Raw genomic sequence first — 57,671 nt, 5'->3', positions numbered from 1 at the left:
GACCATAGTATTACGAGCATTGGGACCTTGATTGCTTTTTCAGGGAAGGTAAATTATCGTGGTAAAGAGTACTCTGAATCACAGATGAATCACTGTAAAGAGGATGCTTTAAAAGATCAGTTTAATACAGATGACTATCAGGTCTTAATTGTGGCCAATAAATACCAAACAGGGTTTGATCAACCCAAGTTGGTAGCCATGTATGTCGATAAGAAATTACGGAGTGTTGCGGCTGTTCAGACATTGTCTCGTCTGAATCGAATTTTCAGAGGTTACAACAAGAAGACCTTTATTCTTGATTTTAAAAATACTTATGAAGACATTCAATCTGCTTTTGCTCCCTATTATCGAACAACGATTCTATCAGAAACGATTTCACCTCGAGATGTTTTAGACTTAGATAAAAAATTGGACGAGTATGGCATTTTAGATACGGAGACTGTCCATGAGTTCAACCAATATCTGTATCAAGAGAAACGTTCTAGTCGGGATAAACAAAAAATGGTAGCTCTTCTTAACCAAGGTTATGAGAGAGTCAAACGCTACACTGATAAAGAACAGCTATCTATTCGTAAGGTGATTCGAGGTTTCTTACGGATGTACACCTTCCTGATTCAAGCTACAGCCTACCAAAACGAGGTCTTACACGAACGATATAATTATCTTCAACGCTTAGTGAAGATGATAGATGTTCGGATTGGTAGTGATGACTTTACAATCGCCGATAAGATAGTCGTTGATTATATGAAACATAAAAAGACAGGTTCATTTGTGGGAATTTCCGAATTGGATCAAAAGTATGAGGTGAACTTACCCAAACCAAGCTTAACATCAGTGACAGAAGACCAGGAAAAACGCTTGTCAGAAATTCTGGATGAAATAAATGAGCAGTTAGATTTGGATATTGAACCAGAAGTTGGAATAAGTGGTGCAGTCTCTATTCGTGAGTTACTAAAGAAAAATTCAAGACTCAAACAATCAGCACATGTTAACTCTCGAGAAGATTTTAAATTTGCTTTTGAAGAAGAAATTGATAATGCGTTAACAGAGGGTTATTCTCAAAGTCAAGATTTGTTTGGAGCCCTTCTCAACAATGAAGCCTTTAAAAAACGGATGGCTAATATCTTCATTGATGATATCTATAGACATTTGAAATCCGAATAGTACCCCCGCTAAAAATAGAAAATTCTAGTCCAAGTTCGGCGATTTGTGATATAATGTTAAAGATTGAAAATAATATGAACCAAACACAAGGAGAATCCTCATGGGACGTAAATGGGCCAATATTGTAGCCAAGAAAACTGCCAAAGATGGTGCCAACTCAAAAGTATATGCCAAATTTGGTGTAGAGATCTATGTAGCCGCTAAAAAGGGTGAACCAGATCCAGAATTGAATACTGCTTTGAAATTCGTTATCGACCGTGCTAAACAAGCGCAAGTGCCAAAACACGTGATTGATAAAGCGATCGATAAGGCAAAAGGAAACACGGACGAAACCTTTACAGAAGGACGTTACGAAGGGTTCGGACCAAATGGTTCTATGTTGATCGTTGATACCTTGACGTCAAACGTTAACCGTACAGCTGCCAATGTCCGTGCGGCTTTTGGTAAAAATGGTGGGAACATGGGAGCTTCTGGTTCTGTATCTTATCTCTTTGACAACAAGGGTGTCATCGTCTTTGCTGGTGACGATGCGGATGCTATCTTTGAGCTTTTGCTCGAGGCAGATGTGGATGTAGACGATGTCGAAGCAGAAGAAGGAACCATCACTGTTTACACAGCTCCAACTGACCTTCACAAGGCTATCGTTGCATTGCGTGAATCAGGTATCGAAGAATTCCAAGTGACTGAATTGGAGATGATTCCTCAGTCAGAAGTGGAATTGTCAGGGGAAGACTTGGAAACCTTTGAAAAACTCTACAGTGTTCTTGAAGACGACGAAGATGTTCAAAAGATCTACACCAACGTAGATGGATTCTAATAGAAATAGACCTTTGAAGATGATTTCTTCAAAGGTTTTTTTTCTTGTGCTTCGGCTTTTTAGGAAAGGTGGGAGAGGTCATGAAAACAATGATATAGTCCCTAGCTATAACTGAGAGAAAAAAATAGGAATTAGACGAATAGAGATCACAGTGATAGAATAGAACTATGCTAGAAAGGGGACGAGAAATGGTTTCATTTTCCTATGAACATCTAGTGCCCATTCGGCATTATGTGCATCAGCATCCAGAATTGTCTGGACAAGAATACCAAACCACAGCTTATCTCAAAGCCTATTTGGAAAAGCTTGGTGTACGCATTTTAAACAGTGGATTAAAAACAGGCTTGATTGCTGAAATTGGGCAGGGTAAACCTATCATTGCCCTTCGCGCAGATATTGATGCCCTTCCAATTCAGGAGAACACGGGTCTCGACTATCAAAGTCAAAACCCTGGTGTCATGCATGCCTGTGGTCATGACTTCCACCAGGTGAGCCTCTTAGGGGCTGCAGAAGTCCTAAAAGGTATGGAAGCGGACTTAAAGGGAACGATTCGATTCATCTTTCAGCCAGCTGAGGAGACTTCTGAGGGAGCATCTGCTGTATTAGCGACCGGACTCCTAGAAGATGTAGAGGCTATCCTTGGCTTTCACAATATGCCGTCTTTGCCTGCGGGTCAGTTGGCCTTGCGCCCAGGAGCTATGATGGCAGGGGTTGAAAAATTTAAGGTGACTGTCACTGGGGTGAGCAGTCATGCTGCCAGGCCGGATCTCGGTTTGGACACTGTTGTAGCAATCACTAGTATGGTCCAGCAGTTGCAGACCTTGGTCTCTCGCACGGTTTCGCCATTTGAGACAGCCGTTCTATCTGTGACCCATATCGAAGCTGGTTCAACCTGGAATGTTCTACCAAAGTCTGGTTATTTTGAAGGAACTATTCGAACCTTTAATCCAGATCTCCAGAAACGCCTAAAAGCGGATTTCATTCGCGTGATTGAGCAAATCTCCAATAGTACAGGAGTCATGGTCCAGTTTGAATGGGGCAAGACGCCCCCGGTCACCTATAATGATAAGGCCTTGGCTAAAAAAGTCTTTCGCTGGTCTAAGTCTTTTGCAGAAGTTGTAGAGGCTCAGCCATCGACAGCGGGTGAAGATTTCGCCTTTTATCAGGAGAAAATCCCAGGGGTTTTTGCTTTTATTGGATCGAATGGTGCACCGGATGCACCGGATCTCCACCATGATAGCATGGTCATAGATGATGCTGCTTTTGCAGTATCGGTTCCCTATTACGTAGAAAATGCCCTCGCTTTGCTGGAAAAATTTTCAACCAAATGAGACGTGATAGATAAAACCTATCACCTCTATAAAGAAAATATAATACCCAAGAGTTAGGAATTTTGATATGATGGAAAAAGCTGTTTTTTTACAGAGGAATAAACAATTTTAGTGAAAAGGAGAACAAATGAAATTGAATAAATTCATCAAATATGTTGGTTTGAGTCTTGTGGGCTTGGCGGCAGTTGGGACTTTGGTAGCCTGCTCATCAAAGTCATCAAGTCAATCAAGTGGAAAACGGACCATTGAAGTCGCTACGGTTGGAACAACCAAACCCTTCACTTATGATAAGGATGGGGAATTGACGGGTTATGAAATCGAAGTCATGCGTGAAATCTTCAAAGGATCAGATAAATATGAAGTCAACTTTAATAAGACGGAGTGGTCTTCAATCTTTGCAGGCTTAGACGGTGATCGTTACCAAATCGGTGTCAGCAACCTTAGCTACGATGAAAAACGTGCGGAAAAATACTTGTATCCAAATCCTTACGCAAAGAACCCAGTGGTCTTAGTGGTTAAAAAAGGATCAGGCATCAAGTCATTAGATGATATCGGTGGCAAGTCTACAGAGGTCATCCAAGGTACATCTACAGCGAAACAGTTGGAAGCCTACAATGAAGAGCACAAGGATAATCCAACAGAGCTCAAATATACAGAGGGTACCATCCAATCCATTCTGGCTAATTTGAGCGATGGCCGTTCAGATTATAAGATTTTTGAACGTTTGACAGTTGAGGCCATCATCAAGGACCAAGGCTTGGATAACTTGGAGGTCATCGAACTACCAAGCGATAAACAACCATACGTATACCCAATCCTTGCTAAAGGTGAGAAAGAATTGGAAACCTTCGTCAACAAACGGATCAAAGAATTGTACGAAGATGGGACACTGGAAAAATTGTCTAAGAAGTACTTCGGTGGAACTTTCCTTCCAGAAGCTTCTGATATTAAATAAGGTTATTTAAAAACATCATAAGGAGAAAAGAATATGAAATTAACAAAACTTTTTGGAGTAGCAGCTCTTGCTACCGTTGCAACATTTGCTTTAGCAGCATGTGGTTCTTCAAAATCATCTAAATCATCTGATAAAGATGGTGTGACAACTGTTAAAGTTGGGGTGATGAGCTTAAGCGATACAGAAGAAGCTCGTTGGAAAGAAGTGCAAAAGAACTTGGATGACGCAAAAGCAAACATCAAGTTGGAATTCACTGAGTTTACAGACTATTCTCAACCAAACCAAGCTGTTCGTGATGGCGATGTGGATATCAATGCTTTCCAACATTACAACTATCTTGAAAACTGGAACAAAGAAAACAACGCAGACCTAGTTTCTGTTGCAGATACTTACATTGCGCCAATCCGTCTTTACTCTGGTACAAAAGATGGGAAAAATAAATACACAGATGTGAAAGACATTCCTGAAAAAGGAACGATTGCAGTACCAAACGACCCAACAAACGAAAGCCGTGCCTTGTATGTATTGGAATCAGCTGGTTTGATCAAGTTGGATACAAAAGATGGGGAATTGGCTACCATCAGCAACATCAAAGACAATCCAAAGAACTTGACAATTTCTGAGTTGGACGCTTCTCAAACAGCTTCTTCACTTCCATCAGTTGATGCAGCAATCATCAATAACACTTTTGTTCGTGAAGCAGGTATTGATTACAAGAAAGCTCTCTTTGTAGAAAAAGCAAACAGCAATTCTAAACAATGGTATAACTTGATTGCAGCTAAGAAAGATTGGAAATCATCTGATAAAGCAAAAGCAATCGAAGCTATTATTAAAGCTTACCATACTGACAACGTGAAGAAAGTGATTGAAGAATCTTCAGACGGTATGGACCAACCAGTTTGGTAATCAAGAGGATGAATAGAGAGGTGGAGAAGATTTTCTCTACCTCTTATCGTGTATAGTAGGAGGAAATGATGTCGAATCCAAGAGAGACAGAACAAATACGCAAATTTGAAAACGATGAGGTCGCTCAGCATTATTTTGAAGTCCTAAGAACTCTCATCTCCAAGCGCTCCATCTTTGCCCAGCAGATTGGTCTAAAAGAAGTGGCAACCTACTTGGGAGAAATCTTCACAGCTGCAGGGGCTAAGGTAACTGTTGATGACAGTTATACAGCGCCATTTGTTATTGCTAAATTTGTTTCACCCAATCCGGATGCGAAGACCATCATTTTCTACAACCATTACGATACAGTTCCAGCAGATGGCGACCAGCCTTGGACAAGTGATCCCTTCACGCTTTCGGTCCATTATGGGACCATGTATGGTCGAGGGGTAGATGACGACAAGGGGCATATTACCGCACGCTTGACGGCTATTCGAAAATATATCCGTGAGAATGGTGACCTTCCGGTTAACATTACCTTTATCATCGAAGGAGCAGAAGAATCTGCCTCAACAGATCTGGACAAGTATCTAGCTAAGCACAAAAAACACTTGCGTGGGGCAGACCTCTTAGTCTGGGAACAAGGGACCCGTAACCAACAAGGGGAACTGGAAATCTCAGGTGGAAACAAGGGGATTGTTACCTTTGACATGGTGGTCAAAAGTGCAGATGTGGATATCCATTCCAGCTATGGTGGGGTGGTGGAGTCAGCATCCTGGTATCTGCTCAATGCTTTGTCCAGCCTTCGAGATAAAGACGGTCGCATCTTGGTGGATGGCCTCTATGATTTGATTGAGGAGCCTAACGAGCGGGAATTGGCCTTGATTGACCGTTATGCCAATAAGACAGCAAACGATGTGACTGAGATTTACAATCTCCAATTGCCTATCTTGAAAGAGGAACGCAGTGAGTTCTTGAAACGATTTTATTTTGAACCAGCCATGAACATTGAAGGCTTGGGGACAGGCTATCAGGGTCAAGGAGTCAAAACCATTCTACCTGCAGAAGCTCGAGCCAAGATGGAAGTTCGGTTGGTGCCTGGCTTGGAACCCAAACAAGTCTTAGAATTGATTCGTGCTCAGTTGGATAAAAATGGCTTTGAGAAGATTGATCTCGTCTATACACTAGGGGAAATGAGTTATCGGAGCGATATGAGTGCGCCTTCCATTCTCAATGTCATTGATCTGGCCAAACGCTTTTATCCAGAAGGGGTCTGTGTCCTTCCAACAACTGCAGGCACTGGTCCCATGCATACGGTCTTTGAGGCCTTGCAAGTTCCTATGGCTGCCTTTGGAATCGGAAATGCCAATAGTCGAGATCATGGTGGGGATGAGAATGTGAAAATTGCTGACTACTATACCCATATTGAATTAATTAAGGAGTTAATCACAAGTTATGAGTAAAGAAATTATCAAATTGGACCATATCGATGTTACCTTTCATCAGAAAAAACGGGAAATTGTAGCCGTGAAGGATGTGACCATTCATATCAATGAAGGGGATATTTACGGGATTGTTGGTTATTCTGGAGCAGGGAAATCAACTCTTGTACGGGTCATCAATCTCTTGCAAGTACCGTCAGCAGGTACTATCACTGTAGATGGCGATGTCATCTATCAAGACCAGGTGACGTTGAATGCTGCGGCTTTACGCCAAAAACGTCGGGACATTGGTATGATTTTCCAACATTTCAATCTAATGGCCCAAATGACCGCTGCTGAAAACGTGGCTTTTGCCCTCAAACATTCAGACTTATCTAAAGAGCAAAAGGCTGAAAAAGTAGCCAAGTTGTTGGAACTAGTTGGTCTGTCAGATCGGGCGGACAACTATCCTGCTCAATTGTCAGGTGGACAAAAACAACGGGTGGCGATTGCGCGTGCGCTCGCCAACGATCCAAAGATTTTGATTTCTGACGAATCAACATCCGCCCTAGATCCAAAAACGACCAAACAAATCCTTGCTCTTCTGCAAGAGCTGAATCAGAAGTTGGGCTTGACAGTGGTCTTGATTACCCATGAAATGCAGATCGTTAAAGACATTGCCAATCGAGTGGCTGTCATGCAAAATGGTGAATTGATTGAAGAAGGCTCTGTTTTAGACATCTTCTCTAATCCTAAGAACGAATTGACACAAGACTTCATCACAACTGCAACAGGAATCGAGGAAGCTATGGTGAAAATCAACCAGCAACAAATTGTTAAGCAATTGCCAGCGGATTCTGTTTTGGCCCATTTGAAATATTCTGGTTCGGTGACAGACACAGCGATTATCAACGATATTTATAAACAGTACCAAGTGTCTGCTAATATTCTACACGGAAACATTGAAATTTTGGATCATACCCCTGTTGGTGAGTTGGTTGTTATCCTTACTGGGGAAGCAGCGAATCTAACTGCAGCACAGCGGGATCTACAAGCAGCAGGTGTTTCTGTGCGTGTCTTAAAAGAAGGGAGTAATGCATGATTGACTTTATTCAAACCTATCTACCAAATGTTTACCGGATGGGCTGGAGTGGCCAAGCTGGATGGGGAACAGCGATTTATCTGACCCTTTACATGACCTTTATCTCTTTTGTGATTGGTGGTTTATTGGGACTCATTGCAGGATTATTATTAGTCTTGACAGCACCTGGTGGGATTATCGAGAATAAATTGGTTTTCCATATCTTGGATAAAATCACGTCCATCTTCCGTGCCATTCCTTTTATCATCTTGCTAGCCTTGATCAATCCCTTTACTCGTATGATTGTCGGAACTGGGATTGGTCCTACGGCGGCCTTAGTTCCCCTATCTTTAGCTGTCTTTCCTTTCTTTGCCCGCCAAGTTCAAGTCGTTTTATCTGAGCTTGACCGTGGTGTGATTGAAGCAGCTCAAGCTAGTGGGGCAACCTTTTGGGATATTGTTGGTGTCTACCTTCGTGAAGGACTTCCTGATTTGATTCGTGTCACAACCGTGACCCTCATTTCCTTGGTTGGTGAAACAGCCATGGCGGGTGCGATTGGAGCAGGTGGTCTCGGAAACGTGGCTATTTCATATGGTTACCAACGCTTTAATAATGACGTTACCTTGCTAGCAACCTTCTTGATTCTGCTGTTGATTTTCTTTATTCAATTTATTGGTGATTTCTTAACCAAAAAAATTAGTCACCGATGAGGACGGGTAAGGTAAATAAAAATGATACAGAAACATCAGTTTAAGCAGGTTGCAGCCTTTGCAGGCTTGTATTTTCTTGCCATTGGATTAGGCGTCCTACTGGGAAGTCTGGTTGACAATCGAGGAAACATGTTTTATGCTCCAGCCTTCTCCGCCCTAGTTGGTGGAGGGATCTATCGAGTCTATGTTGAAAAAATTCAACGAACAGGAGCCATTCTAGTAGTCGCTCTTGTGATTGGTTCTTTTTTCCTTTTCACCCGTCATGGAGCTGGAGCCTTTCTTCCTGCTGTTGTTGGAGGTCTTTTGGCCGAATTGGTCGCAGCCCGTGGACACTACCAGTCGAAGTTAGGCAATGCCTTGTCTTTCCTCCTCTTTTCCTTTACGACGACAGGGCCCATTCTGATGATGTGGATCCAACCGGCTAGTTACCGTGCTTCTTTACAAGCACGTGGGAAAACGATGGATTATATTGAACGTGTTATGGTACCGTCGAATATGGAGACAGTAAGCTGGTTTTTATTGACCCTTCTTCTTGGAGCTCTACTAGGTTATCTTCTTGGACAATTGGTCTATCAAAAGCTAGATAGAAAATAACATGATGGAGAAGAAATATGCACAATAATTTACTAGTCCTTCAGTCAGACTTTGGTCTGGTAGATGGGGCTGTCTCTGCTATGATCGGGGTTGCTTTAGAGGAATCACCAACCCTCAAGATACACCACTTGACCCATGACATTACCCCTTATAATATCTTTGAAGGAAGTTACCGCCTCTTTCAAACGGTGGATTACTGGCCAGAAGGAACAACCTTTGTCTCTGTCGTTGATCCAGGTGTCGGCTCTAAACGAAAGAGCGTTGTAGCCAAAACAGCGAAGAATCAATACATTGTCACTCCGGATAATGGAACCCTATCTTTCATCAAGAAACATGTAGGGATTGTTGCTATCCGTGAGATTTCAGAGGTCAAAAACCGTCGGGCCAATACAGAGTTTTCTTATACCTTCCACGGGCGTGATGTCTATGCCTATACAGGAGCTAAGTTGGCCAGTGGGCATATCAGCTTTGAGGAAGTGGGGCCAGAGCTCAGTGTTGAACATATTGTAGAAATTCCTGTGGTGGAGACTGTTATAGAGGACAATCTTGTCAAAGGAGCCGTTGACATCTTGGATGTGCGCTTTGGTTCTCTTTGGACCTCGATTACTCGGGAAGAGTTTAATCATTTGGAACCCGCATTTGGGGAACGCTTTGAAGTAACCATTTATAACAATGACATGCTGGTTTACCAAAACCAAGTGACCTATGGTAAGTCCTTCGCCGATGTGCGGATTGGACAGCCAATCCTTTATATCAATTCCCTCTACCGTGTTGGTCTTGCCATCAACCAGGGATCCTTTGCCAAGGCCTATAATGTAGGAGTTGGGGCTTCTTGGCATATTGAAATTAGAAAAATGGAAAATTAATAGGAGATAAAAAATGAAACAAAAACAAGCTTTTTCAATTAAGGATGTTGTAGCTATTGGGGTTGGAGCAGCCCTCTTTGTCGTGATTGCAATGATTCCAATTCCGGCACCTGCTCCAAATACAAATATTCAGTTGCAATACGCTCTTCAAGCCCTCTTTAGTGTGATTTTTGGTCCGATTGTTGGTTTCTTGATGGGCTTAATCGGTCATGCTATTAAAGATGCCATGACCTATGGCCTCTGGTGGACTTGGATTATTTCTAGTGGCTTGTTTGGTCTCTTTGTTGGTTTGTTCCGCAAACAAATCGGTAACCTCAAAGGAGAAGTGACCAAGAAAGAATTGATCGTCTTTAACGTTGTTCAAGTCATTGCCAACTTGCTTATTTGGGGATTGATTGCACCGATTGGAGATGTGATGATCTACAAAGAAAGTGCTAACAAGGTCTTCCTTCAGGGAGTTGTAGCAGGTTCTGTTAATGCTTTGACAGTTGCTATTGCAGGTTCTCTTCTCTTGATTGCCTATGCCCGTACCCAAACAAAAGATGGAAGTTTATCTAAAGATTAATAGAAAATAAGAAAAAAAGCCTGGGAATCCAGGCTTTTTTTGTGTATCGAAAATATTTTTTACAAAATGTAAGATATATATTGCAAAATAGAAAATATAGTGTATAATATAGCTATAAAAACAAGAAAGGAAAAGCATGTGGCGAAAAATCTCAAATTAAAAATGGCCCGGGTCGAGCATGATATGACCCAGGGGGATCTTGCAGATGCCATCGGAGTGACGCGCCAGACCATTGGCTTGATCGAGGCAGGGAAATACAATCCGACCCTCAGCCTCTGCCTGGCAATTTGTAAGGCCTTGGATAAGACACTGGATCAACTGTTCTGGGAGTAACAGTTTTTAACAATAGAAAGAGGAATCATATGAAACAAAAGAAAGAACCAATTGTAAAAGATGAACGGACCATGCTGATTGATGGAAAAATTGCAGGGGAACTTGTTCTTGGAATGACCTGCTTTATTGCAGTATCCGCCTTTGTGAAGGCTAGTATCCTGGACTTGGACCTACTAGCCTATATGCCAGAGCTCATTCTCTTGATTGCCATAGGAGCTTATGCCCTTGTCAGAAGGATTAGTTCTGGGATTGATGTTCGAGATATGTTAGACAAAGACAGCTGGTTCAGTCGCATTGGCTCAGGTATCTTATTTGCCCTATTCGTGATCGCAACGGATGTGATTGGAAAGCGGGAAACGATGAGCTTTATGCTTAGTCCTAAGTATCTGCTCAAAATCGTCCTTGCCATTTTAGTCTTTGCCCTTCTGACTTATTTGTTAGAAAAACCACTCGCCTTCATTAATCGGAAAAAACAGAAGAAGATCGAGGCAGAGTTAGAGGAGGAATAGATGAGATTACACTTAATGAACAAACAAATCATAGATGAACGAGAAGAAGGACTCGCCAATAAGGCTGGTGCTGAAACAGCTGGATTTCTGTTTCTTGCCTTAACCGTTTTTAGTGTGGGGTCTATATTTACTTCTCAGGTCGGTCTAAGTCCAATCATGGTAGTGAGCTTACTCATTGTCTCAGGAATTTATTATGCTGTTCGTTGTCAACGATTGGGCGTACGGTTTATCAGCTATAGCTACCTAAATCTAACAGGTGTTATAGTAGTGACCTGTATTCTTTCCTTATTCATCTGGACTCAGAATTATCAATTAAATCAAACCATCTATCAGTCTAATCCCTTCCATTCAAAATTCTTGCTAGTCCTTCCCATCACCTTTCTCCTGAATCTTCCGATTGTATGGGGGATGAATTTCCTTGTGATGCTCCTTGCAAAAGTAGAGAAGAAACGCTATGAAGACTATCTGGACCAGTTGGAGATGGAAGAGTAAGCGGAGAAACTCTAAGATCATTTATATTGTTAAAACTGGGATAAGCTAGATTCTTCTCTCTCATAGATTTTGAAATCTGTTTATTTGTAAAAAATGAGCTATAATATAAGAAATTGAATATAAGCAAAATGAGGTTGTGGATGAAAAATTTAGGCTTAGTTTTTAAAACAATGAGAAAATCAAGAAAGCTATCATTAGCTGAGGCTACAGGGGGACTTTTTTCAATTTCAATGCTATCTAGATTTGAGAATGGCCAAGCGGAGATGTCTGCCGAAAAATTGAGAGAATGCCTAGAAAATATCTATTTGCAAATGGGAGAATTTGAATTTATGGTTTCTGAATTTCAACCCTCTGAGATTGAAGAGCTGCATTGGAAGTTGACAAAATATCGTTCCCCCCTTCAAAAGCAAGCGCTAGAGGTGCTACTAGCCGAACAGAAACAGAAATTTTTAACTAGTTCAAAAAAACAGTTTTACAGATTAAATACAATATGGATTAAAGCTGTATTATCAGCATCAATTGAGGATTATGAAGTTCCAAAGGAAGATATTGATTTTTTAACAAATTACTTATTTTCTACTGAAATTTGGGCACGCTATGAATTACTTCTATTTTCAGAAACAGCTCATTTATTTGACAGTCAATTATACCTTTCCTATTGTCAAGAAATGCTAAAACGATCTTCGTTCTTTCGGCATAATAATCTAAATGACAATTTGATTCATACGATGTTAGTAAATGGACTTTTTCATGCAACTAAGGAACACAATTTTTTAGAAAGTACACTATTTGAACATTTACTTTCAGAACATTTTGCAGATACACGAGATGCATTTATGAGAATAATGGAGAAGATAGCTAGGGGGTATCATCAATTAGAAGAAGGTAATAGTAGAGGTAAACAAGAAATTGAACAAGGAATTTTAATATTTGAACAATTAGGATATCTTGAACAAGTTAATTATTTTAAAGAAGTTTTTAAAGACAAGTTATAAAATTGCTTATATTCAAAAAAGATGCGAAGGCATCTTTTTTTGATAGTCTAATAACAAAGGTATTAGAAAGGAGATCGCATATGACTGCATTTGTTGAAAAATTACGCAAATTGCCGATTCATTTATTTATCAATGCTTCATTTTACCTTTATTGTGAAAAAATTGACCTCGAGGACTTTTATCCCGTTTGGAGACGATATCTGGAGGTGGTAGAATGAATCTTGTGAAAGAAAATCGATTTATTAGATATTCTATGATCGCAAATTTTTTTAACCAATTCGGTTCCTCCTTATATAATATTGTTTTCATTATATATGTAGCAACGACATTTCATTCTAAGTTATACATTAGTGTTGCAAATATGATTATTATGGTGCCCATATGTTTTCAACTTTGGATTGCACAAAAAGCAGATGAGACAGAATTTAAATCCAAATGGATCATTCGTATCGGATGGATTCAAGGTTGTTTCTTCTTCGTAATAGCGTTTCTAACTGGAAAGGTATCACTTTTTGCTTTTTCGATGATTTGTTTTTTAAATATCATATCGGATTGTTTATCTTGTTATCAAAGTTGTCTCTATACTCCAATTTTTAGTCATCAAGTCCATGAAGAGCAATTGCTTGAGGCTTATTCCTTGAATAATATTATAGGTTATATTTGTGCAATTGGAGGACAAACTACTGGAGTTTGGATATTAAATGCGACGCATCAACAATTTAAAGTAATAGCCATGTTAAATGCGATCAGTTTTATCATATCCTCTCTTATTTTTTGGTCCATAAAAGATGACTTAAGACACGGACAAGCCTTGAAATCTTCCGAAACTACATTTCTTAACAAAATAAAAGCAACTTACCAATTGGCTATTCAAACATTTAATGAGAATGAAAAAGTATCTTTTAGATGGATGTTTGTTTGTATTGTTCTAATGAATGTATTGAGTACAGCAATATCTCCGATTTTATTGATTTACTATTTAGATCATTCACTTTTTAGGTTTTCCTATGGAGAGAGTATATTAGTATTACAGATCGTTGGACTAGTATTTGGAATTCTAGGAAATCTTCATCCAGAGGGATACTTTGCTCAAAAATCCTTAGTTTCAATCTTAAAAATGAGTACGGTAGTTCTTGTAGTTACAGGTTTAATTGGAATATTAAATTTACCGTCTATTTTTATTATTCTTTTAAGTGGAGGAGATGCCTTCTTAACAGGAAAATTTAATCCGAAATTAAGTGCATTTTGGGCAAAAAGTATTCCAGAATATCAATTAGCTCAGGTACGAACGCTTATTTCCACCGTAGTAATGGCTTCAATTCCTTTAGGTACAGTAATCTTTTCAGTGTTAGCATCCTATTCAGTAAAGCTGAGCTGGTTTGTATTTTTTGGAGTATCAATGGGAGTATTGATTTCAATTGTGGCATATAAAGGCAAAGAAGTTGATTAGTATTCGGTACTTAGCTTTTTTCGGTCAAATAAATTGCATTCGTTTTCTTGGGAGAGTATACTGGTATAGTTGAATGAAAAATTCTGATAATTTAATCTTAGAAAAGAGAATCTTATGGCAAAACCTATTCGTGTCTTACTTTACTATAAATATGTTCCCATCGAAAACGCAGAACAATTTGCGGCAGACCACTTGGCTTTCTGTAAGTCTATTGGCCTCAAAGGGCGTATTCTAGTCGCTGACGAAGGGATCAACGGAACTGTTTCTGGTGACTACGAAACGACGCAAAAGTACATGGACTACGTTCACAGCCTTCCAGGCATGGAAGACCTCTGGTTCAAGATGGATGAGGAAGAAGAGCAAGCTTTCAAGAAGATGTTTGTTCGCTACAAAAAGGAAATCGTTCACCTTGGGTTAGAGGATGAAAACTTCGATGAAGATATTAATCCACTTGAAACAACAGGTGCTTACTTGTCTCCAAAAGAGTTTAAAGAAGCTCTTTTAGACGAAGATACCGTTGTCCTTGATACTCGTAACGACTACGAGTACGACCTTGGACACTTCCGTGGGGCTATCCGTCCAGATATTCGCAACTTCCGCGAGTTGCCACAATGGGTTCGTGATAACAAAGAAAAATTCATGGACAAACGGGTTGTAGTATACTGTACGGGTGGTGTCCGCTGTGAGAAATTCTCAGGCTGGATGGTCCGTGAAGGCTACAAAGATGTCGGCCAATTGCACGGTGGTATCGCAACTTACGGAAAAGATCCAGAAGTTCAAGGAGAACTGTGGGATGGGAAGATGTATGTCTTTGACGAGCGCATTGCGGTTGATATCAACCATGTCGATCCAAGCGTTGTCGGAAAAGACTGGTTCGATGGTACACCTTGCGAACGCTATGTCAACTGTGGAAATCCCTTCTGTAACCGTCGTATCTTGACTTCAGAAGAGAACGAAGACAAGTACCTCCGTGGTTGCTCACACGAGTGCCGTGTTCACCCACGCAATCGTTATGTTGAAGAACACAAGATGTCACAAGCAGAAGTTAGCGAGCGTTTGGCAGTTATCGGTGAGACGCTTGATGGAGAACCTGCATAAGGTAAAAACAGCCCTTTGGCTGTTTTTTATATGGAAAATCATGAAAATTTGTGCTATAATTTGGTAAGCGATTACATAAAGGAGAAAACAAATGTCAGTTGTGTTTTCAATTCGAAATAAAAAGAGTATGTTTGGCTATCAAAAAGTGATGCCGGCTAAAGATGTATTAAATTTGGTGGAGGGAGTGCTTACCTACAGTTTTGAGGAAGCCATGCTTAGTCGCTCTCTCAAAGATTTTCCAGCTATGATGTGTATCCGCTATGGAAAGAGCTGTTTGCCAATCATCCTTCGCTATCTGGATCAAGAGCATGCTTATCAGTTCATCCTTGCAGATTTTGCAACCCTTGAAGATTGGCGACTCATCTTAGAATGGCTCAGTGCCCTAGCTCGCCAGTTGGGAAATGAGATTCACGATAATTTGGGGACCAGCTATGATGCAGATTCTATTTTCTCTTTTGACTATGAAACCTATTTGTTGAAGAATTTACAGAATTTAGAAAAAGATCCAGACCTTCATCAATACCAGCTTCAGGGCTTTGCTCATCCTGTTATCTTGGATCGTGAGCTCCTACGTCAAATCTTAGACTCTCCTCAACCTTTAGAGGAGTTCAGTCAAGTGGTTAAAAAGGTACAATACAGCTCTGCTTTCTTTAGTCAAGTCCGTTTCTACCGTCAGAACGAAACGGGAGGCATCATTGGCAGTTACAGTCTAACAGAAGATACGGATACGGTTTTGCCACGTGTGCCTTTTGTGCCTGCAGAGTTTGTAGAGAAGGTCAATATGGATGAAGTCATCGACTGGAAAGTGAACTTAGTGGAAATCACTGGGAATCCCGATATGCCAGAGAGTTATAAGCCGGTGGCAGCTGTGAATTTAGAAGCTCTACTGGATGCTTTGGACTCAAGTGAATTTGAATTATTGGATGCCAATCAAATTGAAATCAAAAAATTGTCCAAGGAACGCTTGTTGCAATTGGCCCAACTCGAATAAAAAAAGTTCTCAATTCTGAGAACTTTTTTTATTAGTTTGATTCGTGTGGCAAGATCAAGTTAAGGATGATTCCTGTCATAGCTGAGAGAGCTGTTCCTGCCAGGGTCACAGGACCGAGTTTCAGTGTTGCTCCACCAAGTCCAAGAACCAACATGGCACTTGCAATAATTAGGTTGCGCATCAAGCTGAAGTCAACGCGTTCTTTAATTAAGACTTTCAAACCGTTGCTTGCGATTACTCCGTAGAGAAGGATGGACATCCCACCAAGAACAGAGTTTGGAATGGTAGAGATGAGAGCAGTAAATTTACCAAAGAAGCTCAAAGAAATAGCGATCAAAGCAGCATTTCGGATAACGGAAACAGAAGCAATACGAGTCATCCCAATCACTCCTGTATTTTCTCCATAAGTGGTATTAGCTGGACCACCAAGAAAGGCCGATACAGAAGTTGCAATTCCGTCACCAAGAAGGGTACGGTGAAGTCCCGGTTGTTTCAAGAATTGACGGCCACAGATTTGGCTAAGTACTGTATGGTCACCGATATGTTCTGAAATCGTTACGATAGCGATTGGCAAGATGGCGATGGTTTCAGGACCAAAATACAAGTTGTATTGTTTGAAGGCACCACCTGTATTGAAAGGAAGATAGAAGCCAGGAATCTCAAACCAGTTAGCTTTGAGGACTGGTTTGAAGTCAACCAAGCCCAAGCAGACTGCGAAGACATAGCCACCGATAATGGCAAAGAGGAAAGGAATAATTTTGAAGAAACCTTTTCCTTTGGTGTTGATGAAGGCAGCAATCAGGAAGGTCACGACAGCGACAAGGGCGTTTTTCCAGTCTCCTCCTTCAACAAAACCAGCGTTCTTAACAGCTGATCCTGCAAGACCTAAACCAATAACGATGATCATAGGTCCAATAACAACGGCTGGAAGCAATTTGTCAATCCAGCGAGTGCCAGCAACTTTAACACCTGCTGCGACAAGCACGTAGATCAGACCAGTCAGGATAACCCCAGTTTGGGCCGCATCGACTTTTCCGCCCATTTCCTTCATCGCCAGAGCCATGGCTGTGATGAAGGCGAAGGAAGAGCCGAGGTAGACAGGGACTTTAAATCCGGTACAAGTCATATAGATCAGTGTCCCAACGCCTGATGCAAAGAGGGCAACAGATACGGGCATGCCTAGGATGAGTGGTACCAGGATGGTTGCCCCAAACATGGCAAAAACGTGTTGGAAACTTAATAAGATTCCTTTTAGGGGTGCCGGATTTTGATCGACATCCAGGAGCAAATCAACAGTTGATTCTTCTTTCATAATAACCTCACTTTTGGGCACCAAAAAAGAGCCCATGATTTTTTTGCATAGCAAGGGCCCTCAGATTGTTCATATTCTGTGTCTTTGTCACCTCACGGGATGACATTAAAAACCTTTGCTTCTAAGAAGTATAGCAGAAAAAATTCGTTTTGTAAACGAATTTTTCCCGAGCCTAGAAATGAGAGAGCGAGGGAGGGTTAGTAAGAGTGACATGATTGTATCAGGCAAGAGGTGGCTGATAGACGCAGTGGTTGAGTGGCCCATGCCACGCTCTAATTTCGCTTGGATGGACCTACTCAACTTTGCGGGGGAGGGACGACGAAAGCATTATTTTAATTGATTATTGCTTTCTGTCCCTCTCCCTTTCCCGAGCCTAGAAATGAGAGAGCGAGGTAGGAGTTAGTAGTTAGTAGTAGTGACCTATTTGCATCAGGGAAGAGGTCAACAATTGACGTAGTGATTGAGTGATCCCTCTTCATTTTCTTTTTGAAGAAAATTGTATTGTTTCCTACCACAAAAGGCGAACAAGTGGGGCTTCTTGCTCCTTTGTTAGAAGGAAAGAAGCCGGTTTTGTGGTATAATAGAGGACTAGAAGTAGAATAAATGAAAGAGGAGCAAGAGATGCTGTTAGAAGAATTTGATGCCAATCGACAGGCGATTATCAATCCACAAGACCTGCACGGTCCAATTGAGGGATTTCCTAAAGTAGCCATCTCTTGCTTTTCAAGAGTGACCTTTGCGCGCTTGCTTGAGAATTACAATCATGAGGTGATCACAAGAACCTCCATGGCTAACTTTGAAGTCATTGTCTATGGGATTAGGATTGGAGACCAACAGATTGCGGTCTTCAATGCGCCAGTTGGGGCTGCTTCCTGTGTGGGAATTATAGAGGATCTGATTCAATTTGGGATGGAAAAACTCGTTCTCTTTGGAACTTGTGGGGTTTTGGACCAAGATATTGAGGCGACCTCCATCATCATTCCGACAGCTGCCCTTCGAGACGAGGGGACTAGTTACCACTATCTTCCGGCTAGTGATGAAGTGGAAGTGAACAAGGGAGTCCTCCCTCTCTTCAAAACCTTTCTGGATCATCACAAGGTTTCCTATCAGTTAGGAAAAGTGTGGACGACAGATGCACCCTATCGGGAAACCATCGACAAGATGAAGCGTCGGAAGGCAGCAGGAGCCATTTGTGTCGATATGGAGTGTTCTGCAGTGGCGGCCTTAGCAACTTTTCGAGACTTTGCTCTCTGCCATTTCTTCTATGCGGCGGATCACCTCTCGGAAGAAAAATGGGATATCCGAACCTTATCTAGTCATGCGGACTTAGATAGTAAGGACCGAATCGCAGAATTGGCAATACAATTTGCGCTCTTATGGGAAAAGGCGAATTAAATGAAAGAAGCAATCATTGAATTGAAGGATTTTTCCTTCCAGTATAAGGCCCAGTCTGAGCCAACCTTAAAAGGGATAAACCTGACCATTTATGAGGGAGAAAAGGTCCTGATAGTGGGACCATCTGGCTCTGGCAAGTCAACGATAGGCCAGTGCTTAAATGGGATTATTCCCAATATCTATAAAGGAACTAGTAGTGGGCAATTCCTTATGCGGGGGAAAGAAGCCTTTGATCTCAGTATTTATGAGAAGTCTCACTTGGTCAGTACGGTCTTACAGGATACGGATGGTCAGTTTATCGGTCTTAGTGTTGCAGAGGACTTAGCTTTTGCTCTTGAAAACGATATGGTCGAGCTGGAAAGCATGAAATCTCGGGTTCATACCTGGGCGGAGCGCTTAGACTTGAGCAAACTCTTGGACCATCGGCCTCAAGATTTATCCGGTGGACAAAAACAGCGGGTCAGCTTGGCAGGCGTCCTGATCGACGAAAGTCCGATCCTGCTCTTTGATGAGCCACTGGCTAATTTAGATCCCAAGTCGGGTCAGGATATCATTGATCTGATCGATCAGATTCATGAAGAGCAGGGGACGACAACCATTATCATTGAGCACCGTTTGGAGGATGTGCTCTACCGTCCTATCGATCGGGTCATCTTGATTAATCAAGGGCAAGTCCTCTTTAATGGGCGACCAGATGAGTTGTTGAGAACCAGACTACTTGCTGAAAATGGGATTCGAGAACCCCTCTATTTAACAACCCTTCGCCAGTTAGGCCAGGATATCAGCAAGCTACCGAATTTGGACAACGTTGAAAAAATACCACTTGAAGATTTATCAGTGGAAATTCCAACTCCAAATTTTGAAAAAAGTGCAGAGGTTGAAGTAATTTTAGAGCTTGGTCATTTGAACTTTGCCTATCGAGAAGGCCAGCCTATTCTAAAAGATCTTTCCTTGACTATTCCAAAAGGCCAACGGTTGGCGATTGTCGGAAAAAATGGGGCTGGAAAATCTACCCTTGCTAAGGCGATTTGCGGCTTTATCCAGACGGAAGGAACTTATTTCTCAAAGGGTGAGGATATCAAGGGTGATAGTGTCAAGGAGCGGGCAGAGCGAGTAGGTTATGTCCTGCAAAATCCCAATCAGATGATTTCATCGACCATGGTTTTTGATGAGGTGGCCCTCGGTCTTCACTTGAGAAATGTCCCAGAGGACCAGATTGAAAGTCGTGTCCATCAAGCCTTGAAAACCTGTGGTCTCTATGAGTTTCGTAAGTGGCCGATTTCTGCCTTGTCTTATGGTCAGAAAAAGCGGGTAACCATTGCTTCGATTTTAGTACTGGGGCCTGAGGTTTTGGTTTTGGATGAGCCAACGGCTGGTCAGGATCAACGAAACTATACAGAAATTATGGATTTCCTTGATGAACTCCATCAAAAGGGACATACCATTATCATGATTACCCATGATATGCAACTGATGCTGGATTATTCCGATCGAGCGATCGTGGTGACGGATGGGCAAATTTTGGCAGATTTGACGCCGGCAGAGCTCTTGACCCAACCAGAAATTTTAAGACGGGCTAATTTGAAAGAAACGTCTATTTTCGCCTTGGCAAATCGACTTGGTGTCGATCCTCTTGCCTTGACCCAGTTTTATATGAATCAGAAGGGGGTAGGTCATGAATAATCGCTTAGTCGGCTACCATGCTGGAACCAGCTTTCTGCATCACCTCTCAGGTGCCAGCAAACTCCTATTTTTATTGTTGGTATCATTAGCTGCCATGTTGAGTTACGATACCCGCCTGTTATTGGTCATTGGTCTAGGTGCCCTCGCCTTATTTGCGACCTCAGGCATTCGTTTGAAAGACATCTCTTTTATTCTTAGTTTTGCCCTGGTCTTTGCTCTTCTCAATGTCTTGATGGTCTATCTTTTTGCCCCTCAATATGGGGTAGAAATCTATGGAGCAAAAACAGTTCTTCTAGATGGTTTAGGAGCATATAGCATCACAGCACAAGAGTTGTTTTATCTTTTCAACCTAGCTTTGAAGTATGTGTGTACCATTCCGCTGGCTCTTATTTTCCTAATGACCACCCATCCTAGTCAATTTGCTTCAAGTCTTAATCAGATTGGGGTGTCCTACAAGATTGCTTATTCAGTAAGCCTGACCCTGCGCTATATTCCAGATGTGCAGGAGGAATACCAGATTATCAAGCTCTCCCAAGAAGCAAGAGGATTGGAATTGTCCAAAAAGGCCAACTTTGTCCAGCGGGTGAAGGGAAATCTTCAGATGATTTCTCCCTTGATTTTTAGTTCTCTGGAGCGGATTGAAACGATTTCTACAGCCATGGAACTGCGTCGCTTTGGGAAAAATAAAAAACGGACCTGGTACACCTATCAGGAGATGACGACTCGTGATCGTCTGATTATCCTAGGGTCCGCTCTGATGGTAGTCTTGAGTTTGGTCTTGATTTGGGTGAACCAAGGTCGATTCTATAATCCTTGGAGGTAAGAAAATGGCAGAAACAATTTTAGTAACAGGAGCTTCAGCTGGCTTTGGTCAAGCTATTTGTCAACGCTTAGTTGCCGATGGTCATCGAGTGATTGGTGCGGCTAGACGCATTGAAAAATTACAGGCCCTTCACGAAGAGTTGGGAGAAGCCTTTTATCCTCTTCAAATGGATGTAACAGATCTCACTCAGGTGGATCAGGCACTTGCCAGTTTACCAAAAGCTTGGGAGCAGATTGATGTCTTGGTTAATAATGCTGGCTTGGCCCTAGGCCTCGCTCCAGCTCAGAAAGCAGAGATTGCAGATTGGTTGACCATGATCCAAACCAATATCATCGGTCTGACCTATTTGACCCGGCAAATCCTCCCCCAGATGGTGGAAAGAAATGATGGGTATGTCATCAATATGGGGTCGACTGCTGGGACGGTTCCCTACCCAGGGGCCAATGTTTATGGTGCTTCCAAGGCCTTCGTTAAACAGTTCTCTTTAAACCTACGTGCCGACCTGGCTGGAAAACAAATTCGGGTGACCAATATTGAACCAGGTCTCTGTGAAGGGACCGAGTTCTCATCGGTTCGCTTTAAAGGGGATGAAAAACGGGTAGAAGCTCTCTATCGAGACGCTCATGCTATTCAACCTGAAGATATAGCCAATACGGTGTCTTGGCTCATTCAACAACCCAAGCATGTCAATGTCAATCGGATTGAAATCATGCCAGTTTCCCAAACCTTTGGCCCTCAACCGGTCTATCGGGGTGACTAGTTTTACTAACCAGCTCTATCTAGTGCTGGTTATTTTTCCATGTTGAGGATAGAAAATAGGAGGAGAATATCCATGTCAAAAGCCTTAGTGATTGGATCCACTGTTTGTGATATTATGGTCTATCTGGATCGTCTACCAAGTCGGGAAGGGGACGCCCATATCCATGAGCAGACTTGGTCTCTTGGAGGGTGTGCCTTTAATGTCGTCTCTGTACTTCATGCTTTAGGTCAAAAGGTAGACTTCATCTCGCCAGTTGGGACGGGTGTCTACGGGAATTTTGTTAAGGCAGAACTAGAAAAGTTGGGCATCCAAACCCCTATTTTAGTAACAGGAGCGAATGGTTGTTGCTATTGTTTCATTGAGTCGGATGGAGAACGAACCTTTTTATCAGATCATGGAGTGGAATATGGTTTTCAGAAGGAATGGCTGCAGTCTCTGGAGCAGGAAAGCTATGATTCTATTTATCTCTGTGGCCTTGAAGTAGAAGAGCCGACCGGGATGGAACTCATTCAAGCTGTGTCAAAACTCGAAGGCCAAGTTATCTTTGCGCCAGGGCCTCGCGGTCTCTTGATTCCCAAGGACCGACTGGAAGCAATTTATGATCTCCAACCCATCCTCCACCTCAATGAGCTAGAAGCCAAGGCTTTTTCAGCATGTGAAGAGATTGCTGAAGCGGCTAAGACACTTTATCAGAGAACGGGGCAGTTAGTCGTTGTGACCTTGGGAGAGCAAGGAGCGATTGCTTACGATGGCAGCTGGTATGAGGCTGCCGGATTTCCGACAGAAGTTCTTGATACTGTAGGAGCAGGAGACAGTCATCTGGGAGCCTTTTTAGCAGCATCCTTGCAAGGGGTAGATGTAGAGGATGCCTTAATCTTTGCTAACCGTTTAGCAAGCAAGGTTGTGGCGACTAGGGGAGTTCATTTAGGGCGCCATCACTACCATGCCCTAGAGCAAGAGTTGAACCAATTGGTCCAGTCAAAAAGAAGAGAGTGGGACAGAAATCGGTAATTCGTTAGAATTCGATTTCGTCGTCCCACCTCCGCACAGTTGAGTAGGGCTGTAACAGCAGATGAAATCAGCGTAGTAGAGCCCACTCAACCACTGCGTCTTGCTCGACAATCCAAAGACAATTGAGAGGCTAGGACTTTTGTCCCAGCCTCTTCTTTTGAGTTGATTTTATAATGGCCGCTTATTGGGCATGCCAGCTTTTCTTGGATATTTATTAGGAGTTTCTTTTTTCTTCTCCACAACAGTGATGTAACGAGGATCTCCATTTGGCAATTCATACTGTAGATTGTTTTCGACCTTGCTAAAAAGGATGTTGAGGGCATTTTTTGCTTCTTCCAACTCTTCTGGAGCATTGCTAGCTTTAAGTGCGAGGAGTCGTCCTCCAACTTTCAGATAGGGAATGGTCAGTTCAGAAAGGACCTGCATGCGGGCAACCGCACGAGCGGTCACAAGGTCAAATTGAGCACGGAAGGCCTTGTCTTGTGCGAAATCCTCAGCCCGTCCATGATAGAAATGAACCCCGCTCAAGCCTAACTCTTCAGCCAGCAGGTGGAGAAAGTTAATCCGCTTATTGAGAGAATCAATGATGGTCACATCCAGTTCAGGGAAAAGAATCTTCATAGGAAGGCTGGGAAAGCCAGCACCAGCTCCGATATCCAAAAGACGGATAGGTTGATTTTCAATTAAGCCCTGCAAAATAGGCGCGATAGAATCATAAAAATGCTTGAGATAGACTTCGTCTTTATCGGTGATAGCGGTGAGATTAATTTTCTCATTCCATTCTACGAGGAGCTCGAAATAGCGTTCGTATTGTTCTTTTTGTCGATCAGTTAATGGGAAGCCGAGGTCGGCTAAATGGGCATAAAATTCTTCTGGTTTCATAAGATAATTTTACCACAAAATAAGGGAAATTTGATATACTGGTAGAAAGAAATGAAAGGAATTCAATAAAATGATTTGGATTATTCTTGGGATCTTAGTGGTCCTCGCATTTTTGGTCGTTGGAGTATACAACGGTTTAGTGAAAAGTCGGATGCAAACTCGTGAAGCTTGGAGTCAAATTGACGTGCAATTGAAACGTCGGAATGACTTGATTCCAAATTTGATCGAAACCGTTAAAGGGTATGCTAAGTACGAAGGAGATACACTAGCAAAAGTAACTCAACTTCGCCAACAAGTAGCGCAAGCATCTTCACCTGCAGAAGCAATGGCAGCCAGTGATGCTCTTTCACGTCAAGTGGCAGGTATCTTTGCGGTGGCTGAAAACTACCCAGACTTGAAAGCTAACACCAACTTCATGCAATTGCAAGAAGAATTGACTAACACAGAAAACAAAATTTCTTATGCTCGTCAATTGTACAACAGTGTCACAAGCAACTACAATGTCAAGTTGGAAACTTTCCCAACAAACGTGATTGCTGGAATGTTTGGCTTCAAACAAGCCGAATTCCTTCAAGTGCCTGAAGAAGAAAAAGCTGTACCAAAGGTGGATTTTAGCGGATTAGGAGACTAATATGCTGTTTGACCAAATTGCAAGCAATAAAAGGAGAACCTGGATTCTCCTTATTGCTTTTTTCATACTCTTGGCCCTCATCGGAGCAGCCGTTGGCTACCTCTGGTTAGGCTCCTCTCTTGGTGGTGTCATCCTAGCTTTGATTATTGGTGGAATCTATGCGATTAGTATGATTTTTCAATCGACAGAGGTAGTGATGCGGATGAACGGGGCGCGTGAGGTGACGGAAGAGCAAGCCCCTCAACTCTACCATATTGTCCAAGATATGGCCATGGTAGCTCAAATCCCTATGCCTCGGGTCTATATTGTAGATGATCCATCCATGAATGCATTTGCGACGGGGTCTAATCCTCAAAATGCTGCTGTTGCAGCAACGACAGGTCTTCTAGCTGTGATGAACCGTGAGGAATTGGAGGGAGTCATCGGACACGAAGTCAGCCATATTCGCAATTACGATATCCGCATCTCTACGATTGCAGTTGCCCTTGCTAGTGCCATCACCATGCTCTCTAGTATTGGAGGACGGATGATGTGGTGGGGCGGTGGTCGTAGACGGGATGATGATCGAGAAGGGGGCAGTGGTTTAGAAATTATTATTCTGATCCTTTCCTTGATTGCCATCGTCTTAGCGCCATTAGCGGCGACCTTGGTCCAGTTAGCCATTTCCCGTCAACGGGAGTTCCTAGCGGATGCCTCAAGTGTCGAATTGACACGGAATCCTCAAGGAATGATCAATGCTCTTTTGAAACTGGATAATAGTGTGCCTATGCAACGAGAAGTCGATAGTGCAAGTAGTGCTCTCTTTATCAACGATCCAAAAAAAGAATCAGGTTTTCAAAAGCTCTTTTATACCCACCCACCGATTGCAGAGCGGGTGGAAAGACTAAGAAGAATGTAAAGCAAATCTACAATTAGTAAGATTGAGAGTGTGAGAAAACTGTTTTTCTTTACAAATCTAATAAATTCTATAAAAATGAAAGAAATTTATTCGTTAGAATGATTCAGTCATCTATTGAAACTTTCCGCCGTGAGAAAAAGTGCTTGAAATACTACGTTTCAAGCACTCGGGAGTTTTGGAACCTTAGGTCCAAAACTAAGTCATGGAACTTCGATGAAGTTCGCTGACGTCCGTACTCACCTAAGGAAAGTTTTAAGGATGACTTTGTCTTCAATTTGAATCCACCGGATGGTGGATTTTTTATTTACTTGATAAGAGGACAGTACCGAAACCAAGGAAGGCAAATATTCCCCAAGCAAGAGAGAGGTTCCAGATAGCTAAGCTAGAGAAAAGGGCTGTTCCAAGTGGCATGGCAAAGCTTACCATCAGTCCCAAAAAGCTAGAGGTAGAAGCTAATTTTTCAGCTGGCAGTTTGCTCATTAAAAGACTGGAAACTTTTGGATTTATTTTTGCAACAAGATAACCGAGGAAAGTGATGAGTAAAAGGGAAAGGATATCCCAGCGCACCAAAATATTTGTGAGGCCAAGGATGCTCAGGCCACTTGCAATCCACAGTAGGATATGATGGAGCGATTGCTTGGAAAAATAGTCATGGGGTGTCAGGCTAGCCCAGACCATACTTAAGATCGTTACAGCTTCTAAAATCAAGAGAGATTGGCTGAAGCTCAAATGAAAGAAGGGAGAGTGAAGCAGTTGCAAATTGTAGATCCCAGAGATGGATCCCCCTAAGGCATTGATAAAAATTAAGGATAGGAGAAGTTTTCCAAAATTGTGAACCTCTTCGTCTGCAAAGATAGTGGTGACATTGCGATACATGTCTCGACATTCTTGAAGGAAAGAAACGTTCTTACTAGATTCCACTTGAATAGGTTCGTGGGTCAGTTGACTTCGTCGGATGAAAAGACAAGTGGAAGAAAGGAGAAATGTCAGAGCATTGATCGAAGCGACTAGTGCAAAATTTTGATGGCTGATGGCTAGAAGCCAAACTCCTAGAGCTTGTCCAGAAATCGAGCAGACCATACTAAGCAGTTGATTAAAGGAATAAGCTTCCATTAAATCCTCGCTAGGGATGTTCTTCTGCATAATGGGAAGTTGCAAGCCCCCGCGATAATCACTGAAACAATCTGACACAATATTCAAGAAGCAAACGATCGAAAAGGCCAGGTAACCTGGAATCTTGGTCATCAGTGCAATGATGACGAAAAGAACAGCTTGCAGAAAGCCCATTCGGATTAGCCAGTCAGCTTTTTTAGCGGTGTAATCGGCCTTTATTCCAATGAAAATGGTGAAAAGACTTGGGATAAAAACAATGAGATTGGCGATCCCAACTGCGAAACTTGGATGGGGCATGCTAGCCGCAAAGACCACAAAGACAAGGTTGTATATTGCAGCACCAATGGTATTCAAAAAACGTGAAAGACTGAGTAAGGCAAAGATGGGATTGCGAAATAAGAGTTTCATAAGCTTTCCTCCTTCTGTTTAGCAGATAAAATAACTTCTCTTGAATGGTGCAAGACCTGCTTGATAAGAGACAGTTTCTCTTCTTCTGTCAGTTCTAATTTTTCCTCTTTAAAATAAAAACTAGTATTTTTAAGGAAATAATGAAGGAGACGATTCTTTGGTTTGCTTATCATACTGGGACCTCTTTCTTTTCTTGATGATCCTATTGTACCCCCTAAAAGCAAGAAAAATCACATGTTGCATATTTTCAACAAAAAACTCACAGAGTAGATCTGTGAGTTTTTAGGATTTATTGATCAGTTCTCGCAGGCCCTGTTTGTAGTAGTTGGCACTGTCCTTACAATCCAGAATAGAGAGAACCTGGATGGCCTGTTCCATCTTTTCAAGACCGATTTCTTTTTCTCCCTTTCGATAGAGAAATTCTCCTTTGGCGTAGAGATAAACCGTCCGAAGGTAGGCTTCGTTCTCAGAGTAAAAGTGGTCGTTAATTAGGTGGTCAAAAAAAGATGCATCTTCAAATTCATTTGAACTAATGGCGAGAAAGAAGCCATTAAGGAAAATAGAATTGATGGCAGGACGAGAGGAATCTAGGAGAAGCTTGAAATCCTCCCGTTGGACCAACTCCTCTGTGTATTGTCGATAGAGCTGACTAGAGAAAAGAGGAGAGGTCAGTGAAAATAGGCTTAACTCAAAATTTCCCCAGACCATGACAGAGAAGAGGTAGTCATAGAGGAAATCTAGTTCCTCTTGGCTAGCAGCCAACTCTACCTCAGGATATAAGCCAAGTATTTTGGCCTTGAGAATAATGCTGGCTAAGAAGTCTTCTTTTTTCTGATATTTCTGATAGGCTTGCTGGTAGCTTTGGTACAAGGCTTGATCGTGTTCCAAGCTCATGTTTTCATAGTGCTCTTTCAACAATTTGGGGATAAAGGAGTGCTGATCGATTCCTGCTAGATGAGAAAACTCACTGAGGCTGGTTTTGATCTGTTGCAAAGCCTGAAAAAACCGTTGCGTCGTCAGGTCATTTTCTCCTCTTTCAAATCGAGATAGCATGGAGCGCGAAAATTCGCCACCCGTAGCCTCCTCTAGAGAGATGTGGCGACTTTCACGTATTTGCCGAAAAACAGCTCCGATTTCTTTCATGAATTCTCCTCTATCTAACAATGCCCTAGCCAGTGACCCTCTTTTGTCCAAGAGATGGTGGGACCTTGTGTACAACACCAATTGGCCTAGTTACTGTATCTTTTTTCATGATTATAACAAATTTTTGAGGAGACTTCTTGGTTGAGGGGCAGCTTCATGATATACTAGTAGTATCTAGAAGATTTGAGGACAAAAGAATGAACCTATTTACACAAGAAATCCGTAAAAATCCTGAAGGACTAGCCTTTGATCAAGAGTTGGATTTGCTCAAAGAATTGCAAAAGCGTAATCCAGAAATTCTTGATTTAAAGAATGTGACTGCGACAGGACGAGTAGCCTATGATACAGGCCTCTATGTCTTGGATTACCAGTTGAGCTATACCATCGTTTTGGCATCTAGCCGAAGCATGGAGCCTGTTGAGCTTCAAGAGAGCTATCCTGTAACAGAGGTGTTTGCGGAGGATGTACAGTCTGACGCAGATATCGAGGCCCTAGAGGAAGACTTGATCCTTCCAATCGAAGGTGGGAAGATTGACCTGAGTGAGAGTGTAGCGGATAATATTCTGCTCAATATTCCTCTCAAGGTTCTCACTCCAGAAGAAGAGGCTGGACAAGGTTTTATCGAAGGCAATGATTGGAAAATCCTATCCGAAGAAGAATACCAAGCCGCTCAAGCGATTAAGAAAGAAGAAAACAGTCCTTTCGCCGGTCTAAATGGCTTGTTTGACGAAGAATAAGCTAGAGATTGCATTTGATAAATTTAGACATAAATACAGGTCTTTTCTTTGAGGAAAGGCCTTCTTTTGATATACTAGGATTAATAAACAACAGAGGGGAGACCCCTAAAAAGGAGAAAAAGTATGGATACTTTATTTATTCCAGGTTGGTTGATTACCGGCCTAATAGTCGCAGTTATTATTTTGATTTTGCTTGTTAAAGGTTATGTGAACGCTAAACCCAACGAAGTCGTGGTCATTACCGGTCTTCGGAAGCAACGTCACTTGCGTGGGAAAGCTGGCTTTATGATTCCCTTTGTCGAACAACGCTCTTATCTTGATATTGAGCAATTCTCGACAGATGTTCGGACGTCAGAAGCAGTCCCAACATTGGACTTCATTAACGTCCGTGCCGATGCGGCTGTTAAATTAAAAATTGGTACAACCGATGAAATGATTGCCCGGGCTGCAGAAAACTTCTTGAACTGGAATACGACAGATATTTCCAACTCTGTTCAAGATGTCTTGGAAGGAAACCTGCGGGAAGTGATCGGTCAGATGGAACTACGTAAGATGGTCAATGACCGTCAAGAGTTTGCCTCAAAGGTGCAAGACAACGTAGCGCCAGACTTGGCTAAAATGGGTCTGGAAGTCATCGCCTTTACGGTTCAATCTTTCTCTGATGAAGGGGGAGTCATTGATAACCTTGGTATCGAAAATGTTGAAACCATCAAGAAGGATGCCTTGATTGCTAAAGCCAAAGCAGAACGCGAGCGCAAAGAAGTAGAAGCGGAACAAGATAAGCTAGCCAACGACAAACGCGTCGCAGCCGACCTTGAAATCGCGCAAAAACAAAATGAGTTGAAACTCAAACAAGCAGCCCTCAAGCAAGAAGCAGATATTGCTCAAGCCAAGGCAGATGCTGCGAAAGGGATTGAGGCAGAAGTGCAACGTCGTGAACAAGAGCGCGTGGCAGCTGAAGCCAACATCATGAAACAAGAGAAAGAAGCGGAAGTTAAGGAACGCGAAGTTAAGGTTCGTGAGCAAGAATTGGATGCCAACATCCGTAAGCAAGCCGAAGCTGAAAAGTATGCTCGTCAACAAGCAGCTGAAGCAGAATTGATCGAACGCCAACGCAAGGCGGAAGCTGAACTTTTCGAAACACAAAAAGAAGCGGAAGCTCGGAAAGCTCAAGCCGAAGCAGAGAAATTTGCCCAATTGCAAGAGGCAGAAGCCATCGAAGCCAAAGGTCGTGCAGAAGCTGAAGCCATTCGCTTGAAACTAGAAGCCGAAGCCAAAGGTTTGGACCAAAAGGCAGAAGCGATGAAGAAAATGCAAGAAGCAGCCATTACTGAAATGGTCGTTGATAAGTTGCCTGAAATTGCGCGTGCTGTCGCTGAGCCATTGACCAAGGTGGATAAGATCACCATGTATGGTGAAGGAAACGCCTCTAAGATGGTGGGTGATATCATGCAAAGTATCGATCAAGTCTCTCAAGGAGCTGGATTTGATATCCGTCAATTACTAGCAGGAGCTCTTGGGGTCAATATGACGGTCAACAAACTCAAAGAAGGAGAACAACCGGTCATTGAAGCGGATGAATTAGCTTCAAAAGAAGATTAATGCCATTCATAAGTAAGTGTCTGAGAACTGTTTCTCGGGCACTTTTGTTTTTAAGATCAAATGACTTGTATGATCTTCTCTCTCTTGGAGAAGTGGGAAGCTATTTTCTACTTTCATTTGATGTCAAAAAATGGTAGAATATAGGCAAACTATAAAGAGGAGTGTCACATGACTAAAGCAAACTTTGGTGTTGTTGGTATGGCCGTAATGGGTCGTAACCTTGCCCTTAATATTGAATCTCGTGGATACACAGTTGCTATCTATAACCGTAGTAAAGAAAAAACAGAAGATGTTGTTGCTTGCCATCCTGAAAAGAACTTTGTGCCAAGCTATGATATCGAAAGCTTTGTAAACTCAATCGAAAAACCACGTCGTATCATGCTCATGGTTCAAGCTGGACCTGGTACAGATGCGACCATCCAAGCTCTTCTTCCACACTTGGATAAAGGCGATATCTTGATCGATGGAGGAAATACTTTCTACAAAGATACCATCCGTCGTAATGAAGAATTGGCCAACTCTGGTATCAACTTTATCGGTACCGGTGTCTCTGGTGGTGAAAAAGGTGCCCTTGAAGGTCCTTCTATCATGCCTGGTGGACAAAAAGAAGCGTATGAATTGGTAGCAGACGTTCTTGAAGAAATCTCTGCCAAAGCACCAGAAGATGGCAAACCATGTGTGACTTACATCGGTCCTGATGGAGCTGGTCACTACGTGAAAATGGTCCACAACGGTATCGAGTATGGGGACATGCAATTGATCGCAGAAAGCTATGATTTGATGCAACACTTGCTTGGACTTTCAGCTCAAGATATGGCTGAAATCTTCACTGAGTGGAACAAGGGCGAATTGGACAGCTACTTGATCGAAATCACGGCTGACATCCTTGGACGTAAAGATGATGAAGGTCAAGATGGACCAATCGTAGACTATATTTTGGATGCTGCAGGAAACAAGGGAACTGGTAAATGGACTAGCCAATCAGCGCTTGACCTTGGTGTGCCATTGTCACTCATTACGGAGTCAGTATTTGCACGTTACATTTCTACATACAAAGAAGAACGTGTACACGCTAGCAAGGTGCTTCCAAAACCAGCTGCTTTTAAATTTGAAGGTGATAAGGCTGAGTTGATCGAAAAGATCCGTCAAGCCCTTTACTTCTCAAAAATCATTTCATACGCACAAGGTTTTGCACAATTGCGTGTTGCATCTAAAGAAAACAACTGGAACTTGCCATTTGCAGACATCGCTTCTATCTGGCGTGATGGCTGTATCATCCGTTCTCGTTTCTTGCAAAAGATCACGGATGCATACAACCGTGATGCAGACCTTGCTAACCTTCTTTTGGATGAGTACTTCTTGGATGTCACTGCTAAGTATCAACAATCTGTTCGTGATATCGTAGCTCTTGCGGTTCAAGCTGGTGTGCCAGTCCCAACCTTCTCAGCAGCCATCACTTACTTTGATAGCTACCGTTCAGCAGATCTTCCAGCCAACTTGATCCAAGCACAACGTGACTACTTCGGTGCTCACACATACCAACGTAAGGATAAAGAAGGTACCTTCCACTATTCTTGGTACGACGAAAAATAATTGTAGGTTATGACAAAGCGGATATTACTAGTAGAAAATGAAAAGAATTTAGCGCGCTTTATTGATTTAGAACTTCAGAAAGCAGGCTATGTAGTTGATTTGGTAGAACAAGGGGAAATGGCCTTGAAACTCCTGCAGGCTACAGAATATGATTTAATTCTTCTCAATTACGAACTAGAAGATATGAGTGGGGAAGAGTTTGCCCAGCGTCTGAGCAAGATTCGTCCTGCAGCAGTCTTGATTGTCTTAGATAGTCGTGAGAAAATTTCAGAGCATATGGAGAGTATCCAACGATTTGCGGTATCTTATGTCATCAAACCATTCGTGATCAGTGATTTGGTTGAGAAAATCGTCGCTATTTTTAGAGGCCGTGATTTTATTGACCAACATTGTAATCAGATGAAAGTTCCCACTTCCTATCGGAATTTGCGAATTGATGTCGAGAATCATATGGTGTATCGGGGAGAAGAAGTAATTGATCTGACACGTCGTGAATATGATTTATTAGCAACTTTGATGGGAAGCAAACATGTCCTTAGTCGGGAGCAACTCTTAGAGCGGGTGTGGAAATATGAGAGTACAGCAGAAACCAATATCGTTGATGTCTATATTCGCTATCTTCGTGGGAAAATAGATCTTCCAGGACAAAAGAGCTATATCAAAACTGTCCGAGGTGTCGGCTACCAAATGCAAGAATAACAACAATCCCTTTGATGAGAAATCTCAAAGGGATTTTTTTGTTTGTCAAAAAAGAAGAAAGAAAAATTTTTAAAAAAATTTTTTTAAAATCTTGTGAAAGAAGCAAACGTTTGCCTGGATTACAGTATTCCCAAGGCCTTTGTATATAATGTTTGTGAATTAAAAATTTACATGTAAGGGCTTTACAAAAGAAAAAAAAGTGGTATAATAGTAAGTGAAATATGCAAACGTTTTCTCGTATTGCGGGCATTTCAATTTTATAAGGAGGTCGAATGATGAATAAACAATCATTCAAAAGTCTATTAAGCTTTGAATTTTGGCAAAAATTCGGTAAAGCGTTGATGGTGGTCATTGCAGTTATGCCGGCGGCAGGTCTGATGATCAGTCTTGGTAAAACCATTGCAATGATTAATCCAGAACTTGGTTTCTTGGTAACTACCGGTGGTGTTCTTGAACAGATCGGTTGGGGGGTTATCGGAAACCTCCACATCCTCTTTGCTCTCGCTATCGGTGGTAGCTGGGCGAAAGAACGTGCGGGTGGGGCCTTTGCAGCAGGTCTATCCTTTATCCTGATTAACCGGATCACTGGTGTGATGTTCGGTGTAACAGGAGATATGCTGAAAGATCCAGAAGCGAAGGTGAAAACACTTCTTGGTGGATCTATCAAGGTTGCTGATTACTTCACGAGTGTGTTAGAATCACCTGCCTTGAATATGGGAGTTTTCGTTGGGATTATTGCCGGTTTTGTAGGGGCAACAGCCTTTAACAAATACTACAACTACCGCAAGTTACCAGATGCCCTATCATTCTTTAACGGGAAACGCTTTGTTCCATTTGTCGTTATCCTTCGTTCTGCAATTGTGGCTCTTATCTTGTCATTCTTATGGCCAGTAGTCCAAACAGGAATTAACAACTTTGGTATTTGGATTGCTAACTCAAAAGAGACTGCTCCAATCTTAGCACCATTTGCTTTCGGTACCTTGGAACGTCTCTTGCTTCCATTTGGTCTTCACCACATGTTGACTATCCCAATCAACTACACACAATTGGGTGGTACTTATGAAGTGTTAACTGGTGCAGCAAAAGGCACTCAAGTATTTGGTCAAGATCCACTTTGGTTGGCTTGGATTACAGACTTAGGAAATACAAAAGTTTCTGACCCTGCTACTTACCAACACTTGTTGGATACTGTCACACCTGCTCGTTTCAAAGTGGGACAAATGATCGGTTCATTCGGTATCTTGATGGGGGTTGCCCTTGCCATTTACCGTAATGTAGACCCTGATAAGAAACACAAATACAAAGGGATGATGATTGCGACTGCTCTTGCAACCTTCCTCACAGGGGTTACAGAACCAATCGAGTACATGTTTATGTTCGTAGCAATGCCTCTTTACCTCGTTTATGCAGTGGTACAAGGTGCAGCCTTCGCGATGGCAGATATCGTCAATCTCCGTGTCCATTCATTTGGATCAATTGAGTTCTTGACTCGTACACCAATGACCATTAAAGCTGGCCTTGGTATGGACATCTTTAACTTCATTTGGGTAACGATTCTCTTTGCTGTGATCATGTACTTCATTGCAAACTTCATGATCCAGAAATTTAACTACGCAACTCCTGGACGTAATGGAAACTACGAACAAGCTGAAGGAGATGTAGATGCATCTGAAACTTCAGGTTCAGGTAAAGTGGCCGCTGCTTCTCAAGCAGTTAACGTGATCAACCTTCTTGGTGGTCGTGCCAATATCGTCGATGTAGATGCATGTATGACTCGTCTTCGTGTGACTGTTAAAGACGAAACAAAAGTCGGAACAGAAGAACAATGGAAGGCTGAAGGAGCAATGGGACTTGTCATGAAAGGACAAGGTGTCCAAGCGATTTACGGTCCAAAAGCGGACGTCTTGAAATCAGATATCCAAGATTTGTTAGACTCAGGTGAAGTGATTCCTGAAACTCTTCCAAGTCAAAAGACAGCGGCTCAACAAGCAGAAGTTGCCTTTAAAGGGGTGACGGAAGAAGTTCACTCAGTTGCTGAAGGACAAGTCATTGAATTAGAAAAAGTTCAAGATCCAGTCTTCTCACAAAAAATGATGGGTGACGGATTTGCAGTTGAACCAGCAAATGGTCAGATTGTTTCACCAGTAGCTGGTAAGGTGACAAGCGTCTTCCCTACCAAACATGCGCTTGGTTTGGTAACAGAATCTGGTCTTGAAGTCCTCGTTCACATCGGTCTTGATACTGTAAGTCTGGAAGGTAAACCTTTCACAGTGAAGGTAGAAGAAGGCCAAACAGTGGCGGCGGGAGACCTATTGGTAGAAGCAGATTTGGATGCTATTCGTGAAGCTGGACGTGCAACTACAACAGTTGTAGTCTTCACAAATGGTGCAGCTATTCAATCTGTCACTCTTACACAAACTGGTCAACTTCCAGCAGATGCTGTGGTTGCTAAGGTTGAATTATAATCTATGAGAGTTATTCCTTGTATCTATTGGATACAGGGAATTCTCTATTAGGAGAGTAGGATCATGAAATTTTTAACTTTAAACACTCATAGTTGGATGGAAGAAAATCCCCAACAAAAATTTGAGGACTTATTAAAAGACATTCTTGCAAAGCAATACGATGTGATTTGTTTCCAAGAAATAAATCAGACCATCGAAAGTCCAGTTGTTCCTGTTAATGACTTGTACCATCCAACTCCTTCTGCGGAGCCGATCCATCAGGATCACTATGTTCGTTGTTTAGTTGAAAAATTAGAAGAAGAAGGATTGAGCTACCACTGGACATGGGCTTATAACCATATCGGCTATGACCGTTATCATGAAGGCGTGGCGATTCTATCGCGTACCCCAATCCAGGCAAGCGAACTCTTGGTTTCAGATGTGAATGATCCAACAGATTATCATACACGACGGATTGCCATTGCAGAAACCCAAGTTGATGGGAAAGACATTGCTGTTGCCAGTGTTCACCTCTCTTGGTGGGACAAAGGCTTCCAGCAAGAGTGGGCGCGTTTAGAAGAACGCTTTAGCCAATTGCAAAAGCCTTTGATTTTAGCTGGGGACTTTAATAATCCAGCTGGGCAAGAAGGTTATGAAGCCATTTTAGCGAGCCCGCTAGCTCTTCAAGATAGCTTTATTGAAGCTCGCCAGACCAAGGGGACTTACACTGTAGGTCCTGGAATTGATGGATGGGATGATAATCAAGTACCCTTGCGGATTGATTATATTTTCACCTCAAAAGAATGGGTTATCGAACGGCTAGAAGTTGTGTTTGATGGTTCTAGTCAGCCTCTCGTTAGCGACCATTATGGTTTGTCAGCTGACTTGTATTTACCATAATATTCAAATCCCTATCCCTCCAGGAGGCTAGGGATTTTCTTTATTTCCCTTGCTTTCACTTTAGCCCTAAATATGATAGAATAAAGTATTAAGAAACGATAAGGAGGGTGTCCATGCGGTGTCCAAAATGTGGCGGAAATAAGTCTAGTGTTGTAGATAGTCGCCAGGCAGAAGATGGGAAAACGATTCGTAGAAGAAGAGAATGTGATGAATGTCATCATCGCTTCACCACTTATGAACGAGTAGAAGAGCGGACTCTTGTTGTGGTGAAAAAAGATGGCACCCGGGAACAGTTTTCTAGAGATAAAATATTTAATGGGATTATTCGATCTGCTCAGAAACGTCCCGTGTCGAGTGACGAAATTGAGGAAATTGTGGGGCGAATCGAACAAAAGATTCGTAGTCAGAGTGAAAATGAGATCCAGAGTGACTATATCGGATCACTTGTCATGGACGAGTTAGCAGAATTGGACGAAATTACCTATGTTCGATTTGCGAGTGTCTATCGTAGTTTCAAGGATGTTGGTGAATTGGAAAGTCTCTTAAAGCAGATTACCAAAGGAACGAAGAAGAAAAAGGAAAAATAGATGAAGCCCAATACTTCATTTTCTTTCTTGAAGAATAATTATTTAGCGCCTACAGGAGCCTCTTTCACGCATCTGTATGGACCAATATTAGGTGTTCAAGCAAGTCAATTATATACTTTTCTGCTGAGTCTCTATGATCAGGGGAAAGAAAAACGGCTGATTGCTGTTGTTTTAAATCATTTGGATCTAGGGTTCGCTCATTTTCTCGAAAGTCTAGACCGTTTGATTGCCATGAATTTACTAGAGGTTTTTGAGACAGATGAAGGACTTCAGTTCCGATTTTTGGCTCCGCTAGAAGCAGATCAATTTTTCGCGAATGTCGCTTATCAGAAGTTGCTGGAGAAAAAAATAGGAGAAGCAGCAGTTCGTGACTTGCTTCCTGAAAAACCAGAGGGAGAGAAACGGAAGGTGAACTTTGCCTCTGTTTTTGGGATTGATGGTGTTTCGACCCCTCAGAGGAAAGTATCTTCCTTCAGTTTAGAGCACTTTAAACAATTAATGGTGCGGGATGGCCTTCGTTTTGAGAACGAACAAGAGGACCTCTTAGTTCTTTATGCCATCACCGAAGAGAAGAATTGGACTTGGTACGAGACCTATCTGTTGGCCAAAGAGACAGCGGTTAATTTGGTCATTTCGACCAAACGGATGAGACAAAAACTGACCCAAGAGCCACAAGAAAAAGGTAAGGATGAGTTCACTCCGCAGGAAAGAGCTATTATCCGGGAAGCTAAAAATAAGACTAGTCGTCAATTTTTAGCAGGAATTAAAAAAGCGCGTAAGGCTGTTGTGACCCAATCAGAACGCCAAGTAATTTCTGACTTGGCCCGTTTAGGCCTGTTAGATGAAGTTATTAATGTGATCTTGTTGTTGACCTTTAACAAGGTTGCTTCCGCCAATCTCAATGAAAAGTATGCCTTAAAAGTTGGAAATGACTTTGCTTATGAGGGGATAAAGACGGCTGAGGAGGCAGTTCTGAAGATCCGCCAGCGCCAAGACTCCCATTTACAAAAAGCAAAAGAGAAAGTAGCTAAGAGTGGGTCAGCGACAGGAAAGACCAATGTTCCGAAGTGGAGTCAGCCTAACTATACCAATCAGACTAGCCAAGAAGAACAGGCTAATCTGGAACAACAAAAACGAGCCTTGCTCGAGAAATTAAATCAAGGAGGGGAGTAAATGGAGAGCGTAGGGAAAACCATGTCCCAGATGAATCGATCACAGCAGTTCAATTATGAAGAATTGGTAGCTCAAATTCTCGCCGAACCTGAGATTGCAACCTTTATTCAAAAGGAAGGTTTATCGGATGTAGAAATCCGTCGTAGCATTTCCAAATTTAACCAATACATCAGTGAGCGCAATCGCTTTGTCCTTGGGGATGCAGATTATATTGCAAGAGGGTATAAGCCTGTTTTAGTAATGAATGAAGGTTATGCGGATGTTTCCTATGAGGAGACACCTGAATTAATCGAGGCACAAAAACAAGCCGCTATCAATAGACGCTTGCAGCTGATCAACTTACCAAGCACCTTGAAGGAAGCTTCCTTAGCCAAAGTCGACTTGGATGATCGTGGGCGCTTTGGGGCCTTTGAAGAATTAGCGAATTTTGTCGCATCTTATCCTCAAGCTCGTAAAGGGATTTTTCTATATGGAGATTTTGGAGTTGGGAAAAGTTATATGATGGCAGCCCTTGCCCACGACTTATCTGAAAAACGGCAGGCTTCTTCAACGATTCTGCATTTTCCAAGCTTTGTCATCGATGTCAAAAATGCCATTAATACAGGCCAAGTTAAAGAGATGCTGGATCAAGTCAAGAAGGCTGAAATCTTGATTCTTGATGACATTGGGGCAGAGCAAATGTCGCCTTGGGTGCGGGATGAAGTCTTGCAAGTGATTTTGCAACACCGGATGCAGGAGATTCTTCCAACCTTCTTTACCTCCAATTTCAATTTTGAAGACTTGGAACGTCATTTTGCTACGTCTCGGAATGGAGATGAGACTTGGCAAGCCAAACGTGTCATGGAGCGAATTAAGTTCCTGGCTAAAGAAGTGCGCCTAGAAGGAGAAAATCGCCGATGAATACTGTTATTGATTTGATGAAATCTCACTCCTCTGTCCGTCGCTTTAAAGAGGAGGATATCAAGGAGGAAGATCTTCGAGCGATCCTAACAGCTGGGCAAATGGCTTCCTCTTGGAAAAATTTTCAGTCCTATTCCATCATCTTAGTGAGAAGCCAAGAAAAGAAAGAGGCACTGTATCAATTTGTCCCTCAGGAGGCCATCCGTCAATCCTCTGTCTTCCTATTGTTTGTAGGAGATCTCAATCGAGCTGAAAAAGGGGTTCGGATGCATACGGATCAATTCCATCCAGAAGGACCGGATAATTTGTTGATTACTTCTGTAGATGCGGCCTTGGCAGGTCAAAATACTTTGTTGGCTGCAGAGAGTTTAGGCTATGGAGGGGTCATTATCGGCTTGGTGCGTTATCAAGCTTCTGAAGTGGCTAAATTATTTAATTTACCAGACTATACCTATCCTGTCTTTGGGATGGCTTTAGGAGTGCCAAATCAGAACCATCCTGTGAAGCCCCGCCTTCCTTTGGAAGCTGTTGTATTTGAGGAAAGCTATCAAGTGCAGACTCCTGAGGTGATTGAAGCCTTTGACCAAGTACAGACTGCCTATGCTGGAGCACGGGCAACAGATACTTGGAGTCAACGCTTGGCTGCCCAATTTGGACAGGAGGAACCAGTTGCTACGGCAGAGTTATTAAAGAAACACCAACTAGAAAAATAAGAGAAAAGAGGATACCATGGCTTTACCTACTGTTGCCATTGTAGGACGTCCAAATGTCGGGAAGTCAACGCTCTTTAACCGGATTGCCGGTGAGCGGATTTCCATTGTCGAGGATGTCGAAGGAGTTACTCGGGACCGTATTTATGCAACGGCGGAGTGGCTCAACCACCAATTTAGTATTATCGATACTGGCGGGATTGATGACGTGGACGCACCTTTCATGGAGCAAATCAAGCACCAAGCTGAGATTGCCATGGATGAAGCCGACGTCATTGTCTTTGTAGTATCTGGAAAAGAAGGGATTACCGATGCGGATGAATATGTCGCTCGGATGCTCTACAAGACTCACAAACCAGTCATTTTAGCAGTCAATAAAGTGGATAATCCAGAGATGCGAAATGACATCTATGATTTCTACGCTCTAGGCCTGGGAGAACCCTTGCCAGTGTCATCTGTACACGGGATTGGTACAGGGGATGTCTTGGATGCCATCGTTGAAAATCTTCCAACGGATCGCGAAGCAGAAAATCCAGACGTCATTAAGTTTAGTTTGATTGGTCGTCCAAATGTTGGAAAATCAAGCTTGATCAATGCCATCCTTGGAGAAGACCGCGTCATTGCTAGTCCTGTGGCTGGGACTACGCGAGATGCTATTGACACCCATTTCACGGATGCTGAAGGCCAAGAATATACCATGATTGATACTGCAGGAATGCGGAAATCTGGTAAGGTCTATGAAAATACAGAGAAGTATTCTGTGATGCGAGCTATGCGGGCTATCGATCGTTCGGATGTAGTCTTGATGGTCTTGAATGCGGAAGAAGGTATTCGAGAGTACGATAAGCGGATTGCTGGATTTGCCCATGAAGCAGGAAAAGGGATGATTATCGTGGTCAATAAGTGGGATACCCTTGAAAAGGATAACCACACCATGAAGCAATGGGAAGATGATATTCGCGATCAATTCCAATATCTTTCTTATGCTCCCATTATCTTTGTCTCTGCTTTGACCAAACAACGCTTGCACAAGCTACCAGACATGATCAAGCAAATTAGTGAGAGCCAAAATACTCGCATTCCTTCAGCTGTCTTGAACGATGTCATTATGGATGCTATTGCCATTAATCCGACACCGACAGATAAAGGAAAACGCCTGAAAATCTTCTATGCGACTCAGGTTGCTACCAAGCCACCAACTTTTGTGGTCTTTGTCAATGAAGAAGAACTCATGCATTTCTCTTATCTTCGTTTCTTGGAAAATCAAATTCGGAAAGCCTTTGTCTTTGAAGGAACCCCGATTCATTTGATCGCTCGGAAACGGAAGTAGGGCTTTATGAAAATTTTGAAACAAGGACTCCTGCTTGTTATCACATTTTTTGTATTTCTGGGACTGACAGCTTGTAGCCTTGAAAGAGAAGAAACCTATGAGAAAAAATTTAAAGACAGTCTTGTTCGAGTGACTATTCGACATAGATCCAATCAAATGATCTCTGAAGAGTTTTGGGCTGATAATTTTAATGTACATATTGAAGATGACTCTCAACTCGAATATATTAAAAAAGAAATTGTTGACCCTAAAAGAGGAATCTCGGGCTATACAACAGATGTGAGTCGGACGAAAGAGGATGGACTGATGATTCATACCAAAATCGTCTACCAAGACTTAGATGTTGAAGCCTTCAATAAAGCCAACGATGAGAAAAAAACGATTGGAGAACTGGCCGACTATTCAGACCATATCAAGAACCTCAAAAAAGAAGGTTTTAAGAGAATAAAATAAAGAGAGTGGGACAGAAATCGGTAATTCGTAAGAATTCGATTTCGTCGTCCCACCTCCGCACAGTTGAGTAGGGCTGTAAAAACTGATGAAATCAGCGTAGTAGAGCCCACTCAACCACTGCGTCTTGCTCGACAATCCAAAGACAATTGAGAGGCTAGGACTTTTGTCCCAGCCTCTTTTTGAATGAAAAAAGAAAAGTGGACTTAGATGATTGTAAAATGAGGTATTGAATTCTTTGCAATTCTTTGTCTTCTTTTTCTATTTTAGAGGGGATATGATATAATAAGGAGATAAACATAAGGTGGTAAATATGGCAAAATTAATTCCTGGGAAAATCCGTTCAGAAGGAATCCTTCTCTATGAAAACGGCAAAGTAACCCTACAGGAAATGAAAAATCAGTACCTCTATTTCAGAATTGACAATGACTCCCTCCGATATAGCCTGGATGATCAAGCAATTTTTTGTAGTTGTGATTTTTTCCAGAAGAAAAAATTCTGTGTGCATTTAGCTGCGGGTGAAGCCTTTTTAAAAAATGATGAAAAAGGGAAGGAACTCTTGCTTGGTTTGGAGCAAGATGCAACAGAAAGCCAAGAAACAAAGGAAAAAGTATCCTTTGGAAGTTTGTTTTTAGATCAGGTCCTACCAAAAATTGAAAGTAAAGAGATCCGTTTTGGTCTCTCAGCAACCGGTCATGTGGACGACTATTCTGGTCAGTTTTTGTGGACCCTTCGTATCTATCGCAGACCGGATGAGAGAACGTATGTAGTGCGGGATGTTGTGGCTTTTTTGCAAGCTATCAGAAAACAGTCCCATTTTGCGATTGGGAAAAGTTATTATGAGCCGATTTCCTATGCGGCCTTTGACCCTGAAAGTCGCGCCTTGATACGATTCTTAGAAGGGTTATTATCGGGGGACACGGTACATGATGCTCTATTCTTTCCAAATGGAGGTCGTCACCTTTACTTTCCAATGAGCTTCTTTGAAGAGGCTGTGCAATTATTGATGGATTTACCGTCCTTTACCCTTGAAGTCGGGATGGATACCTATCAGGAAGTTTTCTTTCAAGAACTCCAGGAAGATTCAGGCTTGTTTTCTTTCCAAGTCGTGGAAATGAAGGAGTTTATCGAACTACAGGTCCAAGTGTCTTCCTATAAAATGGTGGAAGGTCGCTTTCTTTTGGCAAATGGCCATTTCTACCAAATCTCGCCCCTTCAAAAGATTTTGATTGAGGCGGTTCAGAGTTTACCCCTATCCAGTGATCAGAAGAGACATGTTCAGTTTGATTTGTCGGATCAGACCAAATTGACCTATAGCTTAGAGCAATTCAGGAAAATTGGTGAGGTGAAAGCACCAAGTAACTTCTATATCCATGATTTTCAACCTCACTTCACCTTCGATTTATCTGAACAGGGAGAAGTGTTGTTAGAAGTAGCATTTGTCTACGAAGATTGTATCGTTTGCTCTGACCAAGAACTTAAGAATCTGCCTTATTCCAGTAATTTTGATAAGGAACGTTTGGTTTTTGAAACCATTTTGGCAGCTGGTTTTACCAATCACTTTCAAACCAAACGGTCTCCTCTTCTTCCTAAACAAATCTATCCTTTCTTTCAGCAGACCCTTCCATTATTTGAACAACTAGGAGAGGTGGACGCTTCGGAGAAATTGTTGGATTTGTATCAGGTGGAGAAGCCCAAGATTGACATTCAAACCAGTGGACGACTGCTTGAAATCGGTTTTGAATTTGACTCCATTGATCCTTCTGAAGTTGACCAAGTCATGAGTGCCTTAATCGAGAAGAATGACTATTACATCAGTCAAACAGGGAAGGTCCTTATCTTTGATGAAGAAACCAAGCGTATCAGTCAGACCTTATTGAATCTTCGCGCAAAGAAGACAAAAACAGGTCAGTTGCAGACCAATCGCATTGCAGCTTTCCAGCTCTCCCAGTTATTTGAGACAGCTGACAATGTCCGATTTTCTGAAGAGTTTCGTCATTTGGCTCATGATTTGATTCATCCAGAGCAATTTCCATTAGGTAAGCTGCAAGTAACAGCTAAACTACGAGATTATCAGGAAGTAGGAGTCCGCTGGCTATCCATGCTCAATCACTACGGCTTTGGGGGAATTTTGGCAGATGATATGGGACTTGGAAAGACACTCCAGACTATTGCCTTTCTCTCGAGTGTTGTGACAGCAGATTCTAAGATTTTGATCTTAGCTCCATCTAGTTTAATCTATAATTGGAAAGAGGAGTTCGAAAAGTTCGCCCCACAAATGAAAGTAGAGGTCATTTATGGCCTTAAAGCAAGTCGCGACGAGATTATTGCAAGCAATCCTCAGGTAGCGATTACCAGTTATGCTTCCTTCCGTCAGGACGTAGAGCAATACGAAAAAAATCAGTACCAATACTTAATCTTGGATGAAGCGCAGGTCATGAAAAATTCCCAAACCAAAATTGCTCAATACTTACGGAAATTCGATGTTCCTCATACTTTTGCTTTGTCGGGAACACCAATAGAAAACCATGTGGAGGAACTCTGGTCGATTTTCCAAATTGTTCTTCCTGGTTTATTTCCCGGTAAAAAAGAATTTAAACAATTGAGTCCAGAGACCATTTCTCACTACGTCAAGCCTTTTATCATGAGACGGAAAAAAAGTGAAGTCTTGCAGGAACTTCCGGATCTGATAGAGATGACCTATAAGAATGAATTGGCTGACGATCAAAAAACAATCTATTTGGCTCAGTTGAAGCAAATGCAAGACCGCATTCTAAGCTCTTCTGAAGAGGAACTCAATCGCAGTAAGATGGAAATCTTATCTGGCCTGATGCGTCTTCGTCAAATTTGTGATACGCCATCCCTCTTTTTAGAGGATTATACTGGGGAAAGCGGGAAGTTGGATAGCCTTCGAGAACTGCTAGAGCAGATCAAAGACGGCAACCAACGTGTCTTGATCTTCTCACAATTTAGGGGTATGTTGGATATCATTGAAAAAGAGTTGGATGCTCTGAAGATGACTTCTTTTAAAATCACGGGATCTACGCCAGCTAATGAACGCCAAGACATGACCAATGCCTTTAATTCCGGTCAAGGAGATGCCTTTCTCATTTCCTTGAAAGCAGGTGGAGTTGGTTTGAATTTGACAGGTGCGGACACGGTTATTCTAGTTGACCTATGGTGGAACCCTGCGGTAGAAGATCAAGCCATTGGCCGTGCCCATCGAATGGGACAAGATAAGAATGTTGAGGTCTACCGGATGATCACTCGAGGGACCATTGAAGAAAAAATACAAGAGCTCCAGACCAGCAAACGTCATTTAGTTTCTACCATATTAGATGGTACCGAAACGCGCTCTAGTCTTTCTATTGAAGAAATTCGGGAAATTTTGGGTATTTCGGTGGAATAACTTGAAAAATAAAATGAATAGTTTATAATTAATGAAGTGTCGAAAGGAAGAAGAAGGATGACGGATAAGCATTTCCCACAAGTAGCAGATGATGAAATCATGCTAACTCAAATGCCCCATATGAATTTATATGATGACGGGGACTTCATTAGTAATATTCTTGGAGAGTATACAGATAAAAATTATTTAGAATGGGAGCCGATTGCTACTGGAAAGACTGCAGAGCAGCCCTATCAGAAATCCCTTCAAAAGTCTCTTCAAAAACCATTTGAAGTGCCCAAGTCAAGAAGGCAGCCAATGGCTCCGGATTTCAAGGAACCTGTTGATAAAAAGAGCCCGGCAAATCGCTACGCAGAAGAGGCGCGTGAAGCAGCGCGAGCTGATTTGAAAAAGAAGCGAACGGCTCCTTATTTAACAGCAGATATTGCCTCTAAACCCAATCGGAAAAAATTCACCCCTTCTTTCATACCAAAAGTGAAGCCAACAGCTCCTTTTCAAAAAGAAAATCCAGGTGAATTAATCAAATATGGCGAGCGACTGAAACAAGAGCAATTGATTCTTTTAGAGGAGGCAGAGGAACTTCCGGTTCAAGAGTCTCACCAAGAAGAAAAGCCAAAGAAGAATAATTATGATTTCTTGAAAAAGAGTCAAATCTATAACAAGGATCATCAAAACATCCAAACGAGACCCATTAAACAAGAACTCGATGTGACCAATCTGGACTAGCAGGAGGAGAAACTATGTCAAAAACATTTCATTTTATCGGAATAAAAGGAGCAGGTATGAGCGCCTTGGCTCTGATGCTCCATCAGATGGGACACACTGTACAAGGATCTGATGTGGAGAAATACTACTTTACACAAAGAGGTTTAGAGCAGGCAGGGATTACCATTTTACCATTCAGTGAAGAAAATCTTACCGGTGATCAAATCTTGATCGCAGGGAATGCGTTTAAACCTGAAAATAATGTAGAGATTGCTTATGCAGATGCTCAAGGCTACACCTATCAACGCTACCATGAATTCTTGGGTGAATTTATGCGTGATTTTGTCAGCATGGGAGTAGCAGGAGCTCACGGGAAAACTTCTACTACAGGGATTTTGTCCCATGTCTTGTCTAATATCACAGATACCAGCTATTTGATTGGTGATGGAACTGGCCGTGGTTCCAAAGGTGCTAAGTACTTTGTCTTTGAATCAGACGAGTACGAACGTCACTTTATGCCTTACCACCCAGAGTATTCGATTATCACCAATATTGATTTTGACCATCCTGACTACTTTACTGGCCTAGAAGATGTCTTTAATGCCTTCAATGATTATGCCAAACAAATCTCCAAAGCCTTGTTCATCTATGGGGAAGATCCTGAGCTTCGTCGGATTACAGCTAATGCCCCAATCTATTACTATGGCTTTGAAGAAGAGGGCAATGATTTTGTAGCCAGTGATCTCTTGCGTTCTACTACTGGATCAACCTTTACTGTTCACTTCCGTGGAGAAGATTTGGGACAGTTCCAAATCCCATCCTTCGGACGTCACAATATCATGAATGCTACAGCGGTCGTTGGTTTGCTTTATATCGCTGGATTCGATCTTGATTTAGTTCGGGAACACTTAAAAACATTTGGCGGGGTCAAACGTCGCTTTACAGAAAAGATTGTCAACGATACCGTCATCATTGATGACTTTGCCCACCATCCAACTGAAATCATTGCTACTTTGGATGCGGCACGTCAAAAGTATCCAAGTAAGGAAATCGTAGCGGTCTTCCAACCTCATACCTTTACTCGGACGATTGCTCTCTTGGATGAATTTGCGGATGCCTTGAACCAGGCCGATGCAGTTTACTTGGCACAGATTTATGGATCAGCCCGTGAAGTGGATCATGGGGATGTAAAAGTGGAAGATCTAGAAGCGAAAATCATCAAGAAATCAGGTGTGATTACAGCTGAAAACGTTTCTCCACTCTTGGATCATGACAATGCTGTCTATGTCTTCATGGGAGCAGGAGATATCCAGACCTATGAATATTCATTTGAACGTTTACTTGGGAACTTGACCAATAACGTTCAATAAGGAGATACCATGCAACCAAACCTTAGGATTCGGTTTGCTAAAGAAATTGATTGGGATGAGATCGAACAGATCACGTCCCAAAATTTTTCTTTTCAAAGTGCTAAACGACAAGAACTGAACGGATTCAGGACCCTGGTCTTGGAATTTGAAGAGCAAGTGATTGGGAGTTGCCTGATTCAAACAGAGGATCAGCTCGAAAATCCCTCTTTAAAATTATTGTGGTTGGAAATTCTTCCAAACTTTAGAAAACAAGGTTTTGGTACCTTGTTACTGGCCTCACTCAAGTCTCTTGTAGCTCAAGAATCCTTGTTAGGAATTCATGTGCTCTGCCAGGAAGAACTGATTCCGTATTTTGAAATGAATGATTTCCAACTAGAGATAGGGGATAACGAAGAAGGAGTTGAGGGCTATCAACTAAGTTGGTGCCTGTCCCTATAGAAAGGAAGAAAAATGAACATTCGTCGTGCAACTATTGATGATTTAGAAGCCATTCTTGCCATAGAACTGGAAAATTTTAGTCCAGAAGAAGCAATAGATGAGACAGTGCTTGCCAAACATATCGAATCGTTTCATAATAGCTTTTTAGTGGCTGAAAAGGATGGCCAGCTCCTAGGCTATCTAGAAGGACCAGTTACTCAAAAGAGATATGTGGATGACCGTTCTTTTACAGTGGATGTAAGGGATGAGTCGCATCTAGCAGGAGGTTTTATTACCATTACAAGTCTTTCGATAGCTCAGTCTGCACAAGGCTTAGGGGTTGGGAAAGCCCTGCTTGAGACCATGAAGAGGGTTGCTTTAGAAGAAGGACGGGAAGGGATCAGCCTGACCTGTCATGATTACTTGATTGAGTATTATGAAAGGAACGGCTTTGTAAACGAAGGTCGCTCGGCCTCTAACTATGCTGGGGAAGTCTGGTACGATTTAGTATGGGAGGTCCCATCAAGTAAGTAATCAATAGGATTTGAGGCCCTCAAGCCTCGTTCCTATTGATTTTCTATCCCTTTTAAGATATAATATTAAGGATTATGACAAGGGGGGTCAAGTATTTGACTGATAACCAACAAGAGAATGAAAAATTATTAAGCTTTAAAGAGCGGATTCTCCGTGATCTTGAAGAAGCAAATAAGCAGATTGTACAGGTTGAAAAAGAATATGATTTACCTGTTCAAGAAATCTCTAGTCCAGAAAACAAAGAAGAAGAGACGGAAGGATCACTTCCTGAACTTGTGTCAGAAGAGTCCGAAGTTCAGGACAAAGTAGAAATTCCAGAGGAAGCAGAAGTACCAGAAGTTACGGAAATTCCCGACCTTAAAGGTAGAGAAGATGAAACTCAAGAAGAAACACCTCTACCAGTTCAAGAGCCAACTCGAGAACCAGAAGTCTCAAGTCAGCCCGTAAAAGTTTCGAAAAAAGAAACCCCGGTATCTAGTGTTTCGCGCAAGGATCGTGACCAACGTGTTCAGAAAAAGAAAAAACAGAATACTATTGCTAAACGAATCGTCTTGACGGTTCTAGGAATTCTTTTTGTCTTAATGGTTGCAACTGGAATTTTCGCAGTGACCTATGTTCGATCTAACTTAAATGCAATGGATGTCAAGTCTACAGAGTTTGTAACCGTTGAAATTCCTGCTGGATCTAGCAATCGTGAAATTGGGACTATCTTGGAGAAAAAAGGCTTGATTAAGAATGGTCAGTTCTTCAACTATTACACCAAGTTTAAGAATTATGGAAACTTCCAATCCGGTTATTTCAATCTACAAAAGAGTATGGATCTAGAGACCATTATTCAAAAATTGCAAGAGCAAGGGACCAAAACTCCGGAACCACCGGTCTTAGGAAAAATTACGATTCCTGAGGGCTACACAATTGATCAAATCGCGCAAGTGGTTTCTGTGGATGCTAGTTCTAAATCTGGTGCCAAGACTCCATATACGCAAGAAGAATTCTTAAAAGTAATCCAAGATGATGCTTTTATTGAAAAGATGGTAGCCAAATATCCTAAGTTACTAGCAACCTTACCGTCCAAAGAAAGTGGGGTACGCTATCGCTTAGAGGGCTATCTCTTCCCAGCTACTTACGGTTATGGAAAAGATAGTAAAATGGAAGATCTTGTGGACCAAATGTTAGCTGCAATGGACCAAAATCTTTCAGCCTACTATGACACTATGGAAGCTAAAAACATTGATGTCAATGAGGCATTGACTCTGGCTTCTTTGATTGAAAAAGAAGGCGCTACAGATAAAGACCGCAAGGATATTGCCAGTGTCTTTTATAACCGTTTGAATCAAGATATGCCTCTTCAAAGTAATATTGCCATCTTATACGCACAAGGTCAATTAGGCAAGAAGACGACTCTGAAAGAAGACGCAACGATTGACACCAATATTGATTCACCTTATAATATCTACAAGAATACTGGTTTGATGCCTGGTCCAGTAGATAGTCCAGGGCTATCTGCAATTGAAGCAGCCGTCAACCCAAGCAAGACAGACTACCTCTACTTTGTCGCAAATGTAGAGACAGGGGAAGTCTATTTTGCGAAAACTTTTGAGGAACACACTAAAAACGTGGAAGAACACGTGAATAGCAAATTAACAGAAAGCAGCTCAAACTAAGGAGGATGTGGCATGCCACACCTTTTTAGTTCGAAAAAAATAATAGAAAAGAGAAAAGAGAAATAAATATGGCAGAAAAAACCTATCCAATGACCCTTGCTGAAAAGCAAAAGTTAGAACTTGAATTAGAAGAATTGAAATTAGTTCGTCGTCCAGAAGTTGTAGAGCGGATTAAAATTGCTCGTTCATACGGAGACCTTTCAGAAAACAGTGAATACGAAGCAGCTAAAGACGAACAGGCTTTTGTTGAAGGGCAAATCTCCAGCCTAGAAACAAAGATTCGCTATGCTGAAATTGTAGATAGTGATGCAGTCGCTGTTGATGAAGTAGCGATCGGAAAAACAGTCACCGTAAAAGAAATTGGTGAAGACGAAGAAGATGTCTACATCATCGTTGGTTCAGCTGGAGCAGATGCTTTTGCTGGTAAGATATCAAATGAAAGTCCAATTGGTCATGCCTTAATTGGTAAGAAAACAGGGGATACTGTGACGATTGAAACTCCAGCAGGAAGCTACCAAGTGAAAATCTTGAACGTTGAAAAAACAGAATAAAAAGAGAGTGGGACAGAAATCGGTCATTCGTTAGAATTCGATTTCGTCGTCCCACCTCCGCACAGTTGAGTAGGGCTGTAAAAGCTGATGAAAGCAGCGTAGTAGAGCCCACTCAACCACTGCGTCTTGCTCGACAATCCAAAGACAATTGAGAGGCTAGGACTTTTGTCCTAGCCTCTTTTTTTATAGTAATGGAAAAGGCCGAGATATTATCTCGGCCTATTTGTATGTATTAGTTACGGTTGCGTTGTTTTCCAGCGTTTCGTTTTTTGTTTCCGTTAGTTGGAAGGGAACGTTGAGCGTTGGCTGGATTGGTAGGTGTGATATCTTTTTTTACGCGATGTCCATTGGATGCTGGAGCTTTTGGAGGATTGTTTTTATATTCCTCAGCTACTTGTTTCCGCAATCTTGGACGGATGAGGTAGTTGATGACAAATTGTTGAATAATTTGTACAAAACCACCGACTACCCAGTAGAGGGTTACACCAGCTGGTGCCATCAAAGAGAAGACTGCAATCATAATTGGACTCATGAGAGCCGTTTTCTTCATAGTTTCTCTTTGGGTTTCATCTTCGATACCATGGAGAGAGAGCATGCTTTGAATGTAGTAAAGAACAGCAACAACTAAGGTTAAAGCCAGACTTTTTGAACCGAGATCAATGCCAAGGAAACTGCTCTTGTTGACTCCTGGAGTATATTGAGCTGCAAAATAAAGAGCTGAGAAGAATGGCATTTGAATCAACAAGGGCAAGCATCCAATACCGCCGAATGGGCTGACGCCGTTTTCTTTTTGGGCATTCATCAATTCAGAGTTGGCAAGAAGTTTTTCTTCTTGAGTCTCTGCATTTTTGATGCGTTCTTGAATCGGTGCAAAGATCGGTTTGAGGTAGTTCATCTTTTCTGATTGGTAGGTTGCCTTCCAAGATTGATAAATACCTAGAGGGAAGATGATGATTCGAACGATTACGGTTACTAGGATAATCCCTAAACCAAAGCCAAGTCCAAGATCCGTCGCAAAGAAATTGATGGCTTCTCCCATTGGTTTTCCAATGAGATTCCAGACGAAACCGGTCGGTTGTTTGGTCGTCTTGTCAATGCTGACACATCCCGTTAAGAGGAGGAGGGCAGACAAGCTGAGGGCTGCAAGTAGATAACGTTTATATTTTTTCACGAGTTTTTATCCTTTAATTTTAAATAATACCTTTCTATTCTACTGTTTTTTTATCAAATTAACAATAGTTCTCTGGACTTAATTTGAAATTTTAAAATCTTTGTAGGGTTCGAAGTTTGCCAGATGGACGTCCAGATAAGAAACTTTGGAAAAAGGAGTAGGACCTTTTCGTATTTCTTGGATAAATTTGGCCATGAGGGCATTGTCTTCACAGGCGGCAAGGATAGTGACTGTGCCGTCATCATTGTTCCAGACCCGACCTGTAATGCCTCCGATTTCTAATGCTAAGCTATAAACTCCCCAGCGAAAGCCAACACCTTGGACCCGACCTTGGGCTGTCATTTCAACTTTTTGCATGCTTGTTCTCCTTGTGATTGAATTCCTACTCAGGACGGAGAAGCTCCTCCTGTGAATGTGGTATAATAGTCTTATGAATATTATAACCTCTAAGTCCAATAATGGGATTAAAAAAGTTAAAAAACTTCATCAAAAAAAATACAGAACAGACTCCTACCTCATCGAAGGATGGCATCTTTATGAAGAAGCTGTCAATCATCAGGCACCGATTGAACAAGTCTTTGTTTTGGAAGAGTTTGTAGATAAGATCAAGATAGATGCGAAGGTGTCCATCGTATCTCCTGAGGTTTTAGCAGAAATTTCTGATTCAAAAAGTCCTCAAGGAATTGTGGCTGAAGTCAAGATAAATCCGATCCACCATCTTCAGCTGACCCAAGGAAGGTATTTGTTGTTAGAGGATGTCCAAGATCCAGGCAATGTTGGAACCATGATTCGGACTGCTGATGCAGCAGGCTTTGACGGAGTGTTTTTAACCGATCAATCTGCGGATTTGTATAATATGAAAACCTTGCGCTCCATGCAGGGAAGTCATTTTCATCTTCCTGTTATCCGTTTAAACAGAGAGCAACTCTTGACAGGTATTAAAGAGAGCCAGCTCCCCATCTATGCGACCACCTTATCCAAGGACTCCGTTGACTATAAGAAAGTGGAAAAAGTCCCTGCTTTTGTGCTGGTCATGGGGAATGAAGGACAAGGTATTAGTGACCAGATGGCTGAGAAGGCAGATCAGCTGATTCATATCTCGATGCCGGGTCAAGCAGAAAGTCTGAATGTCGCAGTTGCAGCAGGGATTTTAATGTTTTCTATGATTTAAGAAGAGTGAGCTAGTTAGATTTAAGGAGGTAAGACTTGTGTATCAGAAAGATAAAGAATATATGGCTGAAGTGGGGCATTTGATTCAACACCCAAAACTTCAAAAATTAAAGGAAATTCCGCATCATATTCACTCCAATCGTTTGGAGCATTCTATTCATGTTAGCTACACTAGTTACCGCATTTCTAAGAAGATGGGCTGGGATACCAAAAGTACAGCGAGAGGAGCTCTTCTGCACGATCTTTTTTACTATGATTGGCGCCAAGTCAAATTCAATAAGAGCCATGCTTGGGTCCATCCACGAATAGCTGTACGAAATGCAAAAAAGATAACAAGCCTCAATAAAAAAGAAGAGGATATCATCCTCAAACACATGTGGGGATTGACGCTTGCTCCACCACGTTACAAAGAATCTTTCCTCGTGACCATGGTCGATAAGTACTGGGCTATCAAAGAAGCCTCAGAACCAATGAGAAAAAAGTGGTCAAAGAGGAGACTTTTCCATCGAAAAATGTTAAAATCATAATAATTTAAGTTTGAAAGGAATGATTGATTATGAATCAACAAACCGTTATCCACGAACAAAGTGGCCTTAATAGCTTTTATAGCAAAATTTATTCTCTAGTCGGAGTTGGAGTTGGAATCTCAGCTGTTGTATCAGCTTTGATGATGACCCTTTTCCAAGAAACCTTCATGTATATTCTAATTCAGGCTCCATGGGTCTACTATATTGCCATTGCCGTTGAATTGATTTTAGTCCTTGTCGCTTCTAGACAATCGGTGAAAAACAATCCCATGGCCTTGCCTCTCTTTTTAACCTATTCCGCTTTGAATGGTTTTACCTTGAGTTTTATCATTGCTCGCTATGCTCAAGCGACAGTTTATAAAGCTTTTGTAGTCAGTGCCTTGATGTTCTTCATCATGTCAGCGATTAGTCGTGTGACCAAAAAAGACTTGTCTGGAATGGGACGAGCCTTTATGGGAGCCTTGATTGGTATCATCATTGCTTCAATTGCGAATATTTTCTTACAAAGCTCTGGTATGGATTATGTCCTTAGCATCCTTTGTGTGATTATCTTTGCAGGTTTGACTGCTTGGGATAATCAAAAGATTCGTTATGTCTATGAACAATCCAATGGTCAACCAACCAATGGTTGGGTAGTTGCCTTGGCTTTGGAACTTTATCTTGATTTTATCAACTTGTTCATCAATATCTTACGTATTTTTGGACGCAATGATAAATAGAAAGAGCCGGGGAACCGGCTTTTTTTGTTGGAAAACTTGTGATATACTAAAGAAAATTGATAGAAATGAGAATCTTCAAATGAAACGTCCATTTATTAGCAGGGAGAAATTAAAACAAATTACTGAAACCTATCCAACTCCCTTTCACCTATATGATGAAGCTGGTATCCGGCAGACAGCTCGTGCCCTCCATCAAGCTTTTTCTTGGAATCCAGGTTTTAAAGAGTATTTCGCTATCAAAGCAACCCCTAATCCAGCCATCCTAAAAATCCTAAAAGAAGAAGGATGTGGCGTGGATTGTGCTAGCTATGTGGAATTGTTGATGGCTCAAAAATTAGGATTTACGGGCCAAGAGATTATGTTTTCTTCGAATAATACGCCGGCTGAAGAGATGGTCTTTGCCCGTCAACTAGGAGCGACTATCAACTTGGATGCCTACGAAGATGTAGCTTTTTTACAGTCAGTTGCGACTCTACCGGAGGTTATCTCTTGCCGCTATAATCCAGGAGGGGTGTTTGAACTGGGAACGGATATCATGGATCACCCTGAGGAGGCTAAGTTCGGCATGACCAAGGAGCAATTGATCCGAGCCTTCCGTGAGTTAAAAGACTTGGGGGTTAAGCGCTTTGGAATCCATGCCCTCTTGGCTTCGAATACCATCTCTAATGATTACTATCCAGAATTGGCTAAGCAATTATTCCAGTTGGCTGTAGAAGTTGTTGAAAAGACAGGGGTGACTTTGGATTTTGTCAACCTTTCTGGAGGGGTTGGAGTGAACTACAAACCAGAAGACCAGCCGAATGACATCGCTGTGATTGGGGAGGGGGTTCGTCGTGCTTACGAGGCTATTTTAATCCCTGCTGGCTTAGATCAAGTAAAAATTTATACGGAATTAGGCCGCTTCATGTTGGCACCACATGGCTTGTTAGTCACCCATGTCACCCATAAGAAGCAGACTTATCGGACCTATCTAGGAGTAGATGCTTCGGCTGTCAACCTCCTCCGTCCTGCTATGTACGGGGCCTACCACCATATCACCAATCTCGATCGTCCAGAAGGTGAGACAGAAGTAGTCGACATTGTTGGTAGTTTGTGTGAAAACAATGACAAATTTGCCAAGAATCGGGAGTTTCCTATCTCTGAGATTGGGGATCTCTTGGTCATCCATGATACAGGAGCGCATGGTTATTCCATGGGCTATCAGTACAATGCCAAGCTTCGCTCTGCCGAGATTTTATTAGAAGAATCGGGCCAAGCTCGTCTCATCCGACGGGCCGAAAAACCAGAGGATTACTTTGCAACATTGTATGGCTTTGACTTTGAAAAATAGGGCCTTTTTGGTATAATAGAAAATGTGTAAATATTGAATTTAGGAGAAAAACACTTATGTCTACATTTTTGACAATTTTATTGATTATCCTTGCTTTCTTTGGTGGGATGTTGGCAGGTATGTACCTACTTCGCAAGCAGTTTGAAAAAGAATTTGCATCAAACCCACGTTTGAATGTTGAAGCGGTTCGTACCTTATTGGGAGCTAGCGGTCAACGTCCAAGTGAAGCGAAGGTACAACAAGTTTACCGTCAAATTTTGAACCAACAAAAAGCATCTTTGAATACGAAGAAGAAATAAAAGCAAGACTGATGACACAATAAAATAAGTAGGGGGACTTTAAGATTTTTCTTAGTCCCTTGTTTTGAAAGGAAGGCAGATGGACAATCGACCAATTGGTTTTTTGGATTCGGGTGTCGGAGGGTTAACCGTTGTACGCGAATTGATGCGACAACTACCCCATGAAGAGGTCGTCTATATTGGTGATTCCGCCAGAGCACCCTACGGCCCGAGACCAGCAGATCAAATTCGTGATTATACTTGGGAGATGGTTCGTTTTCTCCTAACGAAAAATGTGAAGATGATTGTTTTGGCCTGTAATACAGCGACAGCTGTTGTATGGGAAGAGGTAAAAGAAGCCTTGGATATCCCTGTTTTAGGAGTGATTTTACCAGGTGCTTCCGCAGCGATCAAGGCGACGAGAAGCAAACGAATTGGCGTAATTGGGACACCGATGACAGTCGCCTCAGATATTTATCGTAAGAAGATTCAAAGCCTGTCACCAGAAATGGCAGTAGAGAGTTTAGCTTGTCCGAAATTTGTCCCTTTGGTTGAATCCAATGAGTTGCAGTCCAGTGTTACAAAAAAAGTCGTCTATGAAACCTTGAAACCCCTTGCCGGGAAGGTAGATACGTTGGTTTTGGGTTGCACTCATTATCCTCTTCTTCGCCCTATTATCCAAAATGTCATGGGGCCAGAGGTTCAATTAATTGATAGCGGGGCAGAGTGTGTCCGGGATATCTCGGTCTTACTCAACTACTTTGAGATTAATCGCAGTCGTCAATTGGACGATTGCCACCATCAATTTTATACAACGGCCAATGCAGCCAGTTTTGCAGCGATTGCCAAGACCTGGTTGCAGCAAGTCGTTCATGTGGAGCATGTAGAATTATGAACCAAAAGATATATGAATACAAAGATGCCTTAAATTGGTTTCTAGCTGAATGGGGAGAGCGGAGTGACTATAACGAATATAGTGAAGTCTCTTCAGAAGCTTCTGAGCTTGTTGACTTAGTAGAATCACTAGTTGGAGACACAGACTTGGGCTTCCCGCTGAATGTTACAGTTGTCCGTTACGCCTCTAGTTTGCAGTTTTTAACCTTCCTCTTTCAAATTGTGGAGGAAACAATAGGCCGGAAAATTGAAATCGTGCAACGCCAAGGAGCCCTTCTCATTGTAGAAGGAGAACAATTGCTCTCCGTTAATCTGCCAAAGAATGGTCTTCCACTTGCAGATTTTTTGGGGCAGAAAGGCCTCAAGGATCGCTTGTTAATCGCTACTCGGAATGAAGGAAAAACCAAAGAGTTTCGTCAGATTTTTGAGCAAATGGGCTTTGAAGTGGAGAATCTCAATGATTATCCTGATCTTCCAGAAGTAGCTGAAACAGGAATGACTTTTGAAGAAAATGCCCGCCTAAAAGCTGAGACGATTTCACAGCTAACAGGGAAAATGGTCTTGGCGGATGATTCAGGCCTTATGGTTGACATCCTTGGAGGCTTACCAGGTGTCTGGTCTGCTCGCTTTGCAGGTGAGGGAGCGACTGATTTAGAGAACAATGCCAAGCTCTTACATGAGTTGGCGATGGTCTTTGAATTGAAGGATCGGTCAGCAAAATTTCATACAACCTTAGTGGTTGCCAGTCCTGGTAAGGAAAGCCTTGTTGTGGAGGCGGATTGGCCAGGATACATCAATTTTGAGCCAAAAGGCGAGAACGGGTTTGGCTATGATCCCCTCTTTCTAGTTGGAGAAACAGGTAAGACATCTGCCCAACTAACTCTAGAGGAAAAGAATCAACAATCGCATCGAGCTTTAGCCGTGAAGAAATTAGTGGAGGTATTCCCAGCATGGCAGAACAAGTAATCATCGTCATGAGCGATTCTCATGGTGATCGTCAGATCGTAGAAGAGATCAAAAACCACTATAAAGGAAAGGTCGATGCCATTTTTCACAACGGGGATTCTGAGTTAGAAAGTACCGATCCTGTATGGGAAGGCATTCATGTTGTCAAAGGGAACATGGACTTCTATGGGGAGTACCCTGAACGTTTGGTGACGCAATTGGGTCCTACTCGGATCATTCAAACCCATGGCCATCTTTTCCAAATTAATTTTAGTTTTCAAAAGTTAGATTTTTGGGCCCAGGAAGAAGATGCAGATATCTGCCTCTATGGCCATCTGCATATTCCGGATGCTTGGAAGGAAGGGCGTACCCTTTTTCTGAATCCTGGGTCAGTCAGTTTACCGAGGGGGCCTATTCAAGAGTGCCTCTATGCTAAAGTGGAAATTGATGCAGATTCCTATCGAGTTGAGTTTTTAAATCGGAAACATGAGGTGTATGAACCTCTTACAAAGGAGTTTGATCGATGATCGCTAAGGAATTTGAGGA

Annotated in this window: 60 protein-coding genes (2 of these 60 cut by a window edge); 53 read left to right on the top strand and 7 right to left on the bottom strand. The window is 42.0% G+C overall.

Features of this window, described 5'->3' with window-relative positions:
• From DW930_RS05230 to DW930_RS05145, 18 genes are all read left to right on the top strand, one after another.
• On the top strand, positions 1-1,164 hold the 3' end of the coding sequence (locus tag DW930_RS05230) for a DEAD/DEAH box helicase family protein (RefSeq protein WP_123159503.1). The gene continues 1,806 nt to the left of window position 1, outside the view; only the last 1,164 of its 2,970 coding nucleotides appear in the window; its start codon lies beyond the left edge, outside the window; its stop codon occupies positions 1,162-1,164.
• Between the two features lie 100 nt (positions 1,165-1,264).
• Complete coding sequence (locus DW930_RS05225; RefSeq protein ID WP_006146163.1) at positions 1,265-1,981, top strand: YebC/PmpR family DNA-binding transcriptional regulator; 717 nt, start codon at positions 1,265-1,267, stop codon at positions 1,979-1,981.
• 188 nt (positions 1,982-2,169) lie between these two features.
• Positions 2,170-3,312 carry an amidohydrolase gene (locus DW930_RS05220; RefSeq protein WP_042361209.1) on the top strand — a complete coding sequence of 381 codons (1,143 nt, stop codon included), beginning with the start codon at positions 2,170-2,172 and terminating at the stop codon, positions 3,310-3,312.
• Between the two features lie 127 nt (positions 3,313-3,439).
• Positions 3,440-4,267 (top strand): amino acid ABC transporter substrate-binding protein, encoded by an 828-nt coding sequence (locus DW930_RS05215; protein ID WP_117744610.1) that lies wholly within the window; start codon positions 3,440-3,442, stop codon positions 4,265-4,267.
• Positions 4,268-4,300: 33 nt separating this feature from the next.
• On the top strand, positions 4,301-5,173 hold the full coding sequence (locus DW930_RS05210) for a MetQ/NlpA family ABC transporter substrate-binding protein (RefSeq protein ID WP_117744609.1): 873 nt from the start codon (positions 4,301-4,303) through the stop codon (positions 5,171-5,173).
• A gap of 68 nt (positions 5,174-5,241) precedes the next feature.
• Positions 5,242-6,615: a M20/M25/M40 family metallo-hydrolase gene (locus tag DW930_RS05205; RefSeq protein WP_117744608.1), complete on the top strand. Its 1,374-nt coding sequence runs from the start codon at positions 5,242-5,244 to the stop codon at positions 6,613-6,615.
• The gene (locus tag DW930_RS05200) at positions 6,608-7,675 is read left to right on the top strand and encodes a methionine ABC transporter ATP-binding protein (RefSeq protein WP_123159502.1); all 1,068 of its coding nucleotides are present in this window, start codon (positions 6,608-6,610) and stop codon (positions 7,673-7,675) included. Before DW930_RS05205 ends, DW930_RS05200 begins: the two co-directional genes overlap by 8 nt.
• Entirely contained in the window at positions 7,672-8,364 is a 693-nt protein-coding gene (locus DW930_RS05195; protein WP_006595735.1) for a methionine ABC transporter permease, read from the top strand. Before DW930_RS05200 ends, DW930_RS05195 begins: the two co-directional genes overlap by 4 nt.
• A gap of 21 nt (positions 8,365-8,385) precedes the next feature.
• Positions 8,386-8,958, top strand: a complete 573-nt coding sequence (locus DW930_RS05190) for an MptD family putative ECF transporter S component (RefSeq protein ID WP_023024181.1) — start codon at positions 8,386-8,388, stop codon at positions 8,956-8,958.
• Between the two features lie 17 nt (positions 8,959-8,975).
• Positions 8,976-9,824 carry an S-adenosyl-l-methionine hydroxide adenosyltransferase family protein gene (locus DW930_RS05185; RefSeq protein WP_023024179.1) on the top strand — a complete coding sequence of 283 codons (849 nt, stop codon included), beginning with the start codon at positions 8,976-8,978 and terminating at the stop codon, positions 9,822-9,824.
• A 13-nt stretch (positions 9,825-9,837) separates the two neighbouring features.
• A complete protein-coding gene (locus DW930_RS05180) occupies positions 9,838-10,389 on the top strand; it encodes an ECF-type riboflavin transporter substrate-binding protein (protein WP_117744604.1) in 552 nt (183 codons plus the stop codon).
• Positions 10,390-10,527: 138 nt separating this feature from the next.
• The gene (locus tag DW930_RS05175; protein ID WP_023027179.1) at positions 10,528-10,722 is read left to right on the top strand and encodes a helix-turn-helix transcriptional regulator; all 195 of its coding nucleotides are present in this window, start codon (positions 10,528-10,530) and stop codon (positions 10,720-10,722) included.
• 29 nt (positions 10,723-10,751) lie between these two features.
• Complete coding sequence (locus tag DW930_RS05170; protein WP_123159501.1) at positions 10,752-11,231, top strand: DUF6773 family protein; 480 nt, start codon at positions 10,752-10,754, stop codon at positions 11,229-11,231.
• Entirely contained in the window at positions 11,232-11,723 is a 492-nt protein-coding gene (locus tag DW930_RS05165; RefSeq protein ID WP_123159500.1) for a DUF6773 family protein, read from the top strand.
• 140 nt (positions 11,724-11,863) lie between these two features.
• On the top strand, positions 11,864-12,718 hold the full coding sequence (locus tag DW930_RS05160; RefSeq protein WP_165851214.1) for an Rgg/GadR/MutR family transcriptional regulator: 855 nt from the start codon (positions 11,864-11,866) through the stop codon (positions 12,716-12,718).
• A 214-nt stretch (positions 12,719-12,932) separates the two neighbouring features.
• Entirely contained in the window at positions 12,933-14,168 is a 1,236-nt protein-coding gene (locus DW930_RS05155) for a permease (RefSeq protein WP_123159499.1), read from the top strand.
• A gap of 114 nt (positions 14,169-14,282) precedes the next feature.
• On the top strand, positions 14,283-15,266 hold the full coding sequence (locus tag DW930_RS05150) for a rhodanese-related sulfurtransferase (protein ID WP_123159498.1): 984 nt from the start codon (positions 14,283-14,285) through the stop codon (positions 15,264-15,266).
• A 91-nt stretch (positions 15,267-15,357) separates the two neighbouring features.
• Positions 15,358-16,257: a DUF4299 family protein gene (locus DW930_RS05145; protein ID WP_123159497.1), complete on the top strand. Its 900-nt coding sequence runs from the start codon at positions 15,358-15,360 to the stop codon at positions 16,255-16,257.
• 31 nt (positions 16,258-16,288) lie between these two features.
• Here DW930_RS05145 and DW930_RS05140 read toward each other — a convergent pair whose 3' ends face one another.
• Complete coding sequence (locus DW930_RS05140) at positions 16,289-17,569, bottom strand: solute carrier family 23 protein (protein WP_165851213.1); 1,281 nt, start codon at positions 17,567-17,569, stop codon at positions 16,289-16,291.
• Positions 17,570-18,190: 621 nt separating this feature from the next.
• On the opposite strand from DW930_RS05140, the gene DW930_RS05130 reads away from it, so the two are divergent.
• From DW930_RS05130 to DW930_RS05110, 5 genes are all read left to right on the top strand, one after another.
• Entirely contained in the window at positions 18,191-18,964 is a 774-nt protein-coding gene (locus DW930_RS05130) for a nucleoside phosphorylase (RefSeq protein WP_123159495.1), read from the top strand.
• The gene (locus tag DW930_RS05125) at positions 18,965-20,647 is read left to right on the top strand and encodes an ABC transporter ATP-binding protein (RefSeq protein ID WP_123159494.1); all 1,683 of its coding nucleotides are present in this window, start codon (positions 18,965-18,967) and stop codon (positions 20,645-20,647) included.
• Complete coding sequence (locus tag DW930_RS05120; RefSeq protein WP_117744595.1) at positions 20,640-21,470, top strand: energy-coupling factor transporter transmembrane component T; 831 nt, start codon at positions 20,640-20,642, stop codon at positions 21,468-21,470. The genes DW930_RS05125 and DW930_RS05120 overlap by 8 nt, the downstream gene beginning before the upstream one ends.
• A gap of 4 nt (positions 21,471-21,474) precedes the next feature.
• On the top strand, positions 21,475-22,230 hold the full coding sequence (locus DW930_RS05115; RefSeq protein ID WP_123159493.1) for an SDR family oxidoreductase: 756 nt from the start codon (positions 21,475-21,477) through the stop codon (positions 22,228-22,230).
• A gap of 72 nt (positions 22,231-22,302) precedes the next feature.
• On the top strand, positions 22,303-23,241 hold the full coding sequence (locus DW930_RS05110) for a PfkB family carbohydrate kinase (RefSeq protein WP_123159492.1): 939 nt from the start codon (positions 22,303-22,305) through the stop codon (positions 23,239-23,241).
• 168 nt (positions 23,242-23,409) lie between these two features.
• Here the strand turns inward: DW930_RS05110 and rsmG are convergent, their stop codons facing one another.
• Positions 23,410-24,123, bottom strand: a complete 714-nt coding sequence (gene rsmG / locus DW930_RS05100; protein ID WP_120701696.1) for a 16S rRNA (guanine(527)-N(7))-methyltransferase RsmG — start codon at positions 24,121-24,123, stop codon at positions 23,410-23,412.
• A 70-nt stretch (positions 24,124-24,193) separates the two neighbouring features.
• Between rsmG and DW930_RS05095 the strand changes: the two genes are divergently transcribed.
• Both DW930_RS05095 and htpX read left to right on the top strand, forming a co-directional pair.
• On the top strand, positions 24,194-24,754 hold the full coding sequence (locus tag DW930_RS05095; protein WP_117744591.1) for a LemA family protein: 561 nt from the start codon (positions 24,194-24,196) through the stop codon (positions 24,752-24,754).
• 1 nt (position 24,755) lies between these two features.
• Entirely contained in the window at positions 24,756-25,652 is an 897-nt protein-coding gene (gene htpX / locus DW930_RS05090) for a zinc metalloprotease HtpX (protein WP_023024155.1), read from the top strand.
• Positions 25,653-25,952: 300 nt separating this feature from the next.
• Here htpX and DW930_RS05085 read toward each other — a convergent pair whose 3' ends face one another.
• From DW930_RS05085 to DW930_RS05080, 3 genes are all read right to left on the bottom strand, one after another.
• Complete coding sequence (locus DW930_RS05085) at positions 25,953-27,173, bottom strand: transporter (RefSeq protein WP_123159491.1); 1,221 nt, start codon at positions 27,171-27,173, stop codon at positions 25,953-25,955.
• Complete coding sequence (locus tag DW930_RS10445) at positions 27,170-27,346, bottom strand: hypothetical protein (protein WP_165851212.1); 177 nt, start codon at positions 27,344-27,346, stop codon at positions 27,170-27,172. The genes DW930_RS05085 and DW930_RS10445 overlap by 4 nt, the downstream gene beginning before the upstream one ends.
• Positions 27,347-27,455: 109 nt before the next feature.
• A complete protein-coding gene (locus DW930_RS05080; protein WP_123159490.1) occupies positions 27,456-28,316 on the bottom strand; it encodes an Rgg/GadR/MutR family transcriptional regulator in 861 nt (286 codons plus the stop codon).
• A 197-nt stretch (positions 28,317-28,513) separates the two neighbouring features.
• Here DW930_RS05080 and DW930_RS05075 point away from each other — a divergent pair, with 197 nt between their 5' ends.
• The 19 genes from DW930_RS05075 (at position 28,514) to greA (ending at position 50,091) form a co-directional block, all read left to right on the top strand.
• Positions 28,514-29,053, top strand: coding sequence for a DUF177 domain-containing protein (locus DW930_RS05075; RefSeq protein WP_003005275.1), 540 nt, complete (start codon positions 28,514-28,516; stop codon positions 29,051-29,053).
• 123 nt (positions 29,054-29,176) lie between these two features.
• A complete protein-coding gene (locus tag DW930_RS05070) occupies positions 29,177-30,655 on the top strand; it encodes a flotillin family protein (protein ID WP_123159489.1) in 1,479 nt (492 codons plus the stop codon).
• Positions 30,656-30,823: 168 nt separating this feature from the next.
• Positions 30,824-32,248 carry an NADP-dependent phosphogluconate dehydrogenase gene (gndA, locus tag DW930_RS05065; RefSeq protein ID WP_006151777.1) on the top strand — a complete coding sequence of 475 codons (1,425 nt, stop codon included), beginning with the start codon at positions 30,824-30,826 and terminating at the stop codon, positions 32,246-32,248.
• 9 nt (positions 32,249-32,257) lie between these two features.
• Entirely contained in the window at positions 32,258-32,947 is a 690-nt protein-coding gene (locus DW930_RS05060; protein ID WP_117744587.1) for a response regulator transcription factor, read from the top strand.
• A gap of 275 nt (positions 32,948-33,222) precedes the next feature.
• Positions 33,223-35,412 (top strand): PTS transporter subunit IIBC, encoded by a 2,190-nt coding sequence (locus DW930_RS05055; protein WP_117744892.1) that lies wholly within the window; start codon positions 33,223-33,225, stop codon positions 35,410-35,412.
• A 63-nt stretch (positions 35,413-35,475) separates the two neighbouring features.
• A complete protein-coding gene (locus DW930_RS05050) occupies positions 35,476-36,291 on the top strand; it encodes an endonuclease/exonuclease/phosphatase family protein (RefSeq protein ID WP_023024137.1) in 816 nt (271 codons plus the stop codon).
• Positions 36,292-36,404: 113 nt separating this feature from the next.
• Positions 36,405-36,878 carry a transcriptional regulator NrdR gene (gene nrdR, locus DW930_RS05045; protein ID WP_006595763.1) on the top strand — a complete coding sequence of 158 codons (474 nt, stop codon included), beginning with the start codon at positions 36,405-36,407 and terminating at the stop codon, positions 36,876-36,878.
• Entirely contained in the window at positions 36,879-38,051 is a 1,173-nt protein-coding gene (locus DW930_RS05040) for a DnaD domain protein (protein WP_023024135.1), read from the top strand. It begins immediately after the preceding gene.
• Entirely contained in the window at positions 38,052-38,951 is a 900-nt protein-coding gene (dnaI, locus tag DW930_RS05035; protein WP_023024133.1) for a primosomal protein DnaI, read from the top strand.
• Positions 38,948-39,664 carry an NADPH-dependent oxidoreductase gene (locus DW930_RS05030; RefSeq protein ID WP_117744584.1) on the top strand — a complete coding sequence of 239 codons (717 nt, stop codon included), beginning with the start codon at positions 38,948-38,950 and terminating at the stop codon, positions 39,662-39,664. The genes dnaI and DW930_RS05030 overlap by 4 nt, the downstream gene beginning before the upstream one ends.
• Positions 39,665-39,680: 16 nt before the next feature.
• On the top strand, positions 39,681-40,991 hold the full coding sequence (der, locus tag DW930_RS05025; protein WP_117744583.1) for a ribosome biogenesis GTPase Der: 1,311 nt from the start codon (positions 39,681-39,683) through the stop codon (positions 40,989-40,991).
• A gap of 6 nt (positions 40,992-40,997) precedes the next feature.
• Positions 40,998-41,444: a hypothetical protein gene (locus DW930_RS05020; RefSeq protein ID WP_123159488.1), complete on the top strand. Its 447-nt coding sequence runs from the start codon at positions 40,998-41,000 to the stop codon at positions 41,442-41,444.
• 310 nt (positions 41,445-41,754) lie between these two features.
• Complete coding sequence (locus DW930_RS05015) at positions 41,755-44,850, top strand: DEAD/DEAH box helicase (protein ID WP_123159487.1); 3,096 nt, start codon at positions 41,755-41,757, stop codon at positions 44,848-44,850.
• Positions 44,851-44,907: 57 nt separating this feature from the next.
• Entirely contained in the window at positions 44,908-45,576 is a 669-nt protein-coding gene (locus tag DW930_RS05010) for a hypothetical protein (RefSeq protein ID WP_023027160.1), read from the top strand.
• A gap of 14 nt (positions 45,577-45,590) precedes the next feature.
• Complete coding sequence (gene murC, locus DW930_RS05005; RefSeq protein WP_006595771.1) at positions 45,591-46,925, top strand: UDP-N-acetylmuramate--L-alanine ligase; 1,335 nt, start codon at positions 45,591-45,593, stop codon at positions 46,923-46,925.
• 9 nt (positions 46,926-46,934) lie between these two features.
• Positions 46,935-47,363: a GNAT family N-acetyltransferase gene (locus DW930_RS05000; protein ID WP_023027159.1), complete on the top strand. Its 429-nt coding sequence runs from the start codon at positions 46,935-46,937 to the stop codon at positions 47,361-47,363.
• Positions 47,364-47,375: 12 nt separating this feature from the next.
• A complete protein-coding gene (locus DW930_RS04995) occupies positions 47,376-47,876 on the top strand; it encodes a GNAT family N-acetyltransferase (RefSeq protein ID WP_023024124.1) in 501 nt (166 codons plus the stop codon).
• A 74-nt stretch (positions 47,877-47,950) separates the two neighbouring features.
• Positions 47,951-49,540: an endolytic transglycosylase MltG gene (mltG, locus tag DW930_RS04990; protein WP_023024122.1), complete on the top strand. Its 1,590-nt coding sequence runs from the start codon at positions 47,951-47,953 to the stop codon at positions 49,538-49,540.
• Between the two features lie 68 nt (positions 49,541-49,608).
• Positions 49,609-50,091, top strand: a complete 483-nt coding sequence (gene greA / locus DW930_RS04985) for a transcription elongation factor GreA (protein ID WP_023024120.1) — start codon at positions 49,609-49,611, stop codon at positions 50,089-50,091.
• Between the two features lie 232 nt (positions 50,092-50,323).
• Here greA and yidC read toward each other — a convergent pair whose 3' ends face one another.
• Both yidC and DW930_RS04970 read right to left on the bottom strand, forming a co-directional pair.
• Complete coding sequence (yidC, locus tag DW930_RS04975; RefSeq protein WP_023024119.1) at positions 50,324-51,262, bottom strand: membrane protein insertase YidC; 939 nt, start codon at positions 51,260-51,262, stop codon at positions 50,324-50,326.
• 78 nt (positions 51,263-51,340) lie between these two features.
• Positions 51,341-51,619: an acylphosphatase gene (locus DW930_RS04970; protein WP_023024118.1), complete on the bottom strand. Its 279-nt coding sequence runs from the start codon at positions 51,617-51,619 to the stop codon at positions 51,341-51,343.
• 73 nt (positions 51,620-51,692) lie between these two features.
• Here DW930_RS04970 and DW930_RS04965 point away from each other — a divergent pair, with 73 nt between their 5' ends.
• From DW930_RS04965 to cbpB, 9 genes are all read left to right on the top strand, one after another.
• A complete protein-coding gene (locus DW930_RS04965) occupies positions 51,693-52,433 on the top strand; it encodes an RNA methyltransferase (protein WP_023024117.1) in 741 nt (246 codons plus the stop codon).
• Positions 52,434-52,494: 61 nt separating this feature from the next.
• On the top strand, positions 52,495-52,959 hold the full coding sequence (locus DW930_RS04960; protein ID WP_117744891.1) for an HD domain-containing protein: 465 nt from the start codon (positions 52,495-52,497) through the stop codon (positions 52,957-52,959).
• 29 nt (positions 52,960-52,988) lie between these two features.
• Positions 52,989-53,678 (top strand): Bax inhibitor-1/YccA family protein, encoded by a 690-nt coding sequence (locus tag DW930_RS04955; RefSeq protein ID WP_123159486.1) that lies wholly within the window; start codon positions 52,989-52,991, stop codon positions 53,676-53,678.
• Between the two features lie 79 nt (positions 53,679-53,757).
• Entirely contained in the window at positions 53,758-55,008 is a 1,251-nt protein-coding gene (locus DW930_RS04950; protein WP_123159485.1) for a diaminopimelate decarboxylase, read from the top strand.
• A gap of 56 nt (positions 55,009-55,064) precedes the next feature.
• The gene (locus DW930_RS04945; protein ID WP_006595782.1) at positions 55,065-55,307 is read left to right on the top strand and encodes a YneF family protein; all 243 of its coding nucleotides are present in this window, start codon (positions 55,065-55,067) and stop codon (positions 55,305-55,307) included.
• Between the two features lie 79 nt (positions 55,308-55,386).
• The gene (gene racE, locus DW930_RS04940; RefSeq protein WP_117744572.1) at positions 55,387-56,181 is read left to right on the top strand and encodes a glutamate racemase; all 795 of its coding nucleotides are present in this window, start codon (positions 55,387-55,389) and stop codon (positions 56,179-56,181) included.
• Positions 56,178-57,146 (top strand): nucleoside-triphosphate diphosphatase, encoded by a 969-nt coding sequence (locus DW930_RS04935; protein ID WP_023024106.1) that lies wholly within the window; start codon positions 56,178-56,180, stop codon positions 57,144-57,146. Before racE ends, DW930_RS04935 begins: the two co-directional genes overlap by 4 nt.
• Positions 57,131-57,652, top strand: coding sequence for a metallophosphoesterase (locus tag DW930_RS04930; RefSeq protein ID WP_023024104.1), 522 nt, complete (start codon positions 57,131-57,133; stop codon positions 57,650-57,652). The genes DW930_RS04935 and DW930_RS04930 overlap by 16 nt, the downstream gene beginning before the upstream one ends.
• Positions 57,649-57,671, top strand: partial view of a cyclic-di-AMP-binding protein CbpB gene (gene cbpB, locus DW930_RS04925; RefSeq protein WP_023024102.1) — the start only. Its footprint extends 439 nt past the window's final position; only the first 23 of its 462 coding nucleotides appear in the window; it begins with the start codon at positions 57,649-57,651; its stop codon lies beyond the right edge, outside the window. The genes DW930_RS04930 and cbpB overlap by 4 nt, the downstream gene beginning before the upstream one ends.

Origin of the sequence: Streptococcus sp. AM43-2AT (genome assembly GCF_003603405.1) — a bacterium.
GTDB classification, from domain to species: Bacteria; Bacillota; Bacilli; order Lactobacillales; family Streptococcaceae; genus Streptococcus; species Streptococcus ilei.
This window is presented reverse-complemented; position numbering and strand designations above follow the sequence as displayed.

Bases quoted from the DNA above. Each gene is read 5' to 3' on its own strand.
- DW930_RS05215 (WP_117744610.1), top strand. From the start codon at position 3,440: ATGAAATTGAATAAATTCATCAAATATGTTGGTTTGAGTCTTGTGGGC.
- DW930_RS05140 (WP_165851213.1), bottom strand. From the start codon at position 17,569: ATGAAAGAAGAATCAACTGTTGATTTGCTCCTGGATGTCGATCAAAAT.
- rsmG (WP_120701696.1), bottom strand. From the start codon at position 24,123: ATGAAACCAGAAGAATTTTATGCCCATTTAGCCGACCTCGGCTTCCCA.
- DW930_RS05205 (WP_117744608.1), top strand. From the start codon at position 5,242: ATGTCGAATCCAAGAGAGACAGAACAAATACGCAAATTTGAAAACGAT.
- DW930_RS04945 (WP_006595782.1), top strand. From the start codon at position 55,065: ATGTCTACATTTTTGACAATTTTATTGATTATCCTTGCTTTCTTTGGT.
- nrdR (WP_006595763.1), top strand. From the start codon at position 36,405: ATGCGGTGTCCAAAATGTGGCGGAAATAAGTCTAGTGTTGTAGATAGT.
- DW930_RS05020 (WP_123159488.1), top strand. From the start codon at position 40,998: ATGAAAATTTTGAAACAAGGACTCCTGCTTGTTATCACATTTTTTGTA.
- DW930_RS05110 (WP_123159492.1), top strand. From the start codon at position 22,303: ATGTCAAAAGCCTTAGTGATTGGATCCACTGTTTGTGATATTATGGTC.
- racE (WP_117744572.1), top strand. From the start codon at position 55,387: ATGGACAATCGACCAATTGGTTTTTTGGATTCGGGTGTCGGAGGGTTA.
- DW930_RS05150 (WP_123159498.1), top strand. From the start codon at position 14,283: ATGGCAAAACCTATTCGTGTCTTACTTTACTATAAATATGTTCCCATC.
- DW930_RS05030 (WP_117744584.1), top strand. From the start codon at position 38,948: ATGAATACTGTTATTGATTTGATGAAATCTCACTCCTCTGTCCGTCGC.
- DW930_RS05200 (WP_123159502.1), top strand. From the start codon at position 6,608: ATGAGTAAAGAAATTATCAAATTGGACCATATCGATGTTACCTTTCAT.
- DW930_RS05210 (WP_117744609.1), top strand. From the start codon at position 4,301: ATGAAATTAACAAAACTTTTTGGAGTAGCAGCTCTTGCTACCGTTGCA.
- DW930_RS05115 (WP_123159493.1), top strand. From the start codon at position 21,475: ATGGCAGAAACAATTTTAGTAACAGGAGCTTCAGCTGGCTTTGGTCAA.
- mltG (WP_023024122.1), top strand. From the start codon at position 47,951: ATGACAAGGGGGGTCAAGTATTTGACTGATAACCAACAAGAGAATGAA.
- DW930_RS05125 (WP_123159494.1), top strand. From the start codon at position 18,965: ATGAAAGAAGCAATCATTGAATTGAAGGATTTTTCCTTCCAGTATAAG.
- gndA (WP_006151777.1), top strand. From the start codon at position 30,824: ATGACTAAAGCAAACTTTGGTGTTGTTGGTATGGCCGTAATGGGTCGT.
- DW930_RS05190 (WP_023024181.1), top strand. From the start codon at position 8,386: ATGATACAGAAACATCAGTTTAAGCAGGTTGCAGCCTTTGCAGGCTTG.
- DW930_RS04965 (WP_023024117.1), top strand. From the start codon at position 51,693: ATGAATATTATAACCTCTAAGTCCAATAATGGGATTAAAAAAGTTAAA.
- DW930_RS05145 (WP_123159497.1), top strand. From the start codon at position 15,358: ATGTCAGTTGTGTTTTCAATTCGAAATAAAAAGAGTATGTTTGGCTAT.
- DW930_RS05180 (WP_117744604.1), top strand. From the start codon at position 9,838: ATGAAACAAAAACAAGCTTTTTCAATTAAGGATGTTGTAGCTATTGGG.
- DW930_RS05185 (WP_023024179.1), top strand. From the start codon at position 8,976: ATGCACAATAATTTACTAGTCCTTCAGTCAGACTTTGGTCTGGTAGAT.
- DW930_RS05155 (WP_123159499.1), top strand. From the start codon at position 12,933: ATGAATCTTGTGAAAGAAAATCGATTTATTAGATATTCTATGATCGCA.
- DW930_RS05010 (WP_023027160.1), top strand. From the start codon at position 44,908: ATGACGGATAAGCATTTCCCACAAGTAGCAGATGATGAAATCATGCTA.
- DW930_RS05015 (WP_123159487.1), top strand. From the start codon at position 41,755: ATGGCAAAATTAATTCCTGGGAAAATCCGTTCAGAAGGAATCCTTCTC.
- DW930_RS04955 (WP_123159486.1), top strand. From the start codon at position 52,989: ATGAATCAACAAACCGTTATCCACGAACAAAGTGGCCTTAATAGCTTT.
- dnaI (WP_023024133.1), top strand. From the start codon at position 38,052: ATGGAGAGCGTAGGGAAAACCATGTCCCAGATGAATCGATCACAGCAG.
- DW930_RS04970 (WP_023024118.1), bottom strand. From the start codon at position 51,619: ATGCAAAAAGTTGAAATGACAGCCCAAGGTCGGGTCCAAGGTGTTGGC.
- DW930_RS05000 (WP_023027159.1), top strand. From the start codon at position 46,935: ATGCAACCAAACCTTAGGATTCGGTTTGCTAAAGAAATTGATTGGGAT.
- DW930_RS05130 (WP_123159495.1), top strand. From the start codon at position 18,191: ATGCTGTTAGAAGAATTTGATGCCAATCGACAGGCGATTATCAATCCA.
- DW930_RS10445 (WP_165851212.1), bottom strand. From the start codon at position 27,346: ATGATAAGCAAACCAAAGAATCGTCTCCTTCATTATTTCCTTAAAAAT.
- DW930_RS05160 (WP_165851214.1), top strand. From the start codon at position 11,864: ATGAAAAATTTAGGCTTAGTTTTTAAAACAATGAGAAAATCAAGAAAG.
- DW930_RS04950 (WP_123159485.1), top strand. From the start codon at position 53,758: ATGAAACGTCCATTTATTAGCAGGGAGAAATTAAAACAAATTACTGAA.
- DW930_RS05060 (WP_117744587.1), top strand. From the start codon at position 32,258: ATGACAAAGCGGATATTACTAGTAGAAAATGAAAAGAATTTAGCGCGC.
- DW930_RS05080 (WP_123159490.1), bottom strand. From the start codon at position 28,316: ATGAAAGAAATCGGAGCTGTTTTTCGGCAAATACGTGAAAGTCGCCAC.
- DW930_RS05225 (WP_006146163.1), top strand. From the start codon at position 1,265: ATGGGACGTAAATGGGCCAATATTGTAGCCAAGAAAACTGCCAAAGAT.
- DW930_RS05050 (WP_023024137.1), top strand. From the start codon at position 35,476: ATGAAATTTTTAACTTTAAACACTCATAGTTGGATGGAAGAAAATCCC.
- DW930_RS05220 (WP_042361209.1), top strand. From the start codon at position 2,170: ATGGTTTCATTTTCCTATGAACATCTAGTGCCCATTCGGCATTATGTG.
- DW930_RS04960 (WP_117744891.1), top strand. From the start codon at position 52,495: ATGGCTGAAGTGGGGCATTTGATTCAACACCCAAAACTTCAAAAATTA.
- DW930_RS05075 (WP_003005275.1), top strand. From the start codon at position 28,514: ATGAACCTATTTACACAAGAAATCCGTAAAAATCCTGAAGGACTAGCC.
- greA (WP_023024120.1), top strand. From the start codon at position 49,609: ATGGCAGAAAAAACCTATCCAATGACCCTTGCTGAAAAGCAAAAGTTA.
- DW930_RS05120 (WP_117744595.1), top strand. From the start codon at position 20,640: ATGAATAATCGCTTAGTCGGCTACCATGCTGGAACCAGCTTTCTGCAT.
- der (WP_117744583.1), top strand. From the start codon at position 39,681: ATGGCTTTACCTACTGTTGCCATTGTAGGACGTCCAAATGTCGGGAAG.
- DW930_RS05170 (WP_123159501.1), top strand. From the start codon at position 10,752: ATGAAACAAAAGAAAGAACCAATTGTAAAAGATGAACGGACCATGCTG.
- DW930_RS05055 (WP_117744892.1), top strand. From the start codon at position 33,223: ATGAATAAACAATCATTCAAAAGTCTATTAAGCTTTGAATTTTGGCAA.
- htpX (WP_023024155.1), top strand. From the start codon at position 24,756: ATGCTGTTTGACCAAATTGCAAGCAATAAAAGGAGAACCTGGATTCTC.
- DW930_RS05195 (WP_006595735.1), top strand. From the start codon at position 7,672: ATGATTGACTTTATTCAAACCTATCTACCAAATGTTTACCGGATGGGC.
- DW930_RS05070 (WP_123159489.1), top strand. From the start codon at position 29,177: ATGGATACTTTATTTATTCCAGGTTGGTTGATTACCGGCCTAATAGTC.
- DW930_RS05040 (WP_023024135.1), top strand. From the start codon at position 36,879: ATGAAGCCCAATACTTCATTTTCTTTCTTGAAGAATAATTATTTAGCG.
- DW930_RS05095 (WP_117744591.1), top strand. From the start codon at position 24,194: ATGATTTGGATTATTCTTGGGATCTTAGTGGTCCTCGCATTTTTGGTC.
- DW930_RS04935 (WP_023024106.1), top strand. From the start codon at position 56,178: ATGAACCAAAAGATATATGAATACAAAGATGCCTTAAATTGGTTTCTA.
- murC (WP_006595771.1), top strand. From the start codon at position 45,591: ATGTCAAAAACATTTCATTTTATCGGAATAAAAGGAGCAGGTATGAGC.
- DW930_RS04995 (WP_023024124.1), top strand. From the start codon at position 47,376: ATGAACATTCGTCGTGCAACTATTGATGATTTAGAAGCCATTCTTGCC.
- DW930_RS04930 (WP_023024104.1), top strand. From the start codon at position 57,131: ATGGCAGAACAAGTAATCATCGTCATGAGCGATTCTCATGGTGATCGT.
- DW930_RS05085 (WP_123159491.1), bottom strand. From the start codon at position 27,173: ATGAAACTCTTATTTCGCAATCCCATCTTTGCCTTACTCAGTCTTTCA.
- DW930_RS05165 (WP_123159500.1), top strand. From the start codon at position 11,232: ATGAGATTACACTTAATGAACAAACAAATCATAGATGAACGAGAAGAA.